Origin of the sequence: Desulfuromusa kysingii, assembly GCF_900107645.1 — a bacterium.
GTDB classification, from domain to species: Bacteria; Desulfobacterota; Desulfuromonadia; order Desulfuromonadales; family Geopsychrobacteraceae; genus Desulfuromusa; species Desulfuromusa kysingii.
Window position 1 is genome coordinate 145,390 of the sequence record NZ_FNQN01000001.1, and the last position, 57,671, is coordinate 203,060.

53 protein-coding genes, 1 tRNA gene and 1 other RNA gene (1 of these 55 running past the window's edge) are annotated in these 57,671 nt (G+C 47.8%); 54 read left to right on the forward strand and 1 reads right to left on the reverse strand.

Going from position 1 to position 57,671, the window contains the following annotated elements; translation table 11 throughout:
- The first annotated feature begins 199 nt into the window (after nucleotides 1-199).
- From BLU87_RS00740 to BLU87_RS00845, 22 genes are all read left to right on the forward strand, one after another.
- A complete protein-coding gene (locus BLU87_RS00740; protein WP_092344022.1) occupies nucleotides 200-745 on the forward strand; it encodes a hypothetical protein in 546 nt (181 codons plus the stop codon).
- Between the two features lie 10 nt (nucleotides 746-755).
- Nucleotides 756-1,046 carry a flagellar biosynthesis anti-sigma factor FlgM gene (flgM, locus tag BLU87_RS00745; RefSeq protein ID WP_175498223.1) on the forward strand — a complete coding sequence of 97 codons (291 nt, stop codon included), beginning with the start codon at nucleotides 756-758 and terminating at the stop codon, nucleotides 1,044-1,046.
- A gap of 1 nt (nucleotide 1,047) precedes the next feature.
- A complete protein-coding gene (locus BLU87_RS00750; protein WP_092344024.1) occupies nucleotides 1,048-1,401 on the forward strand; it encodes a hypothetical protein in 354 nt (117 codons plus the stop codon).
- 3 nt (nucleotides 1,402-1,404) lie between these two features.
- Nucleotides 1,405-2,784: a flagellar hook-associated protein FlgK gene (flgK, locus tag BLU87_RS00755; protein ID WP_092344025.1), complete on the forward strand. Its 1,380-nt coding sequence runs from the start codon at nucleotides 1,405-1,407 to the stop codon at nucleotides 2,782-2,784.
- Nucleotides 2,785-2,791: 7 nt separating this feature from the next.
- A complete protein-coding gene (gene flgL / locus BLU87_RS00760; protein ID WP_092344026.1) occupies nucleotides 2,792-3,697 on the forward strand; it encodes a flagellar hook-associated protein FlgL in 906 nt (301 codons plus the stop codon).
- 55 nt (nucleotides 3,698-3,752) lie between these two features.
- Complete coding sequence (csrA, locus tag BLU87_RS00765) at nucleotides 3,753-3,992, forward strand: carbon storage regulator CsrA (protein ID WP_092344027.1); 240 nt, start codon at nucleotides 3,753-3,755, stop codon at nucleotides 3,990-3,992.
- Nucleotides 3,989-4,456 carry a flagellar assembly protein FliW gene (locus tag BLU87_RS00770; RefSeq protein WP_217637413.1) on the forward strand — a complete coding sequence of 156 codons (468 nt, stop codon included), beginning with the start codon at nucleotides 3,989-3,991 and terminating at the stop codon, nucleotides 4,454-4,456. The genes csrA and BLU87_RS00770 overlap by 4 nt, the downstream gene beginning before the upstream one ends.
- Nucleotides 4,457-4,676: 220 nt before the next feature.
- Entirely contained in the window at nucleotides 4,677-5,705 is a 1,029-nt protein-coding gene (gene pseB / locus BLU87_RS00775) for a UDP-N-acetylglucosamine 4,6-dehydratase (inverting) (RefSeq protein WP_092344029.1), read from the forward strand.
- 19 nt (nucleotides 5,706-5,724) lie between these two features.
- Complete coding sequence (gene pseC, locus BLU87_RS00780; RefSeq protein WP_092344030.1) at nucleotides 5,725-6,885, forward strand: UDP-4-amino-4,6-dideoxy-N-acetyl-beta-L-altrosamine transaminase; 1,161 nt, start codon at nucleotides 5,725-5,727, stop codon at nucleotides 6,883-6,885.
- Nucleotides 6,882-7,580, forward strand: coding sequence for a pseudaminic acid cytidylyltransferase (pseF, locus tag BLU87_RS00785; protein WP_092344031.1), 699 nt, complete (start codon nucleotides 6,882-6,884; stop codon nucleotides 7,578-7,580). The genes pseC and pseF overlap by 4 nt, the downstream gene beginning before the upstream one ends.
- Nucleotides 7,577-8,605: a PseG/SpsG family protein gene (locus BLU87_RS00790; protein ID WP_092344032.1), complete on the forward strand. Its 1,029-nt coding sequence runs from the start codon at nucleotides 7,577-7,579 to the stop codon at nucleotides 8,603-8,605. Before pseF ends, BLU87_RS00790 begins: the two co-directional genes overlap by 4 nt.
- Nucleotides 8,602-9,105 (forward strand): acyltransferase, encoded by a 504-nt coding sequence (locus BLU87_RS00795; RefSeq protein WP_092344033.1) that lies wholly within the window; start codon nucleotides 8,602-8,604, stop codon nucleotides 9,103-9,105. The genes BLU87_RS00790 and BLU87_RS00795 overlap by 4 nt, the downstream gene beginning before the upstream one ends.
- A 2-nt stretch (nucleotides 9,106-9,107) precedes the next feature.
- Nucleotides 9,108-10,301, forward strand: a complete 1,194-nt coding sequence (locus tag BLU87_RS00800) for an ATP-grasp domain-containing protein (RefSeq protein ID WP_092344034.1) — start codon at nucleotides 9,108-9,110, stop codon at nucleotides 10,299-10,301.
- A gap of 14 nt (nucleotides 10,302-10,315) precedes the next feature.
- Complete coding sequence (pseI, locus tag BLU87_RS00805) at nucleotides 10,316-11,362, forward strand: pseudaminic acid synthase (RefSeq protein ID WP_092344035.1); 1,047 nt, start codon at nucleotides 10,316-10,318, stop codon at nucleotides 11,360-11,362.
- A 479-nt stretch (nucleotides 11,363-11,841) separates the two neighbouring features.
- Nucleotides 11,842-12,753, forward strand: a complete 912-nt coding sequence (locus tag BLU87_RS00810) for a class I SAM-dependent methyltransferase (RefSeq protein WP_092344036.1) — start codon at nucleotides 11,842-11,844, stop codon at nucleotides 12,751-12,753.
- A 2-nt stretch (nucleotides 12,754-12,755) separates the two neighbouring features.
- Complete coding sequence (locus BLU87_RS00815; RefSeq protein ID WP_092344037.1) at nucleotides 12,756-14,717, forward strand: motility associated factor glycosyltransferase family protein; 1,962 nt, start codon at nucleotides 12,756-12,758, stop codon at nucleotides 14,715-14,717.
- Nucleotides 14,718-14,994: 277 nt separating this feature from the next.
- Nucleotides 14,995-16,164, forward strand: coding sequence for a flagellin (locus tag BLU87_RS00820; RefSeq protein ID WP_092344038.1), 1,170 nt, complete (start codon nucleotides 14,995-14,997; stop codon nucleotides 16,162-16,164).
- An 83-nt stretch (nucleotides 16,165-16,247) separates the two neighbouring features.
- On the forward strand, nucleotides 16,248-16,595 hold the full coding sequence (locus BLU87_RS00825) for a flagellar protein FlaG (RefSeq protein WP_092344039.1): 348 nt from the start codon (nucleotides 16,248-16,250) through the stop codon (nucleotides 16,593-16,595).
- A 42-nt stretch (nucleotides 16,596-16,637) separates the two neighbouring features.
- A complete protein-coding gene (fliD, locus tag BLU87_RS00830; protein ID WP_092344040.1) occupies nucleotides 16,638-18,263 on the forward strand; it encodes a flagellar filament capping protein FliD in 1,626 nt (541 codons plus the stop codon).
- Between the two features lies 1 nt (nucleotide 18,264).
- The gene (gene fliS, locus BLU87_RS00835; protein WP_092344041.1) at nucleotides 18,265-18,696 is read left to right on the forward strand and encodes a flagellar export chaperone FliS; all 432 of its coding nucleotides are present in this window, start codon (nucleotides 18,265-18,267) and stop codon (nucleotides 18,694-18,696) included.
- A 91-nt stretch (nucleotides 18,697-18,787) separates the two neighbouring features.
- Nucleotides 18,788-19,186 (forward strand): hypothetical protein, encoded by a 399-nt coding sequence (locus tag BLU87_RS00840; RefSeq protein ID WP_092344042.1) that lies wholly within the window; start codon nucleotides 18,788-18,790, stop codon nucleotides 19,184-19,186.
- A gap of 44 nt (nucleotides 19,187-19,230) precedes the next feature.
- Nucleotides 19,231-19,899 carry a flagellar brake protein gene (locus BLU87_RS00845; protein ID WP_092344043.1) on the forward strand — a complete coding sequence of 223 codons (669 nt, stop codon included), beginning with the start codon at nucleotides 19,231-19,233 and terminating at the stop codon, nucleotides 19,897-19,899.
- 99 nt (nucleotides 19,900-19,998) lie between these two features.
- Here the strand turns inward: BLU87_RS00845 and BLU87_RS00850 are convergent, their stop codons facing one another.
- Nucleotides 19,999-21,027, reverse strand: a complete 1,029-nt coding sequence (locus tag BLU87_RS00850) for a GGDEF domain-containing protein (RefSeq protein WP_175498224.1) — start codon at nucleotides 21,025-21,027, stop codon at nucleotides 19,999-20,001.
- A 319-nt stretch (nucleotides 21,028-21,346) separates the two neighbouring features.
- On the opposite strand from BLU87_RS00850, the gene BLU87_RS00855 reads away from it, so the two are divergent.
- From BLU87_RS00855 to BLU87_RS17565, 32 genes are all read left to right on the forward strand, one after another.
- Entirely contained in the window at nucleotides 21,347-23,080 is a 1,734-nt protein-coding gene (locus BLU87_RS00855) for a flagellar hook-length control protein FliK (RefSeq protein WP_092344045.1), read from the forward strand.
- A gap of 5 nt (nucleotides 23,081-23,085) precedes the next feature.
- Complete coding sequence (locus BLU87_RS00860; RefSeq protein ID WP_092344046.1) at nucleotides 23,086-23,373, forward strand: EscU/YscU/HrcU family type III secretion system export apparatus switch protein; 288 nt, start codon at nucleotides 23,086-23,088, stop codon at nucleotides 23,371-23,373.
- A 49-nt stretch (nucleotides 23,374-23,422) separates the two neighbouring features.
- Nucleotides 23,423-23,510, forward strand: a tRNA-Ser gene (locus BLU87_RS00865).
- A 531-nt stretch (nucleotides 23,511-24,041) separates the two neighbouring features.
- An RNA gene (gene ffs / locus BLU87_RS00870) (signal recognition particle sRNA small type) lies at nucleotides 24,042-24,140 on the forward strand.
- Between the two features lie 124 nt (nucleotides 24,141-24,264).
- Nucleotides 24,265-25,947 (forward strand): DNA polymerase III subunit gamma/tau, encoded by a 1,683-nt coding sequence (gene dnaX / locus BLU87_RS00875; RefSeq protein ID WP_092344047.1) that lies wholly within the window; start codon nucleotides 24,265-24,267, stop codon nucleotides 25,945-25,947.
- A gap of 110 nt (nucleotides 25,948-26,057) precedes the next feature.
- Nucleotides 26,058-26,372: a YbaB/EbfC family nucleoid-associated protein gene (locus BLU87_RS00880; RefSeq protein ID WP_092344048.1), complete on the forward strand. Its 315-nt coding sequence runs from the start codon at nucleotides 26,058-26,060 to the stop codon at nucleotides 26,370-26,372.
- Nucleotides 26,373-26,654: 282 nt separating this feature from the next.
- Nucleotides 26,655-27,254 (forward strand): recombination mediator RecR, encoded by a 600-nt coding sequence (recR, locus tag BLU87_RS00885; protein ID WP_092344049.1) that lies wholly within the window; start codon nucleotides 26,655-26,657, stop codon nucleotides 27,252-27,254.
- A gap of 95 nt (nucleotides 27,255-27,349) precedes the next feature.
- The gene (gene nifJ, locus BLU87_RS00890; RefSeq protein WP_092344050.1) at nucleotides 27,350-30,925 is read left to right on the forward strand and encodes a pyruvate:ferredoxin (flavodoxin) oxidoreductase; all 3,576 of its coding nucleotides are present in this window, start codon (nucleotides 27,350-27,352) and stop codon (nucleotides 30,923-30,925) included.
- Nucleotides 30,926-31,083: 158 nt separating this feature from the next.
- The gene (locus BLU87_RS00895) at nucleotides 31,084-31,989 is read left to right on the forward strand and encodes an AEC family transporter (RefSeq protein ID WP_092344051.1); all 906 of its coding nucleotides are present in this window, start codon (nucleotides 31,084-31,086) and stop codon (nucleotides 31,987-31,989) included.
- 319 nt (nucleotides 31,990-32,308) lie between these two features.
- A complete protein-coding gene (locus tag BLU87_RS00900; protein ID WP_092344052.1) occupies nucleotides 32,309-33,616 on the forward strand; it encodes a pyridoxal phosphate-dependent aminotransferase in 1,308 nt (435 codons plus the stop codon).
- 33 nt (nucleotides 33,617-33,649) lie between these two features.
- Nucleotides 33,650-35,032, forward strand: a complete 1,383-nt coding sequence (locus BLU87_RS00905; protein WP_092344053.1) for a glutamate--cysteine ligase — start codon at nucleotides 33,650-33,652, stop codon at nucleotides 35,030-35,032.
- A 337-nt stretch (nucleotides 35,033-35,369) separates the two neighbouring features.
- Nucleotides 35,370-37,361: a transketolase gene (gene tkt, locus BLU87_RS00910; protein ID WP_092344054.1), complete on the forward strand. Its 1,992-nt coding sequence runs from the start codon at nucleotides 35,370-35,372 to the stop codon at nucleotides 37,359-37,361.
- A 276-nt stretch (nucleotides 37,362-37,637) separates the two neighbouring features.
- Nucleotides 37,638-38,366 (forward strand): 3-oxoacyl-ACP reductase FabG, encoded by a 729-nt coding sequence (fabG, locus tag BLU87_RS00915; RefSeq protein ID WP_092344055.1) that lies wholly within the window; start codon nucleotides 37,638-37,640, stop codon nucleotides 38,364-38,366.
- Between the two features lie 182 nt (nucleotides 38,367-38,548).
- Nucleotides 38,549-39,763: a beta-ketoacyl-[acyl-carrier-protein] synthase family protein gene (locus BLU87_RS00920; protein ID WP_092344603.1), complete on the forward strand. Its 1,215-nt coding sequence runs from the start codon at nucleotides 38,549-38,551 to the stop codon at nucleotides 39,761-39,763.
- Nucleotides 39,764-39,768: 5 nt separating this feature from the next.
- Nucleotides 39,769-41,244 carry a phytoene desaturase family protein gene (locus tag BLU87_RS00925; RefSeq protein WP_092344056.1) on the forward strand — a complete coding sequence of 492 codons (1,476 nt, stop codon included), beginning with the start codon at nucleotides 39,769-39,771 and terminating at the stop codon, nucleotides 41,242-41,244.
- The gene (locus BLU87_RS00930) at nucleotides 41,235-42,470 is read left to right on the forward strand and encodes a beta-ketoacyl-[acyl-carrier-protein] synthase family protein (protein ID WP_092344057.1); all 1,236 of its coding nucleotides are present in this window, start codon (nucleotides 41,235-41,237) and stop codon (nucleotides 42,468-42,470) included. Before BLU87_RS00925 ends, BLU87_RS00930 begins: the two co-directional genes overlap by 10 nt.
- Nucleotides 42,463-42,717, forward strand: a complete 255-nt coding sequence (locus BLU87_RS00935; RefSeq protein ID WP_092344058.1) for an acyl carrier protein — start codon at nucleotides 42,463-42,465, stop codon at nucleotides 42,715-42,717. Before BLU87_RS00930 ends, BLU87_RS00935 begins: the two co-directional genes overlap by 8 nt.
- 12 nt (nucleotides 42,718-42,729) lie before the next feature.
- Nucleotides 42,730-43,536 carry a lysophospholipid acyltransferase family protein gene (locus BLU87_RS00940; protein ID WP_092344059.1) on the forward strand — a complete coding sequence of 269 codons (807 nt, stop codon included), beginning with the start codon at nucleotides 42,730-42,732 and terminating at the stop codon, nucleotides 43,534-43,536.
- A complete protein-coding gene (locus tag BLU87_RS00945; RefSeq protein ID WP_092344060.1) occupies nucleotides 43,530-44,831 on the forward strand; it encodes a phenylacetate--CoA ligase family protein in 1,302 nt (433 codons plus the stop codon). Before BLU87_RS00940 ends, BLU87_RS00945 begins: the two co-directional genes overlap by 7 nt.
- A 19-nt stretch (nucleotides 44,832-44,850) precedes the next feature.
- Entirely contained in the window at nucleotides 44,851-46,437 is a 1,587-nt protein-coding gene (locus BLU87_RS00950) for an HAL/PAL/TAL family ammonia-lyase (protein ID WP_092344061.1), read from the forward strand.
- A gap of 3 nt (nucleotides 46,438-46,440) precedes the next feature.
- Complete coding sequence (locus BLU87_RS00955; RefSeq protein WP_092344062.1) at nucleotides 46,441-46,866, forward strand: hotdog family protein; 426 nt, start codon at nucleotides 46,441-46,443, stop codon at nucleotides 46,864-46,866.
- A 3-nt stretch (nucleotides 46,867-46,869) separates the two neighbouring features.
- Nucleotides 46,870-47,511 (forward strand): outer membrane lipoprotein carrier protein LolA, encoded by a 642-nt coding sequence (locus BLU87_RS00960; RefSeq protein ID WP_092344063.1) that lies wholly within the window; start codon nucleotides 46,870-46,872, stop codon nucleotides 47,509-47,511.
- A complete protein-coding gene (locus tag BLU87_RS00965; RefSeq protein ID WP_092344064.1) occupies nucleotides 47,511-49,889 on the forward strand; it encodes an MMPL family transporter in 2,379 nt (792 codons plus the stop codon). Before BLU87_RS00960 ends, BLU87_RS00965 begins: the two co-directional genes overlap by 1 nt.
- Nucleotides 49,889-50,554, forward strand: coding sequence for a LolA-like protein (locus tag BLU87_RS00970; protein ID WP_092344065.1), 666 nt, complete (start codon nucleotides 49,889-49,891; stop codon nucleotides 50,552-50,554). Before BLU87_RS00965 ends, BLU87_RS00970 begins: the two co-directional genes overlap by 1 nt.
- The gene (locus tag BLU87_RS00975; protein WP_139167430.1) at nucleotides 50,551-50,928 is read left to right on the forward strand and encodes an ApeI family dehydratase; all 378 of its coding nucleotides are present in this window, start codon (nucleotides 50,551-50,553) and stop codon (nucleotides 50,926-50,928) included. Before BLU87_RS00970 ends, BLU87_RS00975 begins: the two co-directional genes overlap by 4 nt.
- A gap of 88 nt (nucleotides 50,929-51,016) precedes the next feature.
- Nucleotides 51,017-51,478: an acyl-CoA thioesterase gene (locus BLU87_RS00980; protein WP_092344067.1), complete on the forward strand. Its 462-nt coding sequence runs from the start codon at nucleotides 51,017-51,019 to the stop codon at nucleotides 51,476-51,478.
- Nucleotides 51,475-52,602 (forward strand): beta-ketoacyl synthase N-terminal-like domain-containing protein, encoded by a 1,128-nt coding sequence (locus tag BLU87_RS00985; protein WP_245706319.1) that lies wholly within the window; start codon nucleotides 51,475-51,477, stop codon nucleotides 52,600-52,602. Before BLU87_RS00980 ends, BLU87_RS00985 begins: the two co-directional genes overlap by 4 nt.
- Nucleotides 52,602-53,309 (forward strand): beta-ketoacyl synthase N-terminal-like domain-containing protein, encoded by a 708-nt coding sequence (locus BLU87_RS00990; protein WP_092344068.1) that lies wholly within the window; start codon nucleotides 52,602-52,604, stop codon nucleotides 53,307-53,309. The genes BLU87_RS00985 and BLU87_RS00990 overlap by 1 nt, the downstream gene beginning before the upstream one ends.
- Before the next feature lie 48 nt (nucleotides 53,310-53,357).
- Nucleotides 53,358-54,617: a B12-binding domain-containing radical SAM protein gene (locus BLU87_RS00995; protein ID WP_092344069.1), complete on the forward strand. Its 1,260-nt coding sequence runs from the start codon at nucleotides 53,358-53,360 to the stop codon at nucleotides 54,615-54,617.
- Nucleotides 54,614-55,990 (forward strand): lipid biosynthesis B12-binding/radical SAM protein, encoded by a 1,377-nt coding sequence (locus BLU87_RS01000; protein WP_092344070.1) that lies wholly within the window; start codon nucleotides 54,614-54,616, stop codon nucleotides 55,988-55,990. Before BLU87_RS00995 ends, BLU87_RS01000 begins: the two co-directional genes overlap by 4 nt.
- Nucleotides 55,987-57,438, forward strand: coding sequence for a B12-binding domain-containing radical SAM protein (locus tag BLU87_RS01005; RefSeq protein ID WP_092344071.1), 1,452 nt, complete (start codon nucleotides 55,987-55,989; stop codon nucleotides 57,436-57,438). The genes BLU87_RS01000 and BLU87_RS01005 overlap by 4 nt, the downstream gene beginning before the upstream one ends.
- Nucleotides 57,425-57,671: the 5' portion of an LpxL/LpxP family acyltransferase gene (locus BLU87_RS17565; protein ID WP_245706320.1), read on the forward strand. 1,886 nt of this gene lie beyond the right edge of the window; only the first 247 of its 2,133 coding nucleotides appear in the window; its start codon is at nucleotides 57,425-57,427; its stop codon lies beyond the right edge, outside the window. The genes BLU87_RS01005 and BLU87_RS17565 overlap by 14 nt, the downstream gene beginning before the upstream one ends.

Sequence of the window (57,671 nt, forward strand, 5' to 3'; positions counted from 1 at the left end):
TGAACAGAGGTCTTTTCTGAAATTTAAAAATAGGTACAAGAATTTATAATGGTTTTCTCCGTGCACTCTGCGGTCTCTGCGACTCTCCGTTAAAAGCTTCTATCCTCAATTTTATCCATGAATATAATGTAAAAAGGCCTAAAGTAAATCAGATTATCTGTCGATATATCCTCCAAGAAGTTCTCATAGGAGGAGACTTATGACCGCAACAATTGATCCCACCCGCAGTTCGGGGGCTGTTCCTTTACCGCGACAAGAAGAAGCCATACAGCCACGTCAGGGAGAGAAAAATCAGACCGCTATTGAAGATCAACTCTCTTTAGGAGAGCATGAATCGGTCAATGAAACCTATGGCCCGGGATTGAATGTTGCTACGCCTTACGAATTATTGCGCAATCTGGTTACGAAAACACTGCAGGAGCAGGGGCTTGAATTACAGTTCAGCACTGCCAGTGGCGAAGTCGATTTTACGACGCTGACTCAGGAAGAGGCGCAAGAGCTGGTCGCTGATGATGGCTATTTCGGAGTTGAAAAAACATCGCAAAGAATTGTCGACTTTGCCATCAGTGGCTTTGGTGGCGATCCTGAGAAGTTACAGCAGATGAAGTCAGCCATCGATCAAGGGTTTTCTGAAGCACAGGAAGCGTTTGGTGGCGCTCTGCCAGAGATATCACAACAAACTTACGAAACAATAATGGAAAAACTGGATGCTTTTGCTGCCCAGTTTGAACCATCAGGGGAATAGGGAGTCTGTCATGGTCGATAGTATTACTGGAAATAAAGGATTAACACCTCTCGGAAATATCAATCGGGCGGGTCAAACTGCCAGTGCGAAGAACGCTGGAGCGGACAAGGTGACAGACCGGGTTGATTTTTCCAGTGCGTTGCAGCATGCCAGCAAGGCTCAGGAAGTGAGTTCCTCCCAGGAAACGTCTCGTTCGGAAAAGGTTCAGGCGTTAAAAGCACAGATCGAGGATGGGAGCTACAAACCTGACCTGAACAAAGTGGCGTCCAGTATTCTCCCCTTCATTTTAAAGGGTAGCTAGTATGACTCACGCGGAGATCAAGCATAAGCTGGAAACTCTCCTTGATCTGTTACAACAAGAGCGGGAGAAGGCCAAAGTTCTGGACATGCCCGGATTGCAGAAGGTTGTTGCTGCCAAAGAAGAACTTCTAGCCGATTTACAACTACAGCCTGAAGACATTGTCGGGTTTGAAGATTTACTCAAGCAGATTGAGCATGAGAATCGGCGCAATGCGTTTCTCCTGTGGACAGGGCTTAATTGGGTTCGCGATCTGATGGGATTCTTTGGTAAGGCTGCTATGCCGCAAGTTTATGGTGGTACGGGGCAATCACGAACAATATCACAAGGTGGTCGAATCTTATCGGGGAAGGTGTAAGACATGGGTGGTGGACTTTACGCAGCGCTGAACTCGGGACAAACCTCTCTACAGACAAATCAAAAAGCGATTGAGATCACTGGTCTTAATATTGCCAACGTCAACACCGAAGGGTATTCCAGACAAACTCCCAACCTGACTCCATACCCAGCCCTGAATGTTGGTGATTTCTTTTTCGGTACCGGTGTCACGGTGAGTTCGGTTGGCCGTTCTCACGATGTTTTTCTTGATGGACAGATCAAAGATAAATCTGCTGAAGCCGGCTTGGAAAACAGCATGGTCAACACCTTGGCAGAGTTGGAGCGAGTGTTCGGTATCGGGGACGGAAGCCTCTCAGATGAATTTGATCAGTTCTTTGATAGCGTACGGCAGCTTTCGACCAACCCTGGGGGGGAGGTCGAGCGGGAGATGCTGCTGCAACGAGGCGAGTTGATTGGTGAAGCATTTAACAGCGTTTACAATGAAACCCAACAGTCAGTGAAGAACATCAACAACACCATTGTTTCAAAAATTGATGGCGTAAACCTTGTCGTTGAAGAAATTGCTCAGCTGAACACGCGAATCTCAGCTATCGAAAGGACGGGTCAGGAAGCCAACTCCGATCGGGACCGCAGAGATATGCTCCTCAAAGATCTTTCTGAGACCATCGGTGCGAAAAGCTTTGAAACCTCGACCGGGACAGTCTCAGTCCAACTACCCAATGGAATGCCCTTGGTTGAAGGGGATAAAGCAACCTATATTTCATCGGTCTATAACGGCACGGATGTCAACCTTGAGTTGGACTTTGGCACCACGAACCTTGCCTTAGACAGAACCGCCCTTGGTGGAGAATTTCGTGGCCTCTATGAGGTGCGTGACGTGATGATTCCCGAAGTTGTCGGTCGCCTTGATCAACTCGCTTATACCTTTGCGACTGAAGTTAATGCCATGCATCAAGCTGGAACTGATCTGAACGGCAACCCTGGCACCGACTTTTTTGTTCAGCCTGCCGAAGTGGACGGAGCAGCGTCATCCTTGGCGATGAATATTACGGCAACGGATGAAATTGCTGCCGGAAATAGTGATGCCCCTGGTGATAATACCAACCTCTTGGCGATTTTGGACTTAGAGCAGCAGCAGACCATCGGGAATGATAACTTCGTCTCTTATTACGGCAAGATTGTCTCTACAGTCGGGGTTGAAGCAGCTCGTAACCGTCAAGCTCAAGAAGGTTATGAAGATAGCCTGATTCAGTTGCAGAATATGCGTGATGGCGTTGATGGTGTTTCCCTTGAAGATGAGATGATCAACCTGATGAAATATCAAAAAGGATTTGAAGCTTCAGCCAAATTTCTCGCCACGGTGGACGAGATGATGGGAACCTTGCTGACGCTAAAAAGTTAGGTAAATTATGAGAGCAACTGAGACCACAACATATCGCAGCCTGCAATCGTTTCTTGACCGTACCAGCGACACCTTGGCCAGTTTACAGCTGCAAGCTGCCACGGGAAAGCGGGTCAATCGTCCTTCGGATGATCCGACTGCGATCAGCCCGATCCTCAGCGCCAGAACCCAGATTCAATCCTCAGATCGTTACATTGAAACCATAGAAACAGGGTTGGATCGGATCGACAATATGGATGGTTATCTGGATGGGATTGAAAATAATTTGGTCCGTCTGAAAGAAATTGCGATTGCAACGACTAACGGCTCATTGAACGCTCAGGACATGAGTACCTATGCTGACGAAGTGGGACAAATACGGGAAGCTTTAATGGATGCGGGAAATGCCCAAATTGACGGTAAATATCTCTTTTCCGGGTTCAGTGAAAAAACGGCACCCTTTGTTGCCACGGATCCAAGTTTGCCGGTTTCCTCCACCAATCCGATTATTTATGCTGGAGATAGTGGTTCCGTTGAATTTGAAATTGCGCCGAACGAATTGATTGAAGTGAATTTATCTGGAGATGAGTTGATGTTTGGTGGGGTGGATATTTTTTCTCTGGTAACAAGCTTGGAGGAAGAACTTCAAGCAAATAACCAAACTGGAGTACAAGCGCTGATCGATCCTCTAGAAGACGCTGCCAATCAAATTCGCAGCCAGAGAAGTCTGAAAGGAAATGTTGGACGGCGCCTTGATACTGCACTCAGCAATATGGAACAGATAAAAATAGATATGGAAGAGTATCGCTCCCGTTATGAAGATGCCGATCTTCTAGAGACTATTACTGAGATGCAGAAACAGGAGCAAAGTTTTGAAGCCGCATTGAGTGTGACGGGAAAAGTCTCTGAACTCTCAATTTTGGATTACATTTAAAAAAGAATAAACTCGCGTTCGGAGTGACGTGGGCAACGAGCCAGGAGGCGCATTTATGTTGGTACTGACACGGAAAGCCGGTGAAGGAATTATCATCGGTGACGATATCAAAATTACCGTCGTTGAACTCAAAGGGGGAGGAGTCCGGATCGGTATTGATGCCCCGCGTGAAATGAAGGTCCATCGACAGGAAGTTTTTGATCGCATCAAGCAGGAAAACAAGGAGGCGACACAGTGGGACATAGCGGATCTCAACGAGTTGAGCAACATGTTGAATGCGGGGAGGAAAAAATGATGAAAAAGATTCAGTCTCGTTTTGGTGAAATAGAATACGATCCTGAAAACATACTCGAATTCCCCGAAGGATTGATTGGTTTTGAAGAGCTGCGTCATTTTATTGTTATGCCGAATGAAAAAGAAGGGCCCCTGTTCTGGATTCAAAGTGTGGAAGACCCTGAAATAGCTTTTGTTTTAACTGACCCGGTTGGATTTTATTACGACTATAAGATTGTGCCTGATGGCCATGAAAGGAAGAAGCTGGGCATTGATGATAATGCCAGTTACCATGTTCTTTCTGTTGTTACCGTACCGCAGGATCTCAAGGTAACTCTTAATTTAGCCGCTCCTATTTTATTTGCACCAGATACTAACCGAGCCCTGCAGGTCGTTTTGGAAGGGACAACCTTCAGTTCTAAGACACCGCTACCGACTATGGAAGAATTGGATGCACTGGAAAATAAGATACATTCCGACGGATAGATAATAGTTAAGAAATATTTTTATTCTGGTAGGAGCAAAGCACCAAAGAGGATATCAAGACAAAAAATTGACAAAGGACAAAAAAGGGACAGCATTTATTAGATGCTGTCCCTTTTTTTAGGCGTTTAAATGGAGCGTTGAGTTGGCTTTATATTTGCATTGATGTTTAATGTTCGCAACCATTGTGTGTTTTTTGACTTTGTCTGGAAGGAATATTTGTATGCTCACTGATCAGTCAATTCTGATAACCGGCGGAACGGGTTCTTTTGGAAAGCAGTTTGTCAAAACAATCTTAAAGAATAAAAACTCGGTTCGCCGGTTGGTTATTTTTTCACGTGACGAGTTAAAACAATATGAAATGGCACAAGAATTTTCTCCAGAGAAATATCCTCAAATACGTTATTTTATCGGAGATATCCGCGACAAAGACCGTTTGAAAAAAGCAATGCAAGATATCGACGTTGTTATTCATGCAGCGGCGTTAAAGCATGTACCCATTGCAGAGTATAATCCTTTTGAATGTATAAAGACCAATGTTCTTGGCGCACAAAATGTTGTTGATGCCTGTTTGGAAACACAGGTGAAAAAAGTGGTTGCTTTAAGTACGGACAAAGCCGCTGCTCCGATCAATCTCTATGGTGCGACAAAGCTGTGTTCTGATAAACTCTTTGTTGCAGCCAACAACATGAAGGGAAAACGAGACATTAAGTTTTCGGTCGTGCGTTACGGAAATGTTATGGGAAGCCGTGGCAGTGTGATCCCTTTCTTTCTCAAGGAGCGCAACAAGGGAATTCTACCGATTACCGATAAAAGAATGACTCGCTTTAATATTACCCTCGAAGATGGTGTCAAGCTTGTCTTACAGGCATTAGACATCATGTGGGGAGGGGAGATTTTTATACCTAAAATTGCAAGCTACCACATAACCGATGTCGCTGAAGCGATTGCGCCGGAATGTAAACTTAAAACGGTGGGGATACGCCCAGGAGAGAAGCTGCACGAGGAAATGGTAACGGTGACCGATGCTCTGAATACAGTTGAGTTTAAAGATTATTTTGTCATTTTGCCGTCACTACCTCTTTGGGACTCGAAGCAGTTTACGCACCATTTTTCTGGAAAGCCCTGTCGAGATGGTTTTGCATATAATAGTGGTACGAATACCGAATGGCTGAATGTGGAAACCCTCCGACAATTGATTTTCACTTACATTAATCCTGATGCCAACCGTCGGCAGGATGATTACAGATGAAAAGAAATGTGTGGTGCATATGATTCCTTATGGTAGGCAAGAGATCACTCAGGCAGATATAGATGCCGTTGTTGCCGTATTAAAATCTGATTTAATCACTCAGGGGCCTGTTGTTTCCCGTTTTGAAAAAGCTTTATCGAACTATTGTGAAGCCGAATATGCCGTTGCCGTCAACAGTGCAACATCGGCACTACATTTAGCCTGTCGTGCGCTTGATTTAAAATCTGGAGATTATCTGTGGACGAGCCCGATCACCTTTGTTGCTTCAGCTAATTGTGGGCTCTATTGTGGTGCAGCTGTGGACTTTGTCGATATTGATCCATCGACCTATAATCTGAGCGTTACAGCACTTGAAAAGAAACTTAAGCAGGCAAACAAAGAGGGATGCTTACCCAAGGTTCTGGTAACCGTGCACTTTGGCGGCCAACCTTGTGAAATGGAAAAAATTCATGTTTTAAGTCAACAATATGGGGTCTGTATTATTGAGGATGCTTCGCATGCTATTGGTGGAAAATATCAAGGAGAGCATATTGGGAACTGTCGCTATAGTGATATCACGGTTTTCAGTTTTCATCCGGTGAAAATTATAACCACCGCTGAAGGCGGTATGGCGGTTACAAACCATCAGAGTTTGGCAGCTAAGATGGATCTGCTCCGCAGTCATGGAATTACCCGTGCCCCCTCGTTGATGAGCCATGTAAGTGATGGTCCCTGGTATTACCAACAAGTTGATTTGGGTTTTAATTATCGAATGACAGAATTGCAGGCGGCCCTTGGGATCAGTCAGCTCAGTCGTTTGGATCAATATGTGGAGCGACGGCATCAATTGGCAGAACGTTATGATCAGCTCTTATCTGAACTGCCTGTGACGGTGCCTTGGCAACATCCAGATAGCTACTCTGGCATGCACCTCTATGTTGTACGCTTAGAGCTTAATGAAATTTCCAAGACCCATAGACAGGTTTTTGAACAATTGCGTGGTCAAGGAATTGGGGTCAACCTTCACTATATCCCAGTTCATACCCAGCCGTATTATCAGCGAATGGGGTTCAGGGTTGGCGACTTCCCTGAGGCGGAGCGCTACTATGCCGAAGCGATAAGCCTTCCTTTGTTTCCATTGTTGACGGAAAAACAGCAGGACAGAGTGGTAGAAACCCTACGAGGAGCATTGTTGCCGTGAATATTGCAATTATTCCTGCGAGAGGTGGTAGTAAACGCATTCCTCGTAAAAATATTAAAGAATTTTGTGGTAAGCCCATGATTGCTTGGTCAATTAAGGCCGCTCAAGATAGTGGTTGCTTTGAGCATATTATTGTCTCCACTGACGATGAAGAGATTGCTGAAATTGCGGATTTTTACGGGGCTGAAGTTCCATTCATGCGCCCTCCAGAGCTAGCCGATGATCATACGGCGACACGTCCTGTTGTTAATCATGCGATTCGGGAAGTCGAAAAGCTCTATGGCATGCCTGAATATGTCTGCTGTTTATACTCTACAGCACCATTTGTTCGCTCCACAGATCTGGTTGCTTCGTATGAAAAAGTAACCAATCCAGGCGTTGAATATGTTTTTTCCTCATGTGCCTTTGAGTATCCGATTCAGCGCGCATTTCGCATATATGCCTCTGGATTTCCTGAATGGTTCTCCCCTCAGTACTGTCATACCAGATCTCAAGATTTAGAACCTGCTTACCATGATGCAGCCCAATTTTATTGGGGTACTGCACATGCTTTTATCGAAAATAGAGAGTCGGTTTCACCAAATGGACGCGCATATGTTTTGCCAAGCTATTTAGTTCAGGATATTGATACTGGAGATGATTGGATCAGAGCTGAATTGATGTTTCAGACTCTCAATAAATTGGATAGATCTTGATTTTATTTCGTTGCAATGCAAATTCTCGACTTGGTTTTGGGCACCTTGCAAGGTGCCGTGCGTTAGCCTCAGCATTTTTAGATTATGGGGTTGAATGCGGGATGGTCGGGCCAGATAAGATTTACGCCACTGAGAGTGATTGTAGAATATTTAAGATTTGGGTGCCTGTTTTGAATTGGAATACTTCAAAGGAAGATGCAAGTCTTTTTGTTGACATAATCCATGCACATAATGGTATTGCAGCGGTAATCGATGATTATCGGGTAGATGAAGATTATCAAATCATATTGAGGGATGCTGGGGTAAAATGGCTACAATTTGAGGCATGCTTTGATAAGCCGATTTGGGCAGATTGGCTTTTGTATGCAAACCCCGGAGCTAAGGATGTGGATTTTTATGCATCTATGCGTCGTACCGATACTATTCTGATGGTTGGTGCTAAATATGCGATTCTTAGAAAAGAGTTCAGCATGGTTGTTCCTAAGGAGTCAGATGGAATAGAAACTCTCTTAGTTGTTTTTGGTGGCGGAGATGATCGGGGCGCTATACTCTTTACTCTTAAGGAAATTCTGAATAATTTTGGTGAGCAGTTCAATGTAACGGTGATTAGTGGTTCTGGAAATCCCAATAATAATGAGCTTGTACGTTATATTGCGAACTGTGGTGAAAATGTAAACATCATTATCAACCCAGATGATATCACCAAGATAATGAGTACTTCTGATGTGGCAATAACCTCTGGAGGAACTCTGACCTATGAATTGTCTGCTTGTAATGTCCCCATGGTTATTATTGCTATATCAGACGATCAAAAGGCTTCATTGGCTTGGCAGAATTTAAATTGTGGAATTTATTTAGGGAGTTTGCCTGACCTTATTGAAGGTGAAATAACCAATGCCCTTGATCGCCTGTTAAACGAAAAAGACCTGATTCCACGTATGAAAAAATCCCTCTCCGAAACGGTAGATGGAAATGGCGCTGAGAGGGTTTCTGGTACGGTATTGAGAGGGCTTGGAGTTCTATGAATAAGTTTGATCGATTATTGATGCGCTTTTGTAATTTTTTCACACCTCTGGGCTCAGTTGGTGACAGAGCCAGAGGACGTCTTTATGAGAAGTGGATTCTGTCGTACGGGGAAAACTTCAAAATGGCCGAACAGGCTTTAATCTATTCACCAGAGAAGTTAACTGTAGGCGACAATGTTTACGTTGGATTTTGTAGCTACTTGGGCAATGGCCCGATAACTCTTGGTGATGAGGTGTTGATTGGTAATCATGTTTCGATTACTGCCGCGAATCATCTCCGCAATAACGGTTCGTATCGTTTTGGTGGTTCAGAATTGTTGCCGATTGAGATTGGGGCTGGAACGTGGATTGCCGCCCATGTTTGTGTTACCGCAGGAGTTAGTATTGGCAAAGGTTGCCTTATTGCAGCTGGGTCAGTCGTAACAAAGTCTTTTGGTGATAACCTTTTAATTGCGGGTTCTCCTGCAAGCGCAATTAGAAAAATTAAAGAAGAAAAATAGCTATGAATAACTATTTTTTGATTGTTGGAGCAGGCTTTGGTCAAGTGCCCGCGATCGAGTCCTGTAGGGCGCTTGGTCTCAAAACTATCGTCGTGGATCAAGCCCCCTCTGCACCAGGCATGTCATTAGCTGATATCGCTTTGCCTGTGGATATTATTGATATTGATAGGGTTGTTGCGATAGCAAAGAAGTATAAGGTGTCAGGAGTAATGACAATGCAAAGTGACATAGGTGTTCCTACTGTTGGCTCCGTTGTTGATGCATTGTCATTACCGGGTTGTGGGCGCGCGGTAGCTGATCGTTGTAGTAACAAAATTCTTACACGGAAAGCGTTCTCAGTTCGTGGTGTGCCACAGCCTAAATACCGATCAGTAGCAAATGAAATAGAAGCGGTGGAGGCGGTTAATGCAATTGGTCTCCCGTGCATAATTAAGGCTCCTGATAATTCAGGTAGTAGGGGGGTCGTCAGAGTTGATACCAAAACTAAAGTGTCTGAAGCTTATCTTGAGGCCATGAAACATACTCGGGGAAAAGATGTGCTTGTTGAGGAGTTTATAGAGGGGCTAGAAATCGGAGCACAAGCTTTTAGTGTTGGAGGACGTTGCGTTAAAGTTCTCTTGCATGATGATGAACTCAGTGCTCCACCTTACATGATCCCAGTTGGACATGCATTTCCATCTACTTTACAGGGAAAAGCTTTGATAAAAGCTGAAAAAGCTGTAAGGGAATGTGTTGAAGCATTAGGTATCGAAGATGGACCATCAAATATTGATTTGATTATTGATCTTTATGGTGAACCACGCATTATTGAGGTTGGTGCCAGAATAGGAGCAACCTGTCTACCAGAGCTTGTTTTTTATCACACAGGAATTGATTGGACACGAACTGCAATTCAAGCGGCCTGTGGTTTGAAAAGTGACTTGGAATCAAGATGGTTTCAAGCTTGTGCCGCTTATATTTTGCAGGCACCAAAGGATGGAATTTTTCATTCCTACAGCATTCTCACCGAGTTATCTGACCATAAGGATTTGCTAGAGTGGGAAGTGTCAGTAAGCCAGGGTGATAGGGTTTCATGTTTGAGAAAAGGAACTGATCGCATTGGTAAAGTTGTCACTCGTGCGACCACAACTGAGGGAGCTAAAAAATTAGCACAAAATTTTCGTAATTCACTCCAATGGGATATTCAAGAAGCCTGAGATTGAGGTCTGTAATGATAAGTATTTCACAAAAGGATATTGATTTAACCACAACTCCATATGTCATTGCCGAAATGTCAGGTAACCATAACCAGTCGTTGGCGCGAGCTTTGGAAATTGTTGATGCTGCGGCTGATGCTGGCGCCGATGCAATTAAATTACAAACATACACCGCTGATACCATGACGTTAGATATCTCAGAAGGTGAGTTTTTTATCTCCGACAAGGATTCACTGTGGAGGGGAAATGCTTTGCATACTTTGTACGAGACGGCACATACCCCATGGGAATGGCATGCTCCGATCATGGAGAGAGCTGCCACACGTGGAATGACATGTTTCAGCTCGCCATTTGATGAAACTGCCGTAGATTTTTTAGAAACATTGAACGTACCAGCATATAAAATTGCCTCTTTCGAGTGTATTGATCTTCCACTTGTTCGTAAGGCTGCTCAAACAGGGAAACCTCTGATTATTTCAACGGGGATGGCCTCAATAGCAGAGATCGCTGAAGCCGTTGACACTGCTCGTGCTGCAGGCTGTAAAGATCTGGTGCTACTGAAGTGTACAAGCACTTATCCAGCCTCGCCTGAAAACACGAACCTGCGCACGATTTCGCATTTACGCGATCTCTTTGATTGTGAGGTTGGCTTGTCTGACCATACGATGGGTATTGGTGCTGCAGTCGCTGCGGTTGCTTTTGGTGCAACAGTAATTGAGAAACATTTTACTTTATCGCGAGCCGATGGCGGTGTTGACTCCGCTTTTTCTCTTGAACCAGAAGCGCTGCACAACTTGGTAGCGGAGACCAAACGCGCTTGGTTGGCCTTAGGAAAAATTCAATATGGCCCCACACCCGCAGAAGAAAAGGCGCGATTGCGTAGACGTTCGTTATATATAGCTGAGGACCTTAAATCTGGGGATGTGCTTACACCGCAAAATTTACGCAGAATTCGTCCGGGGTTGGGCTTACCGCCAAAGTACTATGAGCTTCTATTGGGCAGAAGGGTTACAAGAGAGGTAAAACGTGGCACTCCTGTGAGCTGGGACTTGATCTTTTAATAGACTAGCAGATTTATATGCAACGAATGATTCAGAACAAGGTGTCGGTGGTTTTATCGTGAGCTGCAAGAGGTAAAAGCATGTTGTTCAGGTGCGGAGTATTGATGGATTGGCTGTCAACTTTTTGGGGAAATTGCGTGATCGGAAAGCATTGTGTCTGAATGTCAAAACAACGTGACAAACTTTTGGGTATATCAGTGATGAGTGTCAATCGAGCGACAGGGAAACATGAATAGTAGGTGTTCTTTGTCTTTAGTGAAAGATTTAAGAACTGAGAATGTCATTGCTGCTGATGTTCATAGGAAGTGTCATCTCAGCATATGGTTTGGCGCCTAAATCTTTAGAAATAATTATCGGATGAAAAGTCATCTTCCATGTTAAGAGGACTCCGCTGACTTGGTCGGTAATGGATCGTATCGAATGGCTATTTTGATTCTAGCTGTATGTGGCACTCCTTATTGTTAGAAACGAGGTTTTTTATGCTTTATGGTGATCTTCGACATGCAAGGGACGTTTTTAAAAAAGGAGAGAATGTCACTTCTGCTTTGAGGGAACAGTTTGATATTAAATACAATAGTCCTGAAATTATTGAGATTGCTTATGATCTTCAGTCCGGTTCGTATATCAATGCTGTGAAAGAAAAGCGTCGTTATTGGCTCAACTATACAACTGAGATTTCTAATGTATTGCACAAGTACTGTATCGATGCAGAGTCTATTCTTGATGTTGGGACGGGTGAAATGACGACATTGGCGGGGGTTGCCAATAAGTTCTACAATGAAACATCTGATTATTATGCTTGCGATATAAGTTGGAGCCGATTGATTAGAGGCGTAGGTTTTCTTGCTGAAGAGCTCAGTGAATCAGTTTTTCGAAAAATAACTCCTTTTGTCGCTAATTTATTCCAGTTGCCTTTTGTGGATGGAGCCATTGATGTGATTTGGACATCTCATGCATTGGAACCGAATGGAGGTCAGGAAAAAGTCGCGCTTACAGAACTTCTGAGGGTATCGAGACGAAAGTTAATTTTATTTGAGCCTTATTATGAGGGAAACTCTTCTGAAGGTAGGCAGAGAATGGATCGCCTTGGATATGTGAAGAACATCCCACAGATTATTAAAGAGTGTGGGGCAACATGTGATGAGATCATTCCTTTAAAAAATATCAGTAATCCTCTGAACCCAACTTACGCTTTTGTTGTGACCCCTCCAGTCAAATTGATTAATAAAGAAGCCGATTTGTTGTGGGCGTGTCCCGCGACACAATTCCCTTTGTCACGCGTCGGAGATTGTTTTTGGAGTGAATATTCCATGTTTGCTTATCCTATCTTGCAAGGAATACCGATTCTTCGTCCTGAATCGGCTATTTTAGCTTCAGCGTTAGAGGGATAATTATGACAGCAATTGAACAATTAAAAAAACTAACACCTCAGCAACGTGCTGACAGTTTAGAGCGCCTATATCAGAAGAATAAAAGGTTTTTCAAGGAACACTACCCTGCTGTTGCGGAGTTACTACGACCTGGAGGGATCGCACCTTTTCATATCAATGTAACGGATGACTTTCTTAGTATAACCAATTCAAACACAGGTGAATTATGTCACCCCGAAGTTGGTCTAGATCGTTTTGCTGAAACTCTCGGAGACTGGACTCATAGTGCTTGGATAGATTTGATTGAAGGTAGAGCGCAAGGTTATTCAGATCAGGGGAAATACTCACAATTCCCTGTTTTTTTTCAAAAATCTATACTTTCTCGATTTCCTGGTCTTGGCAACCGAATGAATCATCGCTTAATCAATTTACCAACTTTACCCAGTGGTAAACGTTTTTCGAATTCTGTGATTTTTATGGGAGTGTATCATGGACTGCATATTGATTACTATTTAAGCCGGACACAGCTACAAAATGCGCTGTTTATCGAGCCGGACCATGCTCGATTTAATTTATCATGTTACTTCTTGGATTTTAAAAAACTGAAGGAGCGTTTTGGTGAATTATTACTGCACGTTGGTCAAGAGTTACCTGAGATGAGTTTGGAGTTGTTTTTTCAAAAGTCAAAAGTTAGTGGCGCCGTATGGACTCGTATTTTACCGGCATATCCATCTGATATTATGGATGTTTTTGTGCAAAAAATTCGCCTGCGGTGGCGTCAAGCCTATGATGTTTGGCATCCTGCTGACTGGCAGTTGGATGGCGTGAGCCATGCCATGGAAAATATTCACGCTGGGGAGCGTATTCTTTCCAATCCTCACCCCTTGGACGTCGGAAGTCGTATTGCTGTGGTTGGTGCCGGACCTTCATTGAGTGACAATCTCGATTGGCTGAAGCAAAATCAGGAGCAGTTTATTATTTTTGCGGTCCATTCAGCTGTTTCCGCTTTGCGTGGGGCGGGGATTTCTCCAGATTTCCAATTTACGCTCGATATCAATCCCTGGCCAGAGAGTCATTTTGAGCGTTTGCAGTTGGACCCTTCTGTTCCGGTGGTCAATACTGTCAATGATATTCCGGGCAAGTTTTCTTCTTTTGATGACGTATTGATGCTACCAGAAGATGGTGGAATTAACCCAGTTCAATTTAACCATAAAGTTCCTTTTTTAACGCCAACATCAGGAAATATGGCTTTGGCTTTTGCCTGTTGGTGTAAGCCCAGCCAAATTTATCTTTTTGGGCTTGATTTTGCTTTTAAGGAGGCTGGGAAAACGCATGTTGCCGAAAGCTCTGTGTATCAAACTGAAACAGAACATAGAGCCGTGTTGTTTTCAGGCCATTTGCCAGTCGCCTCGAATTTTGATGGTTCGCATGTTGTCACACAGTCATATTTTAACTTGGCACGTCTTTGTGCTCAACGTCCGATTGCATATGTTGCACAACAGGTTGAAGTATTTAATTGCTCCGATGGTGCGCGTATTGATGGGGCTGTTCCTGCTTTTACCTGTGACGTTGAATTGAAGCCTTATTGTAAAATCAACGATGTGAAAATAATCCAATCTATGTTCGTGCCGTTGGAAAAAGATATTCATTGGCAACCTCACTTACTGGATGGGGACGCATTGTTGAACGAGTACAAAAAGGTAATGCTTCGAGAACTAAAAATGACAAAGTTTAATTGGGGGAAATTCTCAAGAAAAATTGACACTTTCAGGTCTTCTCTTCTCCAAAGCCTACCCAAGAAAATTTCTCAAAACAGTGACAGACGCATGGAACCGTACTTACAGGTTGTCGAATTGTTATTGAACTCCTGGTATCGCTTTTTGTGTTTCACCAATGATGCACAAGAATGGCAACAGGTTTATGACGAAGGTTATAAACTTTTTTCTGCTTTAATTGACGAAATGGTTTGGCCAAAAAAAGTCTAAGTTTATTTATCGATTCGTCATGAAAATATAATTCATTTATAATATCAGGCAGTTAAGCATTCTGTATGAGAAAGAAAAAACTAAAGATATATCATCACTATGCCGAAAAGACTATTGAAAGGGAAATTTAACGCTAAGGAGGTGACTGATAGACAATTGCGGACCCTTTGAGTACAGGCTGGTAGGTAAGATCGGAAAACACAGACAACCATTTGGATGTCCACACTAGAAAATAAGGGCATGGATGCCCGCAAACACAACTCATGGAGGAAAAATTATGGCTATTACAATTAACACAAATGTTGCTTCTTTAAACGCTCAACGTAACTTGAGTTCATCACAATCAGATCTTAATACATCTATGGAGCGACTCTCTTCTGGTCTGCGGATCAATAGTGCCAAGGACGATGCTGCTGGTTTGGCTATTTCTGACCGTATGACTTCACAAATTCGTGGTCTTACTCAGGCTGCACGTAATGCGAACGACGGCATCTCTCTAGCGCAAACGGCTGAAGGTGCGTTGCAAGAAAGTACCAATATTCTCCAGCGGATGCGTGAGTTGGCTGTTCAGTCTGCTAATGATACCAATAGTGATTCCGACCGTGCATCTCTGAATGATGAAGTTATTCAGCTGAAAGCAGAACTTGATCGTATTGCTGAAACCACTGAGTTTAACGGTAAAGCAGTTATTGATGGGACCATGAGTAACGCGACTTTCCAAGTCGGCGCTAATGCGGGGACCAACCAGACGATCTCTTTTGGGATCGATAGTGCCAAAGGTGCTGATCTGGGAACCGCAGGCAATATTGCTGTTACCTCCGCAGTTGCTGAGGGGACCTTTAGCTCATTGTCGTTTGAGGGTGCTGCGGCTGGAACAACTGCAAATGGTACCTACAATGTTGTATTTGAGGCAGGGGCTGTCACATCGACTAGTGCTGCTTACGCATCAGGTACTAATACCATCACGATTACTTTGGGTACAGTTGCGGCTAACCAAACCTCGACAGCTGTTGCTAATGCGATAGGTACCTCTATTACAGGTGTGACTGTTTCAGCTTCTTCATCTGAAACTTTTACTGCAGATAGTGATGGTGCGGTAACTCTCACAGGCGGTAGCAATGAGGTTCTTACAACTACAGTTGATGGTATCTCTATTACTGGTATTGAGGGTGCACAAAGTGCGATCGAAAGTATCGATTTGGCTCTCTCTGACATCGATACGATTCGTGGTGGCCTCGGTGCGGTTCAGAACCGCTTTGAATCAACTATTGCTAACCTGAACAATGTTTCCGAGAACCTTTCAGCAGCACGTTCACGGATTCTTGATGCGGATATCGCTCAAGAAACTTCGGCAATGACGAAAAATAATATCCTGCAACAAGCTGGTGTTTCAATTCTGGCGCAAGCCAACCAGACTCCTCAATTAGCTTTATCTTTACTCAGCTAATGAACGGGTAGCTTTTCGGGGGCTGTTGACTCAGCCCCCGTTTTTTCTCAAAGAGTGATAATAGCGGACTAGGGAGAAAAATCATGATTGTTGATGCGACCAGTTTGACGGGATCAGCACAAACTCAGTTAAGTAAGGGGGCTGAGCAGGTCAAAGATGGTAGGAACAAAGCTGCCGATCTGGTGCAAAGCGAAGCCGTTGAAAAAAATCAGGTTCAGCCAGAAGAACTGCTTAGCCAGATTAAGGCCTTAGCAGAAGAAGGTCTTTACAGTGTGCGCTTTGAAAATGATGAGCGTAATGATGAGTTGGTGGTCAAGATTGTTGATCGTGAGAGTGATGAGGTGATTCGTCAGGTCCCAGCAGAAGAGATCTTGGATTTGAAAGAATCGTTGGCAAGTCTGCGTGGCAACCTCGTCAACACAGCAGGTTGATTCTGACAAAGTCGGATTTTTGTTGGTTGAAGGGAGAGATTGATGTCTATAACATTTGGCGGTTTAGCCACAGGCTTGGATACAAATGCCATCATTGACCAGTTGATGGAGATTGAACGTCAACCGGTTGAGCGTTTAGAGTCCGATCGCTCCTGGTTTACCACTCGTCAAGATGCGTATACCACCTTTGATACCAAGTTGACGAATTTTCTTTCTCGGATTGAAGACCTCGGTTCTTCAGAGGATTTGCTGAAAAAATCGGTCACTTCGACAAGTGAAGATTTTTTTTCAGTCAGTGCCGATACCGATGCTTTGGCGGGAACCAGTTATCAGGTTGAAGTTGTCTCTCTGGCTCAGGTGCAAAAAAATGTATCTCAAGGTTATGCAGATAAGTCTGCTCACGGTTTTTCCCTTGGGGAATTAACTTTGACGGTCGGAGACAATGAGGCCGTAAGCATCACAATCGATGAAACCAATAACTCTCTCGAAGGTGTTGTCCAAGCCATCAATGATGCTGATGCGGGTGTTAACGCATCGATTATTAATGATGGGACAGATAGTCCTTACCGTTTGGTTTTAACCGGTGAGAATGTTGCTTCCGGGTTTACGCTGACATCAGCATTATCCAATTATGATGGTGATATCAGCAGTCAGTTAGAATCTGGAGGATTTTCAGATCAGGATGCTGAGATTTTTGGTAATGGCACCCTGACCCTTTCTACTGGCGATATTATTACTCTCAGCGATACAACCAATTCACTGACTAGTATTATGGAAGCGATTAACGCTGAAACAGCAACCACGGGGGTGACGGCTTCAGTGGTGGCTGATGGCGATAATTATGTTATTTCACTCAGTGGTGATGAGACGATCGCAGCAACGGCTCTGACCGACAGTAACTATTCCCCTTTTAATTTGATTGAGACACAAGCGGCGACGCAAGCTCATGTTCGCGTCGACAGTATCGATATCTATTCCGACGATAACATGCTGACCGAAGCGATTCCTGGGTTGAGTTTGGATTTGCTTGAGGCTGAAGAAGGGACAACAACCGTTGTCTCTGTCGGGATTGACGAAATCGCGATTAAGTCGCAAATTCAATCTTTTGTTACGGGTTATAATGAAGTCGCTAGTTTTATCAATAGTCAGTCAACAATCAACGGTTCATCCGGTGGCATTTTGAATGGCGACTCCGGTGTGAATGTTATTAAGCGTCGACTCCAGGGATTATTGACGACGACAATTGATAATAGTGGCAGCTTTGCAGCTTTGTCTCAACTGGGGTTAAAAACCCAGCAAGATGGAACTTTAGCGCTCGATGATGAGATGTTGACCGATGCGATTCAGAACAATTTGGCTGATGTTGAAAAACTTCTTGTTGGCGAAGGTGATAATGACGGGGTTGCGGTTAAGTTTCAAAATTACTTAGAAGATATTACTGATTCCATTGATGGGGTTTTGGCAGGAACGGAAAAGAGTACAGAGTCAAATCTTAAGCGAATCGACAATCGTATCGAACAGATTGAGGCGCGTTTGACTTCACGAGAGACGACTATGCGTCAACAGTATACGGCTCTTGAAAATATAATCAGTGGCATGAACAGTCAAAGTTCTTTTCTTACTCAACAAATGGATATGCTGAATAATATGCTAACGGGGAATAACTAAAATGAATGCATACGTGAATCAATATCAGAACAATCAGATCTTGAGCGCTTCTCCGGAACAAATTTTGATTATGCTTTACGATGGTGCTATCCGTTTTTGTCGGCAGGCGCAATTGGCAATGGAGCAGGAAAATCGTAAAGTTCAAGCGGAAAAGATCAGCCGGGCAATGGCTATTGTCTGTGAGTTTTCCAACACTCTCAACCATGAGGTTGGCGGAGATATCGCAGCTGATCTCGATGGTCTGTATGGGTTTATGTCTCGTGAATTGACCAGAGCAAATTTGCAGAATGATCGCAAAGCGTTGGAAACGGTTGAAAATCTTCTGACCGGATTGCGTGAAACCTGGGTTGAAGCTATTGAGATCAACCGGGGTGGCGCGCAGCAAGTGGCAAAGACGGAACCGGAAGTCAGACACGTAGCGGCTGCATTTTGAGACGTTGGCAAACCTTCTCCACTGGTGAGATGATGGTATCAGGCCCGTTGGGAAAAGCACACTTAATGGAAGATTGTTTGAAGGTTGTTTTATGGAAACATGCCTAAAAAAATCGATAGAGCAATACCGGCAGATTATTGAACATGCAAGCCAACTTGATCAGTTGTTGTTGAAGGCTGATCCTGAAAAATTGCACATCTATACTGAGCGACTGCAAGAACTCCAGGATGAGGCCGGGTTGAATGATCGTATTTTTCTTGAAATTTTTCCCCATACATCGACCTATTGGCAAGATCATCCTCTGTTTCTGGAACGGGCCCGTCTGCTGGAAAAAATCGTTGAGTTGAACCATTTGCTATTGCCAAGAATCCGTGGCATGATGGCCGTTACTGCGCATGAGTTGTCACAGATCAAAGATGGACGAGTGGCTGTTTCTGGATACCATCAAATTCCTGCCACACGGCAACAGCATGTGCGTGGAGTTGTTTAACTCAACTTACAGTCCAGTCGTTTCGATCTGCCAAGGGTTCCTTTATGTCTGTACTGAGACAATTAAAAGATTACCGTGTTGTTAAAGTTTCTCTGCCACTGCTCGACGGTAATAAAATCGCCTTAGACGCTGTTGCCAAGACGACGACTTCCCCCCATTTCGAAGTCACCTTTCTCCCTGATCAATTAAATCCGGAACTGCTAAATCATGAAGAGTTTTGTTTCGTTGGTTTTGACGTCGCTGGGGAAAACAAATCAATTAAAGCGAAGATTAATACCGTCGTTGAGAAAGCAAAATTGCTGCTTGAGATGGTTGAATCGTTCGCCTATATCCAAAAACGGGGCTATTTTCGGGTTGATGCGGATTTGTCTGTCAGTTACTGGATTATCAACGAGGAACATCCATCAGCCAAGTCGGTACAGACCCCTGTAAATATTAGTGGTGGCGGCTTGCGGTTGCCCGTTTCCGAAAAAATTAAAACCGGAACCCAACTTGGGTTGGAGATCGTTATCGATGCTCCGCAGTCCACAGTCGTTGAATGCGTCGGTGAGGTTGTCTCTAATTATGATGATGATAAGGGGAACAGGCAGGTTGCGTTGACCTTTGTCGATATCGAGGATGACGATCGGGATGCAATCATCGCTTATTGCTTGGCTGAACAGCGGAAACAATTGCGCTTGCGGGTGAAGCTTATTGGTGACGCTATCATCTGAATCCAGCACGTCATTGATCCCTAAGATCATTGACCTGTGCGAGTATCTCTGAATATTACAATCCACAGGGGACAGGATATTAATTCTGTCCCCTGTGTTTTAGTAGGAGCCAAAAGCGAGTTGTGGCGCAGCAGTATAGTCGAAGGAGGAAACCCTGGAGATGATATCCGTCGCTTGCCACACTTCAGTTCGATTCCGACCATTCTCTTTCGCTTGATAGAGGGCTTGATCCGCTTCTTCAATGAGTTGAGCCGGATGGATATTGCTCCCCCGGTTAGCACAGCTGATGCCGATACTGATAGTGATCGGTAGCCGTCCTGCCGGTTGTTGCTGGGAAACTTTTGCGACCTGTTTGTGGATCCTCTTAGCCAGAACTTCGGCGTTATTTCCCTTGGTGTCAGGAAGAATAACCGCAAATTCTTCACCGCCATAACGACAGCAGATATCTGCATTTCTCGCAGAGGTCTGGATTGCGTCAGCGACCAGGCGGAGCACAGAGTCTCCGGTTTGATGACCGTAGGTATCGTTAAATCGTTTGAAATGATCTAAATCTATCATTAACAGTGAGTAGGGGACACCTGAGCGTTGTGAGCAGGCCGATGCCTGTTTGATACTCATGTCAAAGGTGGCGCGGTTGCCCAATTTCGTCAGTGGATCGGTTAACGCCATTTTTTGTAGTTGCTCTTTACTTTGTCGCAGCTCCAAAAGGCGTTGCCACCGTTCCAGATGGCGATTCATCCGTGCACTCAGTTCGATTGGATCGATCTCAACATAAACAGAATCACTGGCTCCCAGTTGATATCCATTGAGGAGACCTTGTTGGTCCTCAGCGAAGGCGATCAGAGGGAGGTCATGCCATTTTTCATTAGCATGGAGTTTGCTAATCCAGGTGGCTTTTTGCCCCTCATTCTCGATTGCCCAACACACCATGTCCGCAGGTTTGGATTTTAAATGTTGAAACAGGTCATCCGAGGAGCCTAATGGCTTGATTTGCTGAAAAAGACCAGTTGCAGTGAGGTGGTTGATCAGTTGATCTTTTTTATCTTTATTGTTGGCAATAATCAGAGCCGTTGTATTCATCACTCGCTTGTCTTTCTGCCCCTCAGAAATATCGATGATATGATTCATTGTCTCTACTTTCGGCATATTATTAGATATTCTTTAGCTCTAATTGCAGCCCACATGAATATTTTCGTGAAACGTCCTATCCTCCTAAAGCGAAATTTATGCCAAGTTGAAAAAACCAGTAAAAACAGCTGCTGCCCTTGTTTCTGTCAGTTTTATGACATGATTGCAGGGAATGTTGCTTTGCTGTGTTGACTTTTGTCGGTATTTTGACGATGAAGCCAGGGGTTGGTTCGATGGTCTGTTCTGAGTGAATTTTGGGATGTGTGTTATATTTCCAGTGAAAAAGTAAACTTTGTTCCCTGAAGGTCGAAAAGTCACCATGACAACAGTGAATTCGAAAATACCTGCAAATTTGTTTGTTGTGTCGCCAGCTGTTTCATCAGGTCCTGTTGCGAGTGAGGCCCCTGGCCTGAACCTTGGTCAGATGCTTCAAGGGGTGGTTGTCCGTCGGGAGCTGGATCGGGTTGTTTTGGAAGTTGACCGACAGCTTTATCTGGCGCGGGGGGAGAAGGAGCTGCAGGTTGGTCAAAAGGTCAATTTGCAGGTGTTGCAAACCCAACCCCATTTGGAGTTCCAAGTCCTTGCCGACTCTGTCAGTTCCAGATTGAATCAATCTCTGCCGTTATTGACGCGCCCATTTGACTGGAATCAGTTGGTCGCGCAGTTACAGCAACTGCCTCAGCAAGAGATGGAATCGGTCGCGTCGAAGCAAGTTTATCATCAGTTGCAACAACTATTGCCCCTTGTTCCGGCCGGTTCAGCTCAGATTGAGGCACAGATCGACATGATTGTGGCCCAGTTAAAACAGTTGCTGTCAGCTGAAGTCGGTCAGAGCTCTGGGGTTTCATCTCCCGCTCCACCTTCGCAGCAAATCGTTTTTCAGGGGGATGGACAGCGGATCTCTGCAGGGCTGTCTCCGGTTTTTATGGGGGTGATTAAGGCTTTGCAGGGGCAATTGTCGCTATTACCACAGCGCGACGATGGAGCTCAGCTCAAAAACTGGTATGCGACAACCCGAAAGCTGTTGGCTCCATTACACCAAGTCCCACAGTTGTTGGCACCACAACGCCAGCTACTGGTCTCTGTCCTCAGACAACTGCAACAACACCCCCAGGTTTCACCACAATTATCCGGGGAGGTGGAACAAATTCTTGTCCAAATAGAGAGGCAGGTCGCAACAGAGACCTCTGTTGTTGCGGGGGAGCTCAAGCAACCTGTTATCTCTGGATCTGAGGCCGTAAGGGCAATTCCCTCGCCCCAAGAGTCGGCGAATGTGGCAACTCTCTCCACGGCGATAAAGCAGTTACTGTCTCAAGTGCAACAAGCTCAAGATCAACGTCAGGGTGTTTCTCCTGAATTACTGGGGCGGCTGGAAGGGTTGCACAGTCGTTTACAGCCGTTATCGCAGACGTTTCCTGGTTTTGATATGATGATAGGACAATTGGAGCAGCTGATCGCACAACGGCCAAGCGCTCCTCAAGGGGGGCAACTCGGGGTGCTATCGCAGTTGTTCGGGGTTCATCTTGAAGCAGAACTGCTGCGGGGGAAGGATCGAGATGCCTTGCATAGTTTGAAGCTGAGCCTGTTGAAATTGCAGCAAGATTTCGGGGGCGATGTGAAGGAGCCTCTGCATCGGATTGAGCTGTTTCAGCTCTGTAAGGCAAAGTTGGCTGAAGAGCAGGTGACGTTTTTACCTTTACCCTTCAACGAGTTGGAAGAGGGTTATTTGTTGGCAGAAAAACAGTCCCGTGAAGATTGTCAAGACGAGGACGGTGAGCCTCCACTACAGATGTCGTTATCTTTGCGGCTTTCTGCGCTTGGGAATGTCCGTATTGACATGCTTTACGAAAAACAGAGATTGCACTTGCGGTTAGCCGGTGAGGATCAGGAGAAAATGAGCTATTTGCGAAGTTGTGCCGATGAATTGAAGGAATCGCTTGAAGCTGTAGAGTTGCAGGGGGTTAGTTTTGGTGCCAATGCAGAATTGCCCGCGCGACAACTCCAGCAACGTTTGTTGCCCGAATCGTTCAATATGTTGGACGAAAGGCTCTGACCCTTATGATTGATCGAGATCAGAATAAGCTCCAGGCTGTTGCTCTTCGCTACGATCGCCGACCAACATCGACTCCAGAGATTGTCGCCAGCGGCAGCGGTGATCTGGCTCAACAAATTATTGCCGCAGCTAAAGAGGCCGGCGTTGATATTGTTCAGGATCCCGACTTGCTGGAAGTTCTCGGGCGAATCCCCGTCGGCGAGGAGGTTCCTGCAGAATTATTTCAGGCTGTCGCAGAAATTCTGGCTTTCATCTACCGGATTAACGGTCGTTATGCAACGGAGCAAAGCTGAAAAAGCTCTTTACAGCCTCCAATCTGTTAGTGTAATGTCTGCAATTCGCGGAGAGGTGACCGAGAGGCCGATGGTGCTCGCCTGGAAAGCGGGTGTAGTTAACGCTACCCGGGGTTCGAATCCCCGCCTCTCCGCCATTTAGAATAAAAAAGATCATCTTTCTGCAACAACCTCGCGTTGTGCAAATATGGTAGATTTCTAGCGGGGATTCGAAGCGGAACGAACGCTGACTTAATGTCAGAGAAGCGGCCAGGGATGGCCGCGACAGTGAGTGAAGGGGAGGTGACGCAGGAATCGACGTGATGTCGATGACGGAGTGACCGAATCCCCGCCTCTCCGCCATAGTTTTAGGACTGATGAAAAACGCTCATCTGCGGTGTTGTCCTGAATCTACTTCAACGACGTACCTAGCGGTACGACTTATTCAGTAGATTTCGTCCGCCTTGCAGCTAAACATTTTTGATCAGTCTTGCAAGTTCGGTAGATGCTGACAAGGGACAGTTTCAAAATCACGGGTTTTTCTTTTAATTTCAGAATGGCTTAATCTCCCGTGTGGGTTGCAATTCCACGACCTTGTTTCTAGTTAGATTGTAATTAATCTCGAATTTTGCGTTGTAGCTAAAAATATCTTTTTAAGATTCCGGTCATCAATTGCCGGTAGAAGTGACAGCCGGGTCCCGCGCAACGGACGACCGCGAACTCCGTCAGGCCCGGAAGGGAGCAGCGGTAACGGTTTTGGCCGTGTGCCGCGGGAGTGCCTGGCTGTCACTTGTACCGGTAATTTTGTCTGGAGGCTGTGCCCTTCAGGTGAGGTCAGGCTGAAAGCGATCGCAGTAAAAAATCCTCAGCCAGATTCTGTTTATCCCTATTTTATTGTCCTGGAGAATGATTATGTCTTATCAGGTTCTTGCTCGCAAATGGCGCCCTCAGCTCTTTGAGGATCTGGTTGGGCAGGAACATGTCAGCCAGACATTGATAAATGCCATTACTTCTGATCGGGTTCACCACGCCTTTCTTTTTACTGGTGCTCGTGGTGTCGGCAAAACCTCCGCTGCCAGAATTTTTGCAAAAGCCTTGAATTGCCAGGAAGGACCCACGACACACCCCTGTGGTGTCTGTCCTTCTTGTGTTGAGATCACCAAGGGGCAGGGGATCGATGTTCTGGAGATTGATGGTGCATCCAACACCGGTGTCGATGATATCCGGGAACTGCGTGAAAACATCCGCTACCTGCCATCGCAGTCGCGCTATAAAATATTTATCATTGACGAAGTCCACATGCTTTCAATAAATGCATTCAATGCCTTATTGAAAACCCTGGAAGAGCCACCAGCTCACGCCAAGTTTATTTTCGCGACAACCGAACCACATAAAATCCCCATCACGATTCTTTCTCGTTGTCAACGCTTTGATTTCAAGAAGATTGGCTTAACGCCATTGCAGGCGCGCCTCCGTTTTATTGTCGATCAGGAAAATATTCAGATTGAAGAGTCGGGACTGGCGATTATTGCCCGCAGTGGTGGTGGCAGTATGCGTGACGCGTTGTCGACGCTGGATCAGGTTATCGCTTTTTGTGGGGATAAGGTCAGTGATGAGGAACTGCAAGGCTTGTTGGGTCTGGTCAGCCGGGCTCTGCTGTTGGCGACCGTCAGGGCCATTTTGCAACGGGAGGCGGCTCAGCTACTGAATTTAGTGCAGAAGGTTGATGAGCACGGCCACTCTTTCCGGCAGTTTTGTCAGCAACTGGTTGAATTGGTTCGTGCTTTGGTTGTCGTTAAAGTTGTGGAGCATCCGGGTGATCTGATTGACGTGGGAGAGTCGGAGCTGGAGGAGATAAAGACCCTGGCCGATCCGGCATCGTTGGAGGACTTACATCGACTATTAGCAACTCTGATCCGTACTGAGGCTGATCTCGCTGTCTCTAACTATCCCCGGTTGACGATGGAAATGGTGCTGGTCAAGTTGGCCGATCTACCGACAGGTATTGAAGTTGCTACGCTTATCAAGCACTTGGAAGATCTGGAAAAGAAACTTTCTTCCGGCGTTGCTGTTGCAGCCCCGGTACAAAAACCACGACCGGTAGAGCCGGTTGCTGTGCCAGAATCTGCTGATATTCCCCTGGCAGAAGAACCTCCGTTAGAACCATCGGTCACCTTACCGACAACTGGGAATGGCGATAAGAATTGGCCTGGTCTGGTCGACTTTGTAAAAAGTCGACGTAAGCCAAGGATCTCTTCGTTGCTTGAACAGTCGAGCTTATTGCTTCTGGACCTCCCCCGTTTACAGATCGGTATGCCGGGGATGTATCTCAGCTTGGCTGATAGTGAAATGTGCCATGAAATTGAGATTCTCGCAGCGGAATATTTTTCCACCGCAGTGAAAGTCGAGGTGCAAAAAGTTGCGAATGGGGAGAAAGCTCCCTTATCATTGCATGCAGAGCGGGTACAACAGGAGAGTGATCGGAAAAAGAAGTTGCGGGAAAATGCTGTCGAGCATCCGATAGTGAAGTCCGCTCTGAATATCTTTGGTGGGGAAATTGAAGATGTTAAGCCGATTGATAAGGGGTTTGTTTAAAAAAGCCCCTGGTAATGTTTATACTGAGTAATGAATGTCAACAATATTGGGGTGGTCATGTCGTTCTATCCCGACATAAATCATATTCACATCGTGGAGGATTAAAGTAAATGGCTAAAGGACTTGGAAACATCATGAAGCAGGCCCAGCAAATGCAGGCTAAAATTGCCAGAATTCAACAGGAATTGGAAGATAAAGAAGTTGAAGCCACTGCTGGAGGTGGCATGGTAACGGCTCGTGCGAACGGTAAACAACAGCTTCTTGATCTGAAAATTGAGAAAGATGTGGTCGATCCCGAAGATGTAGAAATGCTCCAAGATCTGGTCCTTGCTGCGGTCAATGAAGCGATCAAAAAAAGTCAGGAGATGGTTCAGGGGGAGATGAGCAAGGTCACCGGTGGAATGAATATCCCCGGAATGTTCTAACGACAGCCACTTTTTTCAGCGTAGACAAGGTGGGGGCTCGGTGAGCAGCCCCTGTCCCTTTTTGGGGGCACCGGGTGCGCATAGCAATGTTTTGTCCTCTAGCAACATAGAGGTTCTCTCGCGCGGTGGAGATTTAGGGTTGTAATTATTTTTGACACCGTGGTAAAGTTTTCTTTGGTCAGACCACTAGACCACTAATTTTAGGTTGAATTTTTTGGCCGTCCAGTTTCGCAGGAAATGACTTTCAAAGCGCCTTAAACTATTGGATCTAGGAGGAATTTAATGCTAGACTCGCTCCCGTCTTTTGCCCGGTTGGAGGCCGAGCTGGGCAAACTTCCAGGCATCGGAAGGAAGACAGCAGCTCGTTTAGCCTTTTATTTATTGCGCACCACTGAGAATGATGTTGAGGCTTTGGCTTCTGCTTTGTTGGAGATGCGGCGCAATGTCAGTTTTTGCCAGCGCTGTTACCACATTGCAGAGGGGAGCCTGTGTCAGGTATGCAAAAGCTCAACTCGTGAACAGCATTGCCTCTGTATTGTTCAGGAACCTCAGGATCTTTTAGCAATTGAACGTAGCCACTCTTACTCTGGCCTTTATCATGTCCTTCATGGTGCGCTTTCGCCGTTAGATGGAGTTGGTCCCGATGATCTTAAAATTCCACAACTATTACGCCGGTTAGAACACGAACCGATTGAAGAAATTATTCTAGCAACGAACTTCACCGTAGAGGGTGAAGCGACAGCACTCTATCTGGCAAAGCTATGTAGAGAAAAGGGGATTCAAGTGACCCGACTTGCACATGGAATCCCCTCTGGTAGCGATCTCGAATATATTGACGCCGGAACCGTCCAGCAGGCCGTTGCTGGTCGCCGGGCATTCTGATTCACAATTGTTTATTGGTGGCTAGATAAGAAAAGAGCCGAGGGTTCCTCGATACATCAGGACTCACACTTTATTCACTGTACAAGGAGGTAAGTATGTCTCGAAAGATGGTTAATATTGATGGTAATGCCGCTGCGGCGCATGTTGCTCATGCGACCAATGAGGTTATTGCTATCTATCCAATCACCCCGTCATCCGTTATGGGTGAAATCTCCGATGCCAAAAGTGCCGTTGGCAATACAAATATCTGGGGGACAGTTCCCAAAGTTGTTGAGCTTCAGTCTGAAGGCGGAGCGGCTGGTACCGTTCACGGTGCTCTGCAAGCAGGAGCGCTGACAACAACCTTTACCGCTTCTCAAGGGTTGCTGTTGATGATTCCCAACATGTTCAAAATTGCCGGTGAATTGACCCCGACGGTTTTCCATGTTTCGGCTCGTGCTATTGCAGCTCAAGCACTGTCCATCTTTGGTGATCATTCAGACGTTATGGCTTGTCGTTCTACAGGGTGGGTGCAACTTTGTTCTAACAACCCTCAGGAAGTTATGGACTTTGCTCTGATCGCTCAAGCGGCAACTCTGGAATCCCGTGTTCCTTTCCTCCATTTCTTCGATGGTTTCCGTACTTCTCACGAAATCCAGAAGATTGAAGAGCTGTCTATGGATGATATGCGCCATATGATCGACGATGAATTGGTCACCGCACATCGTCAGCGGGGCTTATCACCAGATCATCCACAGCTGCGTGGTACGGCTCAGAACCCTGATGTCTTTTTCCAGGGCCGTGAGACAGTCAACCCTTACTATGTCAAAGTTGCTGGGATCGTTCAGGAGCAGATGGATAAGTTCGCCAAGCGTGTTGGTCGTCAATACAATCTGATCGACTATGTTGGTGCTGCGGATGCTGAGCGTGTTGTGGTGATGATGGGTTCCGGTTGTGAGGCCATGGAAGAGACGGTTCAACATCTGGTCGCCCAGGGCGAAAAAGTTGGATTGATCAAGATTCGTCTATTCCTGCCTTTCCCGATCGAGCAATTCTGTAAGGCATTGCCTGCTACGGTGAAAAAAATCGCTGTTCTCGACCGGACTAAAGAGCCTGGCTCAATCGGTGAGCCCCTCTATCAAGTTGTTAGAACTGCCATTGGCGAAGGTATGGTTGATGGCTTAGTCAACTTCTCAGGTTACCCGACGATTGTTGGTGGACGTTATGGCTTGGGTTCTTTTGAATTTAATGCCGGTATGTGTAAAGGCGTTCTTGATAACCTGCTGAAGGATAAGCCAAAGAACCACTTTATTATTGGTTTCGAAGATGATGTCATGGGTGAAAGCCTTGATTTCGATAGTAATTTCCGTGTTCCTTTTGATGGCTATGCCGCCATGTTCTACGGTTTAGGGTCTGACGGAACTGTTGGCGCCAATAAAAACTCGATCAAAATTATTGGTGAATCTACAGATAATAAGGTTCAGGCTTACTTTGTTTACGATTCGAAAAAAGCTGGCAGCATGACAACATCTCACCTACGCTTTGGGAATAAGGAGATTAAAAATACCTATCTTATTTCTCAGGCTGACTTTGTTGCCTGCCATAACTTTTCCTTCCTGGAAAAATATGACCTGCTCAGAAACGCCAAGGACGGCGCGACCTTCCTCCTCAATGCACCCTACAACAAAGATGAGATCTGGGGCCATTTGCCGAAGATGGTTCAGCAACAGATTATCGATAAGAATTTGAAGTTCTTTGTTATTGATGGCATTCGTCTCGGTGAGCAAATCGGTCTTGGTCCACGTATTAATGTCATTATGCAGACCGCATTTTTCAAGATTTCCGGAATCATTCCCGAAACTCAGGCGGTGACAAAAATCAAGGAAGCCGTGGTCAAGTCTTACGGTAAAGCTGGTGAAAAAGTTGTCAACATGAACAAGCAGGCTGTTGACGTCGCTCTGGAAAGTATCGCTGAAGTGACCGTCCCAGCGACTGCAGACAGCGCCATTGAAATGAAGACCGGACAATGGGGCAGCTACTCAGATACGGTTAAAAATACTCTCGGACCGATTATTGATGGTTTGGGTCATGAACTCCCCATGTCGGCAATGCCCGTCGATGGTACTTTCCCCACCGGAACAGCAGCGGTTGAAAAACGGAACATCGCCGTTAATATTCCTTGCTGGGATGATTCTCTCTGTATTCAGTGTGGGATCTGTTCATTTGTCTGTCCCCATGCAGCCATCAGGATGAAGATCTATGATGAAAAAGAGCTGGATGGTGCTCCTGAAACCTTCAAGTCCACTGCTGCAAAAGGCAAAGACATGGAAGGCAAGCGTTACACCCTGCAGGTTGCACCTGAGGATTGTACAAGTTGTGGCGCTTGTATTTACAATTGCCCAGCGAAGAGCAAGGATGATGAGAGCAAGAAGGCGATCAATATGGTCTTCCAGGCTCCATTGCGCGAATCTGAAGCAGAAAACTTCAAGTTCTTCCTCAATCTCCCTGATACCGATCCTGCGTTGATTAACAGGAAAAGTCTCAAAGGGAGCCAGTTGCTGCCACCGATGTTTGAATTCTCCGGTGCCTGCGCCGGTTGTGGAGAGACTCCATTTGTCAAACTTTGTTCCCAGCTGTTTGGTGACCGGATGTTGGTTGCCAATGCCACTGGTTGCTCCTCGATCTACGGTGGTAACTTACCAACCACACCTTGGACAACCCGAAAAGATGGTCTCGGGCCAGCATGGAGTAACTCCCTGTTTGAGGATAATGCCGAGTTTGGTTATGGCATGCGTCTAGCTGTCGACAAAACGACTGCTTATGCCAGAGAACTGCTGGAAGAGAACATCAGCTGCGGTTGTGCGGCTTGCGTAGGGACTGCGGGTCTGAAACGCGAAATTCTCGATTCACTTCAGGATTCACAAGAAGAGATTGAGGCGCAACGTGCACGCGTTGTTAAGTTGCAGAAAATTCTTGAAAAATGTACCCATGAAACCGCCAAGCCTCTACTTGTCAATATCGAATACCTGATTGTCAAATCTGTCTGGATTCATGGTGGTGATGGTTGGGCATATGATATTGGTTACGGCGGTCTTGATCATGTCCTGGCTTCTGGCGAAAATGTTAACGTGCTGGTCCTGGATACTGAAGTTTACTCCAATACCGGTGGTCAGGCTTCCAAAGCGACACCTTTGGGTGCCGTAGCTCAGTTTGCTGCCGGTGGGAAGACCCAGCCAAAGAAAGATCTGGGGATGATTGCCATGTCCTATGGGAATATTTATGTTGCCAAAGTTTCTTTGGCGAACCCGGCTCAGGTTGTCAAAGCATTCATCGAAGCCGATGCCTATGATGGCCCATCGTTGGTTATTGCTTACAGCCATTGTATTGCCCACGGCATTGCGATGAACACTGCTATTGATGGTTGTAAAGAAGCTGTTGCCTCAGGTCACTGGCCACTCTATCGCTATGATCCGCGTTTGAGTGCCGAAGGTAAAAACCCACTGCAACTCGACAGTAAAGAGCCGACAATATCCTTTGAGGACTACGCTCAGAAACAAAACCGTTACCGTGTCCTCAAGAAAATCAATCCGGATGCAGCTGAAACTCTGATGGTTGAGGCCAACAAGGTGACAGTTGATCGTTTTGATATGTATAAAAAACTGTCAGAAATGATTTTTGATGGTGATAAATAAGCTGGTTTTTTACAGCTGACATGAAAAAGCTCCCAACATTTATTTTGTTGGGAGCTTTTTTTTATGAGACAACAGAAAAAGAAAGACGATAGTATGTGTTTTTTACCCTAAGCTAGCTGAGATGTTGGCCACCATGTTTGCTTGTTGACAGGTCTTTTATGTCCGAACTCATCATCGTTTTTGTTAATGTCATTCTCCCCGTTTTTGGGATTATCCTCCTTGGTGCTTTCCTTGGCGGACGGTTACAGTTGCAAGCTCAGACATTGACGCGGGTGGCCTATTATGTTTTTGTTCCTGCCTTTATTTTTCAGTCGATCAGTACCGCAGCGGTGCCATTATCAAGCGTTGCCAAGATGCTCTCTTTTATTATTATGACCCACCTGCTGGCGGTCTTTGTTGCTGGGGGGATTGGGCGAGCTCTTGGTCGTTCAAAGGAGACCATCGCTGCATTTGTTATGATTGCTGCATTTGGCAACGTCGGCAATTATGGTTTAGCGGTGATTCGGTTCCGTTTAGGTGAGGTTGCTGTCCCGCCGGCGACTATTTACTTTGTCGCCATCTCAATCAGCGCTTTTATTATTAGTGTCGGTATTGCTGGTTGGGCCCATGGCGGTAGTCGTGGTGCGCTCTGGAAAGTGTTGAAAACACCAGCTCTCTGGGCAACTTTTCCCGCGATACTGGTGTCAACAGGGGGAATAGAGATCCCCTTGATGGCTGACCGGATGATCGGTTTACTCGCTGATGCGATGATTCCGGTCATGCTCTTTGCTTTAGGTCTTCAACTGCGCGAGCAAGGTAAGGTTCATTTGACTGGAGATGTCCTGATTGGCACTGGCATACGGTTGGGACTGACTCCTCTGGTGGCACTGTTGGTGTCAACTCTATTTGTGCTGACTCCGGTAGAGAGTGCGGCGGGGATTTTACAGGCGGGGATGCCCGCGGCTATTTTGATTGCAATCATCGCTAAAGAGAATAATATTGTTCCTGAGTTTGTGACTTCGGTGGTAGTTGTTTCGACCTTGGCCAGTGTGGTCACCTTAAGTTTGTTGATGGTGTTGTTGTAAATAATTTGACATGATTATGACCATATGATAATTCAGATAAAACTTTGCTTGAACAGGATTTGTAAATGATGAAAAGAGCAGCAGCGGCAACTCGAGCGTTACAGGCGGCGAACATCGGCCTGAGAATTGTCCATCACCATCAGAGGTGAGCTGCACGGGTGTGTCAATAAATGAACCTGAGGCCATGGACAATTCGTCCATGGCCTTTTTTTTGTTGGCGGCGCACAAATTCCATCCTCGGCGATATGGTCTTCATTTAAGACCAATTCTGGTTGGATGAAAATTGTGTTTAGCCATCGGGCCTTTAGGGAGTGAAGAGATGCGTAATAATATTGTTCATATCGGCGCTGGCGAGTTGACCTATGAAATCCGCGCTATTGTCAAGATCGCTGAAGAATTGAACCGGTTCGGGATGAAAACCAATATGGAAAATATTGGTGATCCGGTCGCGAAGGGGGAGCATATCCCGTTGTGGATAAAAGAGATTGTTTCCGGTTTGACGATGAAAGACTGCTCCTATGGCTACAGTGCCACCAAAGGGTTGCTGGAGACTCGGCAGTTTTTAGCCGATTTAACCAATCAGCGCGGCAAGGCTCAGATTAGTGCTGAAGATATTATCTTTTTTAACGGGCTCGGAGATGCAATTCACAAAGTGTATGGCATGTTGAAACGTGAATCACGGGTTATTGGCCCCTCACCAACATACTCTACCCATTCCTCTGCTGAGGGGGCGCATGCGGGGCAGAAACCGATCACTTACCGTTTGGATCCCGATAACCACTGGTACCCCAATATGGATGATTTACGTCAATCGGTTAAATATAATCCAGCTATATCGGGGATCTTGATCATCAACCCGGATAATCCAACCGGAGCCGTCTACCCTGAACGTATCTTACAAGAGATTATCTCGATCTGTAAGGAATACGATCTGTTTCTCATTTGCGATGAGATTTACCATAACCTTTGTTATAACGGCACGGCAACGCGACCCATTTCTGATCTGGTCGGTGATCTCCCTGCGATTGCGATGAAGGGCATCAGTAAAGATGTTCCGTGGCCGGGTGCACGTTGTGGTTGGATTGAGGTTTACAATGTCGATAAAGATGAAATGTTCAGTCGCTATATCGATAGTATTGTGAATTCAAAAATGGTTGAAGTCTGTTCTACGACACTGCCTCAAAAGGCGATCCCCCTGATCCTCAGCAACCCTGAATTTCCTAAATATCTCGCAGAGCGGAGGAGCCGCTATGAGCGTCATTCGAATATCGCCTACAATCTTTTAAAAGAAGCTCCAGGCGTCAAAGTGAACCGCGCCAATGGAGCGTTTTATATGAGCGTTGTTTTTGAAGCAGATCGGCTCAACAACCAGCAGACCTTACCCATCGACAACCCCCAAGTGCGTGAGTTGGTTGAGGGTCTGGTGAATCAACCAGGAACCTTGAGCGATAAACGCTTCGTCTATTATTTGCTGGCCTCAACAGGAATTTGTGTCGTCCCTATTTCGTCATTTTGTACTGATGAGAGGGGCTTCCGGATCACTTTGTTGGAACAGGACGAAAAAGAATTTACCCAGATTTTTAACACCATAACAAATGCTATTGCACTATATCTAGAGTCAGCATAAGCTGACGTTTTCTTTTGCAAAAGGTTTCTGTTCATGTCTCCTCATCCGAATTTAAGTAACGCTTCCAACCAGCAGTTGATCACGAACACGCAACAACTGACGGATTTTTTATTGCGTGGTGCACGTCCCAGATCAGATTGGGGAATCGGGTTAGAAACCGAAAAATTGGTGGTCGATCGCCATACCGGTAAAGCGGTCAGTTACGAGAGAATCCGCGAACTGCTTGCTCGGCTTGATGGTATCGGCGGGTGGCAGGGGATTTTTGAACAGGAAAACCTGATTGGTTTGCAGGGGAAGCGCTCCTCGGTGACCTTGGAACCCGGCGGACAACTGGAGCTGTCTGGGAAGTTCTGTTGTGACATCTCCTGCAGCTGGCGGGATCTGAATCGCTATCGACAACATATTGTCGCTATGGGGAATGAGCTCGATTTGATGTTTCTTGGTCTTGGTGTCCACCCATTCAGCACTCTGGAGGAGATTGCCTGGTTGCCTAAGCCTCGCTATCAGATCATGGCTCCCTATATGTTGAAGACCGGGGATATGGGGCAGCGGATGATGAAACAGACTGCTGGAACCCAGGTCAACCTCGATTTTTCTGATGAGGAAGACTGTATCCGTAAACTTCGAGTTGCTCAGTGGCTGAGTCCTCTCTGTTATGCTCTGTTTGCAAATTCTCCCATCTTAGAAGGACAGCCCAGTGGCTTTCTCTCTTTTCGTGGTGAGGTCTGGTCACGAACTGATGCGGACCGTTGTGGATTGATTGAACCGCTATTTCGTCCAGACGCATGTTTAAATGATTTTGTTGCCTATGCTCTAGATGTCCCCCTCTATTTTCTAGAGCGACAACATCAACTTATAGATATGACCCAGCAACGCTTTACTTTTCGTCAGTTTCTAGAAAACGGCTGGGGGGCTGAACGGGCAACTCTGGATGACTGGAATCAACACCTTTCAACCCTGTTCTCAGAAGTCCGCCTGCGGCCGCAGATCGAAGTCCGTAGCGCCGATAGTTTACCGCCCCGTTGTACCGCAGCGGTCGCAGCTTTTTACAAAGGGCTGCTCTACACAGAACAAGGACTAAGCGCAGTTGAGAGCCTGTTTTCGGATCTGACGTTGGCGGAGTTTCGGCTTCTGTATCAACGCTCGTGGCAGGAGGGGTTAAAAACCAAAATAAAAGGGGGAACCTTTCAGGAGGCCGTGATTGAGTTACTCAAGGTGGCGGCTTTGAGCTTGCAGGAACAGTATAACAATGGGGATAGTGGCACAGATGAAAGTCATTTCTTACAGGATATCAGTGAGATAGCCATCAGTGGCGAGACGTTGGCGGAGCAGTTGTTGCAGCGCTGGGGCGGCAATCGTCAGGAAAAACTGCAGTTGTTATTCGATCACTGTGGTTACGATCTGAGTATCCTCTAGTTGGTTCTTGCGGCGATAAAAGACTGCCGAGATTAAAAACTGCGCAAAAGCACAGTTGCTGATTACGGCATCAGTAACAATTAAATACGTAATGACACGTGGTTTATCTTAGCCTCACGAGATATCTTATGAACCATCAACAGTTTCGGTGTGGCAGTCGAATTGTTGAGCAAAAAAAGAATCATTTTACCTCCTTTCTTCATTCTAGGCCATCAGTGGGAATCCCTCCCCCCGCTGATGGCCATTTTTTTAATCTTGTCCAGAGCCACTTTCCCTTGATTTATCGACCTGATTCCTGTTTCAATGTGCAGCTAAATTCCCAATCAAGGAGCTACACATGTCGCCACTCAATTTATCTGATCCAATCGTACGCCAATCTATTGATACTATTCGACTTTTAGCAGCAGACGCTGTAGAGAAGGCGAACTCTGGTCATCCCGGGACACCCATGGAGGCTGCACCGATTGCCTATTTGCTGTATATGCGCCATCTACGGCACAACCCTACCAACCCCGATTGGGCTGGTCGGGACCGGTTTGTCCTCTCTTGTGGCCATGCGTCATCGCTGATTTACAGCATGTTGCATCTCACCGGTTACGACTTGTCTCTTGATGACATTAAAAATTTTCGTCAATTCGGCAGTAAAACAGCTGGACATCCTGAGTTCGGTCATACTCCCGGAGTCGAAACAACAACTGGTCCCTTGGGGCAGGGAGTCTCTGTTGCTGTAGGTATGGCGATGGGGGGACAATATCTTTCCGAGCATGTGGATGCACAATTGTTTGATTACCGCACCTGGGTTATCTGTTCCGATGGTGATTTAATGGAAGGGGTCTCTGCGGAAGCGGGTTCTTTAGCTGGACATTTGCAGCTGGGACACCTCAACTATATCTATCTGGATAATAAAATCACCATTGAGGGGGCTACTAGCTTGGCTTTTACTGAGGATGTCGGCACCCGTTATCTCGCTTATGGCTGGCATGTTGAGCGGGTTGAAGGTGAAAATCTCCTTGAAATTGATGCGGCAATGGAGCGGGCCAAGAATGATCCACGGCCATCACTGATTATTGCCCGGACCCATATTGGTATTGGCGCACCGAACAAGCAGGACACCGCCGGTGCCCATGGCGCTCCTCTGGGGACTGCTGAGTTGGCTTTGACCAAGCAGACTTATGGCCGTGACCCACAGGAGACTTTCGTCGTTCCTGCTGGGGTGGCTGAACACATGAAGGGTTGCCAAAAACGTGGGGCTGAATTGGAACAGCAATGGACACAGCTATTTGAGCAGAAAAAGTCAGCGCCACAGGTTGCTTCCTGGGTGGCGGTCAGCAACGGTGATTTGCCAGCTGGCTGGGAGGCTGGTTTACCTGTTTTTGCGCCGGAAGATGGTGCCAAAGCGACTCGTCAGGCGAGTGGAGCAGCAATCAATGGGATCGCAGCAAAACTTCCCTTTTTGATCGGCGGATCTGCTGATCTTGCCCCTTCTAACAATACCGAGATCAAAGGTGAAGAGTCCTGGATTCCTGGTCGTAGCGGACGCAACATCCATTACGGTATTCGCGAACATGCTATGGGCTCAATCATGAACGGACTTTGTCACACTCCCGGGCTGATCCCTTTTGCCGGAACGTTTTTTGTCTTTGCTGATTATATGCGTCCAGCTGTGCGCATGGCAGCGCTGATGGGTTTGGCGCCGATCTATGTCATGACTCATGACTCCATTGGCCTTGGCGAAGATGGCCCGACACATCAACCTGTGGAACATTTAGCCTCTTTGCGGGCGATGCCAAACCTCACGGTGATTCGCCCTGCAGATGCCAACGAGACCTCAGAAGCGTGGAGAGTTGCTATTTCCAACCGCCAAGGGCCAACGATGCTGGTCTTGTCCCGTCAGGGGCTGCCGACTATTGATCGGAATCAGTACGTTGCCGCTTCGGGAGTGCAGAAGGGGGGCTATGTCGTTTCTCCTGAAACAGGGGAGCTGCAACTGATTCTGCTTGCCAGTGGTTCAGAAGTCCAACATGCCATGGCAGCACAAAAGACCCTGCAGGCTGATGGTGTGGGGACGCGAGTTGTTTCAATGCCAAGTTGGGAGTTGTTTGAAGCGCAGGATGTCGCTTATCGTGAGCAAGTCCTCCCTGCAGCCTGTCGGGCGCGGGTCTCAATGGAAGCTGGTAGCACCTTTGGTTGGGAGCGCTATGTTGGTTTGCAGGGGAAGGCTATCGGCATGGATGAATTTGGTGCCAGTGCTCCCGCAGGTGAGTTGATGCAACATTTTGGATTCACAGCAGATAATATGGTTGCCGTAGCAAAACAACTATTAGCTTGAGCGGCAGACAAACAGGTTGGTTATCCGCCTGGAGGTAAGTGAGTACAAAGGGCGGCCTCGTGAAGGGCCGTCCTTTTCAGTTGCGCTTCTTTCCGGTCTTTATCCCGATTAAAATTTCAGTCCTTGAAATGACATTGGGAAGCATAATAAGATACGCAATTATTTAAATAATACATGATGATATAGAGTGGTGGGCGAGGGGTGATTATGACGCTCATGGATTGGTTGCAGATTCTGCTACGCTAAACATCTTCAGAGTTCAGTAAAGGAATATTGATGAGTGACAGAGAGATTGCTTTAGTCACCGGGGCGAGTAAAGGGATCGGTGCGGCCATTGCTCGTGAGTTGGCGACGGACGGTTTCAATATCTGGCTTAATTATCGTAGTGATCATGCCGCTGCCCAGGTTGTTGCTGATGACATTCAAGCCGCCGGAGGCCGTTGTACTCTGCTCCCTTTTGATGTTGCGGATGCAGAAGCAACAGCAAAAGTGTTAGAGCCATTATTGGTAGAACAAACTCCTGCAGTGCTCGTCAATAATGCCGGTTTTACCCGTGATGGCATCATGGCGCTTATGAGCCAGGAAGATTGGGAGGATGTTTTAGGGGTCCACCTGAACGGCTTTTTTAACGTGACCCGGATGGTTGTTGCGCGAATGTTGAAAAAACGGCGGGGACGGATTGTTAATATCGTTTCGACCTCAGGAGAGACGGGGATGGCGGGGCAGGTCAACTATTCTGCTGCCAAGGCTGGTTTGATTGGTGCGACACGATCTCTTGCCGCTGAGGTCGGGCGACGTAAAATTCTTGTTAACGCCGTATCCCCTGGATTTATTGCCACAGAGATGACCGCTGATTTGCCGCAGGAAAAGATTCTGCCCATGATCCCGCTGGGTAGAGTTGGTCAGCCCGAAGAGGTTTCGGGATTGGTGAGTTTTCTCTGCTCTGAGCGTGCCAGTTATATTACTGGTCAAGTTTTCGCCGTCAATGGTGGCGCCCATATTTAATGTGGTTGGGGGAAAAATAACCGCCTCCGCAGCTGTTCTCCTTTGTTGTGCTCCAGATCTATAGTTATGAATACCTCAACTCAGGTCAAGGTGCAGCGTTGGTTGGCAATGACATTTGTGTTTGGTTATCGGATCCTATTTACTCTATCGCGAAAGCATCACTTTAAATGGAGGTCTCCGGCTTGTATAGAGTCGCTATTACTGGAATTGGGATTGTCTCGTGTCTGGGGAATGATCTGGAGAGTGTTGGCGCCGCTCTGCGCAATGGACAGTCGGGGATCGTTGTTGATCCACAAAGAGTTGAGCTGGGTTTTCGTAGCCCATTAACGGGTCAGATCAAAAATTTCGATACTTCTATCCTATCGCGAAAACAGCGGAAAAGCATGCCGGAGTTTGCTGTCTGGGCTTATGCCTCGGCGCGTGACGCGCTGGAAATGTCCGGTCTGGATGAAGAGAGTCTGCAGAATGATCAGAGCGGGCTTATCTATGGTTGTGATTCCAGTTGTCTTGCTGCAATTGAACAGGTTGAAGCGTTGCTCCAGCGGGGAGAAACCAAAGGGATCGGCAGTGGACAGATTTTCCGTTCTATGACTTCTACCGTCACTATGAACCTGAACACGCTGCTTAAAACCCGAGGTGCTTGCTGGACCTTAAGCTCTGCATGTTCCAGTAGTGGCCATGCGGTGGGACAAGCTGCAGATCTGATCCGGATGGGACGGCAAGAGCGGATGATTTGTGGTGGGGCGCAGGAGGTCAACTGGCAGTCGATGTGCAGTTTTGATGGTTTGGGTGCTTTTTCTGCGCAGCTGGATGATCCAGCGACAGCCAGCCGCCCGTTCGATGCTGATCGTGATGGTCTGGTGCCAAGTGGTGGAGCCGCAAGCGTGATTCTGGAGCGTTACGATCTGGCTGAAAAGCGGGGTGCCACTATCCTAGGCGAGCTACTTGGCTATGGTTTTTCGTCTGACGGAGCACAGCTTTCGGTTCCCAGTGAGGACGGCCTCAGTCGGGCGATGCGTTCAGCTCTGCAACAGAGCGGCCTTGCAACAGGCGAGATTGACTACCTCTGCGCCCACGCAACGGCGACCCCTGCCGGAGATGCCGCTGAGGCGACAAATATCCGCCGGGTATTTGGTGATACGACACCAGATATTTCGGCACTAAAAGCGCTGACGGGACATGAACTCTGGATGTCCGGTGCGGCTCAGGTTGTCTACACGGCAATCATGGCGCAACAGGGATTTACCGCGGCAAGCTACAATTTTAATCAAGCAGATGCAGGAACCGCTGGTTTGAATATTATTCGTGAAACTCGTCTTCGTTCCCCCGGGAAGGTGTTGTGTAACTCGGCCGGCTTTGGTGGCACAAACTCCTCTCTCGTTATCGCCTTCTCTTAACATTGATGAGTTATGATGCCATCATTATCGGAGCTGGCCTTTCAGGTTTGACCAGTGCCCTGCTTCTGGCACGTGCCGGGCGCAAAGTGTTGGTCGTTGAGCAGCACTCTTCTCCTGCCCCTGTGGTGAGAGGATTCCAGCGTGATGGAAATTACTTTGACAGTGGCTTTCATTATGCTGGCGGGTTTGGAGATGGGGGGCCGTTGCAACCTCTACTGCGACATTTGGGAATCGCTGATCGGTTGAAACTATTTCCCTATTCCGCTGATGGATTTGACTGTTTACGGGTGTCATCCTCTGGGGAGGAGTATCTTCTTCCAGTCGGTTTCAAGCGGATAAAAAGCTATTTAGGGGGCAAGTTTCCACCAGCTAGAGCAGAGATCGAAGGTTATCTTGACGAGATTGCCTCGATGTGGCGGAATGTTCCCTATCTTGATCTGGATACCGATCTTGTTGATTTTGGGATGGAGTCGGTTCACGGTCGCTCGTTACAGGAACGCTTGGAAGTCTTCTCTCCATGGCCACAGTTGCAGGGGTTGCTCTCCATGCATTGTCTGCTCTACGGAGTGTTACCAGAGCAGACACCTCTCTCTTTGAATGCCCAGGTGGCGGGATCGTATTACCACTCCGTCCATGGTATTTGTGGGGGCGGCCGGCAATTGACCCAAGTGTTGCTGGCTTTACTCAAAGAGGCGAAGGTTGAGCTCCAGTGCCGAGCAGATGTGACCCAGATTCTTTCTGCAGATCATGGGGTGACAGGTGTCCGGCTGCATTCAGGAGAAGAGATTTCGGCTGCAGAGGTGATCGCCACTGTTAACCCGGCCCAGCTTCCAGAGATGTTGCCGCCCGCGACCATGCGACCAGCATATCTAAAACGGCTTGAAGGGTTATATCAGACCACTTCAGCATATATTGTTTACGCCCGCAGTCAGCAATCATTGGAGTTTTTGCGTGGACGCAATATGTTTGTGCAGTCGCAGGCGGGTATTTTTACTTCCACCGCTGACCAAGTTTTGGAAGAGCGCCCTTTTTATCTGGCCGCAGCTGATCAGAATAGCAACAATGTGATAAAAGGGTTGATTGGAATCGTCCCCGCACCTTATTCTGAAGTCGAATCCTTCGATCTCTCCGGCAAACAACGGACCGCTGAGTATCGACAATGGAAGCAGGAGATGGGGGCGCGGCTGTTGAGAATGTTTTACAACAAATGTCCGCAGTTGCCACCGTTGGAGTTGCTTGATCTCGCTACTCCGTTGACTTTAAGAGATTATTCGCGAGCTCCACAAGGGGCTATTTATGGCGTCGGCCGGATTCTAGGACAATATAACCCGCCTCCTGTCACCAGGTTGCCGGGGCTTTTTCTTGCTGGTCAGGGGATTGCGGGGCCTGGATTGTTGGGATCTCTGGTCTCCAGCTATCTGGCCTGTGGGTCGATCCTTGGGCATGAAGTATTGCGTGGAGAGTTAAGATCATGTCGTTAAACTCTGTTGTTATTACTGGAATCGGAATTGTTTCGCCGCTGGGAAACAATTATTCTCAACTTTTTGAGGCCTTGCAAGCGAGTCGTTCTGGGGTGCGTGAACTTCCGGCTTTGGCGCAGGTAGGTGGCTTGCGTTCCCGCCTGGCTGCAACGGTCAATGACGTTGATCCGAAACAGATCCCGCGTAAGTTTCGCCGCTCCATGTCAAATATGTCGATTTATGCTTATCTCGCCAGTCAACAGGCGTTGCAGATGGCGGGCTATCCCGATAATCAGCTTGACTCTGGTGACCTGGGGGTCTTTATTGGCTCAACCCTCGGCAGTACGACGACCAGCGAAAACTTCTTCCATGATTATTTTACCGATTATAGCCTTGAGCGGATGAAAACAGGGCTGTTTTTTCAGCTGATGGGGCACTCATGTGCGGCTAATGTTGCTCAATCTTTTGGTATAACAGGTCGGGTTTTGTCCCCTTCCGCAGCATGTGCTACCAGCAGTCAGGCTGTTGGCTATGCTTATGAGCAGATAGGTATGGGGCGGCAGAAGGCGATCCTCTGTGGTGGTGCTGATGAGGTCCACCCTTTGACAGTGGCAACCTTCGACATCATGCACGCAGCTTCAACCCACTTCAATCAGCAACCGAGCTTGTCGCCGCGCCCCTTTGATCGGCAACGCGACGGCGTTGTTTGCGGTGAAGGGGGCGGTATTCTGCTGCTTGAGAGTGAGGCCAGTGCCAAGGAACGGGGAGCGGAAATTCTTGCCGAGGTGATTGGTTTCTCGACCACGTCCGATATCTCCAGTATTGCCAGCCCCGATATTGATGCAATGGTGAAGTGTATGCGGCTGGCTCTGAAAGATGCGGGGCTGACTGCTGCCGATATTGATTACGTCAATGCCCACGGCACTGGAACGGAACAGGGTGATATTGCTGAAGCAAAAGCCATCCAGCAACTCTTTGCTGACCGGACTCCGGTGAGTAGTTTGAAGGGCCATCTCGGTCATACGATGGCTGCCAGTGGCACTATTGAGCTGGCCGGGTGCGTCGGGATGTTGCAACAGCAGCAACTGATCGCAACCCGCAATCTGGAACAGATTGATGAGCGTTGCAGCGGTATTGATCATCTACAACAGCATCGGGCACAGCCGGTGAAAACAATTTTAAAAAATAATTTTGCTATGGGTGGGATCAACGCCACCATTATTTTGAGGAGTTACCTGAATGACTAAAGAAGAAGTGATTGAATTGATTGACTCCAGTCTGGCTGAAGAATTTGAGTTGGATCGTGCCGATATGACCCCGGAGGCAAATCTTTATGAAGATCTGGGGCTGGACAGCTTGGATACCGTGGATATGGTGATTGTTCTGGAAGGGGCTTTTGATTTTAAAATTCGCGAAGAAGAGGCGGTTCGAGCGATCCGGACTCTGGCGGATATTCATAATTTTGTGATGCATAAAATTGAGCAACACTCCTGAAAAGATATGCATATGAAGGTTGCGACTGAAGCGCAGGATAAGCCAGTTATCGAATCGATTGTTTCGATTGCAGCCATTGCTTTGATGAACCTCTGGGCTTATCCCATCTTGGTCCTCTGGACGTTATTCGGCATTCTCATTTTCCCGCTGTTGTTTGTTCTCGGTCGAGCTGTGTTTCGCTGGCCCGCAGACCGTCTGACGCGTTGGTGTATCTGGTCCTACGGTCGTGGCTGGTTTTTGCTGATGAGCCCTTTTGTCCGCTTCAAGCGGGAACAGATGACGCTGTTGGATAAAGAGAAGCCCTATTTGTTTGTGGTTAATCATCTTTCATTCTTCGACACGTTTTGTATGGCTCTGCTGCCCATCCACAATATTGTCTTTGCGGTACGTTCCTGGCCGTTTCGGATGCTCTGGTACCGGAGTTTTATGCGTCTGGCCAACTATCTGGACGTCGAAGGTGATTGCTGGGAAGATATTCTGGCCGGCAGCAAAAAAGCTTTTGCCGCCAATGGATCAGTCCTGTTCTTCCCCGAAGGACACCGCAGTCGTGATGGCAAGCTGCAACGTTTCTACTCCGGGGGATTTAAGGTCGCTATCGCCGCTGGTATACCGATCGTCCCATTATGCATCAGTGGCACCGATCTATTATTGCCGCCCGGGAAGAAATTGATGCGTCCCTGCCAGATTGTCTTAAGGGCTTTGGAGCCCATCCCTACCGGTGATTTCAGTGGCAAAGATGGTCATCTGCGGTTGCGTAAACTGGTGAAAAATCAAATGGCAAACTCACTTGCCGAAATGCGTGGAGAGGAAAAATGCTGATCTCGGCTGAACGACAAAGCCATACTCGATCCGCTGCTGAGATCGATGCTCAACAGCTTGCTCTGTTGCAAAACCATCTGACTTATTTGCAAAAGGCATCCCCTTATTATCAGGAGTTGTTTCAGCGCTGTAACTTTTTAGCAGCTGAATTTGCTTCTTTGGCAGACTTAGCTCAGTTGCCCCTGACAAGTAAGGCTGATTTAGGTGAGTTTAATCGAAAATTCCTTGCCGTTCCTGAGCAACAGGTTGTCGATATCTGTCAAACCTCTGGAACGACAGGTGAACCGGTGACCATCTGGCAGACTGATTCTGACTTAGAACGTCTGGCCAGAAATGAGCAAATTGCTTTTACCGCAGCTGGAATCGTCTCCTCTGACCGAGTCTTGATCGGTGCTGCGCTCGACCGTGTATTTATGGCCGGGCTCGCCTATTTTCTCGGTCTGCGTCGCATTGGTGCGACGGCAATTCGAGCGGGATCTGGACAACCGGCTCTGGTGGCTGAACTCATCCGCCAACAGCGACCCAATGTTTTGGTTGGCGTGCCGAGCTTACTGTTGATGATTGCTCAACAATTTCGAGAGTCTGGGGAAGATCCCGCAGAGCTTGGCATTGAAAAAGTGATCTGTATCGGTGAGCCGGTCCGGAATGATGATCTCTCCCTCTCGCCTCTAGGGGAAACATTGCAGCAGAGTTGGTCTGCCCAGATATTGGGGACCTATGCCAGCACTGAGTTGGCGACTGCGTTCGCAGATTGCCCCGCAGGTTGTGGCGGTCACTTGTTGCCGGAGTTGGTCGTGGTCGAGATTATCAATGATCAAGGTTCTCCCGTTGCTGCCGGGGAGGCGGGAGAAGTTGTCGTCACTCCGCTTGGGGTTGAGGGAACCCCGTTGCTCCGTTATCGGACCGGAGATATCGCCCGACTCCACGTTGAACCCTGTCTCTGCGGTCGTCAGACACCAAGGCTGGGACCCATTCTGGGGCGGCGCACGCAGATGCTAAAATGTCGCGGCACGACTCTGTTTCCAGCTGCGATCAGCCGGGTTCTCCAAGGGATCAGCGCGATTCATGGCCATTATTTAGAAGTTTCATCCGATTTCGACCTTTCGGATCAGTTGCGGGTTGTCGTGGGTTGTCGTGATGCCAGCTTGAATGCTGCAACGATCGCTGAGTTGATAGCTGCGAAAACGCGGGTCAAGCCGGAGGTTGTTTTGGTGACTCCAGAAGAGATTAAGTCCAAAACCATCCGACCGGACATGCGTAAACCCGTCACTTTTTTCGATCACCGGAAGCGCTAGAGAATAAGGATAAGAAAAAATGAATAAAGCAAATACGGTTGTTCTTAATGGCAACGACTTGACTATTGATGACGTTGTTGCAATCGGGGTGGGAGACAAACAGGTTGCACTTGACCCTGAAGCCTTGGAGCGTTGTCGCGCCAGCCGGAAGTTTCTGGAAGAAGAGGTCGCAGCGAAGCGGATTATTTACGGGGTTAACACCTCCTTTGGTCCGATGTGTAATAAGATTATTGATGACGAACAGATTGAGACATTGCAGGTCAATCTGATCCGCAGTCATGCTGCCGGATTGGGAGAACCGCTGAAAGATTATATTTCGATAGCGGTCATGGTGGTGCGCCTGAATACCTTGGTCAAAGGGTTTAGCGGAGTGCGGATTGAGCTACTGGAGCATTTGCAGTGGATGATTAACCAACGCATCGCAGCCTACATCCCCGAATGTGGCAGTGTCGGTGCTTCCGGGGATCTGATCCATCTGGCCCACCTTTCACTGGCCATTATCGGCGAAGGCAATCTCTATTATGAAGGAGAGTTGCAGTCGGCTGAAAGTGTTTATAAAAAACTCGGCCGCGCGCCATTACGATTGAGCTTCAAGGAAGGGATTGCCTTGATGAATGGCACCAGTGCGATGACTGCCCTGGCCGCATTTGCCCTTTTTGGTGCCCGCAAACTGATTAACGTCAGCTGTGTGACAGGAGCTTTTGCTCTTGAGATTTTTGGTGGTATTGATGATGCCTTTGACGAGGATCTCCACTTGGTCAAGCCGCACCTCGGCCAGGTCGAGATTGCTGGAACTATCCGCAATCTATATCGGGGTTCTGGAAATATTACCTTGCGCGACGAAATGCATGAATTGATCCGACAGCAAAGCGCGGAAGGGCCAGTATTTGAGACCAGTATCAATGTTCAGGATGTCTATTCGGTGCGTTGCACCCCTCAGGTTTTGGCTCCGGTCGCTGAGGCGATTGCCCAGGCTGTTAAAGTGGTCGAAATTGAGGTCAATTCATCCAATGACAACCCCATCATTATTCCGCAGAAGAAAAAGATTATTCACGGCGGTAATTTCCATGGCCAGAGTATCGGTTTTGTTATGGATATGCTGTGTGTCGCTATTTCGACTCTTTGCAATATCTCGGAGCGACGCACGAACAAGTATCTTGATAAAAATCTTAACGAAGGCCTCCCCGAATTTCTCATCCCCGGTACCCTGGGGCTGACAATGGGTTTTATGGGATCCCAGTATCTGGCAACATCCACCACGGCTGAAAACCGGCAACTGGCCAATCCCGTGAGCACGAATTCAATCAGCAACAATGCTTCCAATCAGGATGTTGTCAGCATGGGAACTGTCGCTGCTCGTAAGGCATTTAAGTCGGTCAGTAACGCAAAACATATTATTACCCTTGAGATTCTCGCTGACCTGCAAGCTCTGTCATTTCGCAATGCCGATAAGTTGGGACGTGGAACCGGGCGGATTTTTCAAACTCTTAACAAAAACTTCAGCCAGTACGACAACTCGCGGATCTTTCATGAAGATCTGGTTCGTTTTCGTAAGCTGCTTTTTTCCAGTCAATTGTTTGATGATCTCTCGGTTTATTGGGATTAATCGATGGAGCCGTTATCTTTGCCGATTGAGGCAGAAGAACTGGTGCCTCACCGGTTACCGATGCGTTTGGTAGACCGGTTGCTGGAGATTGACGGCCGCAACGGAATTGTTGCCGCACAGGTTGTGGCTGCATGTCCACTGGTTGATGAGGGTGGAAAGCTTGAAGATATTGCTTTTATTGAGTTGATGGCCCAAGGTTATGCTGCCCTTAAAGGCTATCTTGACCGTCTGCAGAACAGACCTGTGCGGCAAGGGTTTCTGGTCGGGATAAAAAAAATGCATCGGTTTGGGGCAGTTTTTGTTGGTGATCAACTGTTGATTAAGATTCGTACGCTGGCTGAGCTGGATGATTTTGCTGTTGCTGAAGGGGAAGTCTGGTGCATGGATACACTCGTCGCCCACGGCGAGGTGAAAGTCTGGATTAATTGATCGATGCTGAAAAAAATATTTATCAAATATCTGTTGCTTCTATCCCTGGTATTCCTTGCCACCACCTCAGTAAATGCTGAGGAGCTGGCACCACTATTGGCAGAGTTGCAACAAGCAGCAGCAGAAACAGAGACTCTTTCGAGCCCCTTTGTCCAGGAAAAATATCTGCAAATTTTTTCCGAAAAACTCATCTCCAATGGACAGTTTGCCTACCAGAAGCCAGATCGGCTGCGTTGGGAGCTGTTGACTCCGGTCGCATCGGGCTTTATCTTGCGTGGTGATCAGGGGGAGCGTTGGAACAGCCTCAGTCAGAAGCAGGAAAAATTCTCGGTTAAATCAGATCCGATTATGGGGATGATTGCCCAACAGCTCCTCGCCTGGGCACGAGTCGATCTTGACTGGCTCCAGAGTCGTTATCGGATGGAGGTCTCTTCCGTCACACCGATCGTCCTCACGCTGTATCCCCTTGATCAGGGGGAGGCCACGTTTATTGACCATCTGAACATTCAATTTTCTACCGATCGACGTCATGTCTCTGAGGTGCTGATGGTTGAGCAGGGGGGAGACAGTACCTTGCTCCGCTTTATTGATGCGCAGGTTAATATTGAGCTTGCGGCGGATACTTTCCAGGTGCCGGAACTCTAATGGGGCTGATCACGTTATGTTATCGGAGGTTTCAGCGGCGGCGTGGTTGGTTGTTGTTGCTGTTATTGATACTGCTGGCACTGGCATCCTGGAAGATATCGCAGCTCCAGATTGAAGAGAGCATTTCTGCCATGCTTCCAGATGGCAAGTCACTGGTCGCCCATGACTTTCAACTGCTGCAGCAGGCTCCGTTTGCCCGGCAACTGGTCATTCATCTGAGAGCAGATCCTGAGATTGACAGCCATGATCTCCTCGTTGCAACCGATCAGTTGCGGCTGGCTCTGCCTGCTGAACTGTTCAAAGGTCCTCTCAGTGGACCAGGAGAGATGACCACCAGTCCGCTGTTTAATCAGTTGGGGCAATACTTGCCGGTGTTGGTCAACGCTGAAGATTTACAGCAAATTGCGGCACAGTTAGAACCGGAAGAGATTGATCAACATCTGGCTGCGGACTTGGCACAATTATTACAACCGCAGGGGATGGTCCTTAAAGAGACGATCCGCCGTGATCCGTTGCAGTTGGAGGGGCTGGTACTGCAGAAGTTAAGTTCCCTGAATCCGATTCCCGAAGTGCGCTTGCAGGATGGCCATTTTCTCAGTCGGGATGGACATAGCAGCCTGATCCTTGCGGATACTCCGATATCGATGACCGATGCTGTTGGCAGCAAAGCTTTGCTCGATGCATTTGCGGTCGCCTGTCAGCAGCTGCCGGATGGCATCCAGGCAAACCTGATCAGTGGGCACGCCTACACGCTGGCGAACGCGCAGACGATCCAGAAGGATATGAAGCTGGTATTGCTGGTTTCAGGGATGGGGATTTTGCTGCTATTTTTCCTCTTCTTGCGTTCCATCCGTGCTCTGTTTGTCTACCTTCTACCACTCTTCAGTATGGCAATGGCTCTGGTTGTGACGGCAGCTTGGTTTAAGCCTCTGTCGGGAATAACCGTCGGTTTTGGAGCTGTGCTTCTGGGGATAACCATCGATTTTGGACTGCATGTCTACTTTGCCTTGCGTTATGGCCGTTGCCAGCAAGGACGAGAACAATTACTGTGCGCCGTGTCTCGACCGGTTCTCTTTGGAGCCTTGACGACTCTAGCAGCGTTTGCGGTGTTACTCTCTTCCGCGTTGCCAGGACAACGGCAGTTGGCGATTTTTGCCATGGCTGGAATTGTCACAGCGTTGCTGCTGGCACTATTAGTGCTTCCCCATTTTATTGGCCCCAATAAAGAAAATGGAGCTTCTTCGCTACGGCAGTTACGCCGACATGTTTATGACCGCATCCCCTCCCTGCGGATTGCAGTACTGTTGATATGGCTGGGGGTTGTCGGTTTTGCTGCGGTGCAGGCCCAAGATTTAAAAATTAATGCAGAACTGCGACAGCTCAGCTATCTCCCTCCAGCATTACAACAAGCAGAACAGGCGCTAGGAGAGACCTGGGGGAATATGCGTAGTCGTGCGCTAGTTTTTGCCTCTGCACCAGATTTAGAGGGTGCCTTGGAGCTCAATGAGGATATCTGGCGCAAACTGCAGGGCCATGGGATGTTGAAAGATATTGTGAGCTTGGCACCGCTGCTCCCATCGCAACAGACCCAGCAACAGAATTTACATGCGTGGCGAACCCTCTGGCAGGAACGTCAGGCTACCGTCCGGGACCTGTTACAGCTGACGGGACAGAAATATGGTTTTGCGGACAATGCCTTTGATCCCTTCTGGGAGCGACTCAATGAACCGGAACGTCTGGTCACTCCAGAGCTGCTTGAACGCTGGGGGTTGGAGAAAGCACTCAACAACTTACTGTTGAAAAATGACCAGGGTTACCAGTTGTTAACCTTGATCCCCGATCAGGCTGATTTGATTCAACAGTTGGGAGAAGACTTTGCAGACCTTCCGGGGATAACTCTGGTTTCGCAGCGTCGATTCAGCCAGCAACTCAGTTATGAAATTGGTGCCGATTTCAGCCGCTTTATCACCCTTGCCGGAGTGGCCGTTCTGGTGCTGTTGGTCCTGCTGTTTCGTCGGATCCCTGAGGTGCTGCTTGCTTTATTGCCGGTGTTAACCGGGGTGCTGGTGATGTTCGGCGGCATGGGTTGGTTGGGGTTGGAAATGAACCTGTTCAACGTCGTGGCTTCAATTCTGATTATTGGTCTTGGGGTCGATTATGGCATCTTTATGGTTTGCCATGGTCAGCAGGAGGAACACCTGGCGTCGTCACGGGCGATTCTGATCTCAGGATTGACGACCTTGATTGGGTTTGGTGCTCTGGTGCTGGCCAAACATCCGGCGCTCCACTCCATTGGCTTGACAGTATTACTGGGGATCAGCGCTGCGGTACCCACTGCGGTGCTGGTGATTCCCGCTTTTCGGCCCAAGAGACACTGATGTTGCGAATTATTTCTGTACTTTTGCTGCTGGGGTTGGTTTCATGCGTCTCTGCGACACCGCCTCAACAATTTCCCGATAATTGTCGGGCTGAGGCAAGCGTTGCTCAGTTGTTGGCAGAAAATTGGTTGGATCAGACAGGGATTTGGCGGTTACGACAAGTGACCCTTTTAGAGGTTGGCCATAAAAAAATCCCTTTAGAAGGATTCCTGCGCCTCGATCTCGCCAAGGGTGAAGCGCGTCTGGTGGCAATGAATGAAATGGGATTGGTGCTGTTTGATTTGCTGGTGACCGAAGACGATCAGCAGCTACAGCGTGCCATCCCCCAGTTGCGACAGGTAAAAGGGCTCTCTTTGGGGATCGCACAGAGCTTACGATGGATTTTTTTGCAACCGCGGCCACAGACTGATGATCAGTTGACAACGCGTGATAATATCCAGCAGTTGCGGCGGGAACTCCCTGGTGGCAGTCTTGCTTTTAACTACGATTGTCGCAGAGACTTACGCAATATCCGTTTTTTGGCAGATGGTGGTGATTGGCGGGTTGCTTATGACCAGTATCGTCAGTTTGGTTCGAGTCGCTTGCCCGAACTCATTATTATGAATGATTTTCAACATGGGGTTAAATTGTCCCTCTGGATCCGTGAGGTCAAACAAGAACGATGAGTAGAATGCGCGCTGCGATCAAGGAATCAGCACTAGCCCCCGCACAGATCACGGAGCTGACCGGGGTCCAACGGTTTAGTTTCGGACAAAATTTTATTGGCTTTGCTGGCCATTTTCCCGAATATCCGATTCTGCCTGCGGTGCTGCAAGTTCTTCTCGCGCAGTTATTGGCTGAAGAGATCATCGGTTCGCCCTTGTCAGTTCTCTCTTTAACCCGGGCAAAATTTCTCCGTCAGTTGCGCCCTGAAGATCAGATCGAAGTGCATTTAAGCTGTCGCAAGAAGGATACCGCATGGGCTTGTCGTTGTGAACTGCAGGTTGATGGTCAAAGTGCCGCTAGCTTTACTCTCAATCTTGGGGTTTCAACATGTTAGGAATAAGCCCCGTGGGAGGTTATGCGACCGACCAGCGAGATTGCAGCATCTCCACCGATGACAGCTCAGCAGAAAAAGGATTAAAACCATGAAAAAGCCCTATTTCCGCCGTCAGGATAACGCTCCAGAACCATTGCGTTGTCGTGTTGACCGGGTGGTCCGTTTTGAAGAGGTCGATGCTTTGGCGATTGTCTGGCATGGCCGTTACCCAAGTTACTTTGAAGATGGACGGGTGCTCCTTGGGGAAAAATATGGACTTGGCTATATGGATTTTTATCACCAGGGGGTGATTGCCCCCATCAAGCAAATTCATGTTGATTACAAGCTGCCGCTCCGTTTTGGTGATCACTTTACGATTGAAGCCTTACTTCACTGGACCGATGCGACCCGACTGAATCATGAATTTATTATTCGCAATGCTGCTGGAGAGATAACCACCACTGGCTATTCGGTGCAGTTGTTGATGGATCAGGAGCAGAATGTTTTGATGTTGCCACCGCCATGTTATGAGCAATTTCGCCAACGCTGGTTATCGGGAGAATTGCAGTGAGACGGGTTGCTCTCTGCAGAATGGCCACAGTCACCGCCCTGGGGGATGGACTGGATCAACTTTGGGAGCGGTTGTTGAAAGGGGACAGTGGTATCTCCTCGCTGGACCGTTTCGGCTGCGATAATTATGTTTCTCGATATGCTGCCTGTATTGATAATCTCCAAGCTCCAGAAGGTGCATCGTTGTTGGATTCGATCCTTGATCGGGTCGCAATGCAATTGCCAGATATCCCCGCAGATAGCCGCCTGCTGGTCGCTTCAACCAAGGGTGAGGTTGATCGCTTAACGGAGGTTTGTCGACAGGGAAATCCCATCCCTCATGGAGTCTTGTTTGAACCGCTGCTCGCCAAGATCGCTAACCGTTTTGGGTTGACAACGAGGGGGTGTAATATCAACGCCGCCTGTGCTTCGTCGACGATTGCTGTCGCCAGGGGGGCGGCTATGATCGCTGCAGGAGAGGCTGAATCGGTGTTGGTCTATGCGGCTGACCTTGTCAGTGAATTTGTTTTTTCCGGATTTTCGGCGTTGCAAGCTCTCTCTGCTGAACCCTGTCGTCCATTTGATCAGGAGCGCAAGGGTCTGACGCTGGGGGAGGCCGGAGTTGCTTTGTTGTTGATGAGCGAAACCTGTGCTAAAAGTCGTGGCGAATCACCACAAGCTTATATTGCCGGCTGGGGGGTTGCTAATGACGCTCACCACGTCACCGCTCCAGCCCGTGATGGTTGTGGGTTGATGCTAGCGACTCAACAGGCGTTAAAAAAAGCGCAGATTGAAACCAAGCAAATTTCTGCAATCAATGCCCACGGAACGGGGACTGTCTATAATGATGCCATGGAATTGACCGCTTTTAATACTGTTTTCGGGGACTCGTTACCACCATTGCATGGTGTCAAGGGGAGTCTTGGTCATTGCCTCGGTGCGGCTGGCGGAGTTGAGGTTGCCATCGCCTCCCGCTCTTTGCAGCAACAGCTGATTCCTGCTACGGTGGGATGTGTCCAACCTGAAGCAGCCGGGCAGGGGCAGTTGAGCACTGCGTCACAAAACATCTCTGGTGATTATCTCCTCTGTAGTAACTCTGGTTTCGGTGGTATCAATGCGACGCTTATTTTGCAGGGGGTGGGGTAATGACTGGGTGGGTTAATGGTATCGGCTGGGTGACGGCTGCGGGTTGTAACTGCGGGCGTAATACCGATCAGCAACCGCTGCTTCCAGGGACTCTGGAGATACCAAAACGCAAGCAGGTGTTTGCAAAACCCGATATGCGGTTTGGCCGACTTGATCAGTTTTCCCGTATAGGTCTGGCGGCCATCGCTTTCTGTTTGCGCGATGCCGGGGAGGAAGCCTGGGATGAAAAACGTCCCATTGGTATTATCGCTGCCAGCCGCTACGGCTGCCTGCAAACGGACATCGCCTATCTACAGACGCTGTTGCCAGAGCACGGCAAGTTAGCCAGCCCGAACCTGTTTGCTTATACGTTAGCCAACAGCTTTCTCGGTGAGGCGGCTTTGCGGTTTGGCCTGACCGGGCAGACTCTGGTTTTCAATCAGGATGATGCCAGTGGTCTTGCAGCGCTACACTTTGCTTTGGAAGAGCTGACGTGGAGCGAACAGCAGGCGGTTGTCACGGGAATTTGTGATTTAAACCCACCTCCAGAGTTAGCAATCGGTGATGAGTGTCCTGGCAGTCTGTTCTTGTTGCTGGGAAAAGAGCCGTCCACTGCTGTTACGAGTTATGGAAAATTGGAGTTGCGGGACGGAGAGCTGTTTTTTTCGGGAGCCAGGGTTGCTGATTTCAGATCACTGGTGGCAAAATGTTTGGCCGTAGGAGTATAGATTGATAGCAGAGGAATTTCTCTGTTGATAATAAAGGAGTCTTACCCAATGAAGATGGAACTGATTTACCCAAGTTGGCCGAAGTTGGAGCGGCAAACTGAATTTCACCTGCCACCCCATGGTCCGGTGGTTTTTGCGGCAGCGATGCCCGATTATGTCGAGATTAATTTTATCGACGAGAACCTGCAGACCGTGGATTATGATGCCGACTGTGACATCGTTGCGATCTCAACCATGCTTAGTTCTCAGCTTCCCCGCGCTTTTGACATTGCCCGTCAATTTCGCGAACGCGGCAAAACGGTCCTTTTTGGCGGTATTGCTACGATGTTGCACGCCGAAGAGGTGCAATTGCATGCTGATTCGGTTTTTCTGGGTGAAGTTGAAGGCCGCTTTGAACAGGTGCTGGAAGATTTTCAACGGGGTGAACTGAAGCCGGTCTATGACTATATGTATAAACACCCAGATATTAATCTGGTTGGGACTGCCAGACGTGACATTCTTGATCGTGAACTCTATAACTATCGTGGAGTGCAGATGCTGGATTTGGTCCATGCATCACGGGGCTGTAAATTCAACTGTTTCCCTTGCTGCACTGGCTTTCTCGGTGGTCGGGTTTTCCGTCCTCGGCCCATCGATAAAGTGATTGAGGAGATGGAGGCGATCCAGAATAATCGCATGTTTATAGTCGATAACTCTCTGGCTCAGGATCGTCAATGGTTACTCGATCTGTTTCAGGCGATGAAGCCGTTGAAGAAGAAGTGGGTCTCCCATCCGATTCTTGACGATGAAAAGGTGATTAAAGCCGCTGCCGATGCGGGAGCTTGGTATGTATATCAGGCTGTTTTTGATACCTCTGATACGATTCGCAACCGGGTGAAGCGCTATCAGGATCACGGTATCGGCGTTGAAGGGACGATTATCCTGGGTACGGACGATCAGAGTGAGGATGACATCAAGCGGCTCGTCGATTTTCTCATGGAGATTGATCTCGATGTTGCAGAGTTTACCATCTTAACCCCTTTCCCTCAATCTCCGATTCGGAAAGAAATGGAGAAAGACGGGCGAATTCTCTCAAATGACTGGTTGAAATATACCGCTGATAAAGTCGTTTTCCAACCCAAGCAGATGACCCCGGAGAAGTTGCAGGAACTTTATTATTATGCCTGGGATACTTTTAACGCTGACAGTGGACATCAGTTGAAAATGGGGGAACTGTTCAAAAAGGTCATCCGTCGGGAGATGGATGATGGCACGTATCACCGCTATAATCCACGCAAGAGCCGAATCTTTAACAGGGCAGAAAAATGAGTCGGGTATTTTTTATTTCCAGCAATACGACAACAGATCCTTACCCGGTTTACCCGCTGGGGATGGCGGTTGTTGCTGGAGCCGTCAAGACTGCAGGACATCAAGTGCGGCAGTTTGATACGTTAGCTCAGGGGGAATCTATGCCCCTGTTGCTGCAACAGATCCGGGATTTTGCCCCGGATCTTCTGGCGATATCGTTGCGCAACATTGATAATGTCGATTCTTTTAGTGGCGACGACGGTTGGTATCTGCAGAAAATTCGGGACTTTATTGTCGCAATACGCAAAGAGGTGAGCGCTCCTATTGTCGTCGGTGGTCCGGCATTAACGATTCTGCCGGAGGAGATCGCTGATTATCTGGCGGTCGACTATGCCGTCATCGGTGAGGGGGAACGATCTCTGCCGCAATTAGTGGCTGATCTCGCGGCGGGGAAAGAGGTGCCGCGATTGATTCAGCGCAATCACCCTCTTCCCGGTGATGAGTTCAGCAGCCCTCTGTTTGAGCAGAATTTGGTCAATTTTTATCTGCAACAGAGCGGGATGGTGAACTTGCAGACGAAACGGGGTTGTCCCCATCGCTGTAGCTACTGTTCCTATCCTCATCTTGAAGGGTATAATTTCCGTTTCCGCAGCCCTCAGCTGGTAGTTGACGAACTGGAAAAAATGCAGCGGGAACACGGCGTCGAGCGGGTCTTTTTTACCGATTCAGTATTTAACGATCCACAGAAGCGCTATTTGGTTCTGGTTGAGGAGATGCTGCGCCGTAATCTGAAGATGCAATGGTCGGCTTTCTTTCGTCCGCAAGGATTGTCACGACAAGAGCTGGCGTTGATGAAACGGGCTGGTCTTTATGCCCTGGAGTTGGGGACAGATGCAGGCTCTGATCAAACCCTGGCTGGTCTCGATAAGCGTCTGACGTTTGCCGAAATTATCGAAGTCAATCAAGCCTGTCTCGATCAACAGCTGCCCGCGGCCCATTTTGTTATGTTTGGTGGCCCCGACGAAGATGATGCTTCGGTGGCTGAAGGGATGAAGAATATGGCGCAGCTCGGACAGTCCGTGGTGTTTGCATTTTCCGGCATTCGTATTCATCCTGATGCTCCCCTCCATCAGCGTGCCATCGCCGACGGGCTGGTCACGTCTGAATCGTCTTTACTGAAACCCATCTATTATTTTTCACCGTTGCTGGACCGGAAGAAGATGGAGAAAACCATCGAAGATGAGTTCGCCAAACACAGAAATCGCATCTTCCCGCCGTCCAAAGGGATGGAGCGGATGGCGGTGATGAAGGGGTTTGGCTTTTGTGGTTTGATGTGGGATCGACTGGTGCGTTTTCCACAACCGGGAACTGTTGAAGAGAGTCGCCAACGATGAACGCGTTAAACGATAAAAATATTTTACTGCTCCATCCCCTTGGCTATAAAGTTGAGGACGCGGCTCAGGATATTTCTCGCAAGGCGAATATCATGCCGCCTTTAGGGTTAGCCAGTATCGCCGCCTATCTCGAACGTGAAGGCTTCCATTGTGACATCCTTGATGGTTACGCCTATCCTGATGTGGATCAGCCGTTAAAACAGCTGTTACGTCAACAGCGTCCAGCTTTGCTCGGGGTCAGTTGTACGACAGCCAGCTTTCACGATTCGGTCCGTTTGGCGCAGTTGGCTAAAGCTGAACTCCCGGAGATTGAGGTGGTTTTTGGCGGATCCCATGTTTCCGCGTTGAAAGAGAAGATTCTCGAGTTCTCCCCGGTGATTGATTATGCGGTGACCGGTGAGGGTGAGCAGGTGATGCTGGAGCTGGCGCAACGGGGTGGAGGCGATCCCGCGCAGATCGGCGGACTGGTCTGGCGCGCTGCAGATGGAAGCCTGGTCAACAATGGTTATCGTTCTGACGCGCTGGTTCTGGATGATCTCCCTTTTCCTGCCTATGAAAAGCTGGCCGGATACCCGGCGGCGTATAAACTGCCCATCTTTAACTATCCGACCGCCCCGAACAGTAGTTGTATCTCCAGTCGCGGTTGTCCCTATAGTTGTAGCTACTGTGATCGCAGCGTTTTCCGCAGTTCGTTCCGATTCAATTCAGCCGAGTATCTCTACCAGCATCTCAAATATCTCCAACAAAGGTTCTCTATCCGACATATCAATTTTTATGATGATCAGTTTACTTTTCATCGGGATCGGGTGGAAGAGTTCTGTCAGATGATGATCAATCAGCCTTTAGGGATGACCTTTAACTGTGCGGTGCGGGCGGAACATGTTGATCGAGAGCTCATGCAACTGATGAAGGCCGCTGGTTGCTGGATGGTCAGCCTGGGAATTGAAAGTGGCGATGAACTGTTACTCTCTCAACATCGCCAGAATGTCAATCTGGACCGACTTGGCGACACCATTCGCATGATTAACTCGTGCGGCATCCGTACCAAGGGGCTTTTGATGATGGGCCTGCCGGGGGAGAACGAAGAATCTATCCGGCGGAGTATGGACTATGTCTTCTCGTTGCCTCTGGACGATTTTAATCTGGCCAAGTTTACCCCCTTTCCGGGGTCACCTATCTATGACAACATCCATGAACTCGGTACCTTTGATGAAGATTGGCCGAAGATGGACTGCATGCATTTTCAGTTTGTGCCGCATGGAATGGAAAAGGAACGTCTGGAAAAGTTGTTTATTGAGTTCTATAAGAGTCACTTTCGACGTCACCGGGTGCTGTTTGGTTACCTGACAATGCTTTGGAAATCTCCGGATAGTTGGTTACGCTTTGCCGGGAGTGCCGGACAATTTGTCCGCTTTGCTTTAAGTAATAAACGTTATGGCAGCTCCTGACGAGAGATTGAATTCTTTTGTTGTTGTTCCGGTCTATAACCATGCAGAAACGTTGCGGCAGGTTGTAGAAGCGGTGCTGCAACATCATCCTCTGGTGTTGGTGGTAGATGATGGCAGCACCGACAACGGGGCAGCGAATCTCACCGGTCTACCGGTCGAGCTGTTAAGTCACGCGCAAAATTTGGGAAAAGGAGCGGCTCTCTGCACTGCTGCAGAGTGGGGAATCAAGCAGG

Excerpts from the sequence above, each read along its gene's own strand:
- BLU87_RS00740 (WP_092344022.1), top strand. The coding sequence starts at position 200 with ATGACCGCAACAATTGATCCCACCCGCAGTTCGGGGGCTGTTCCTTTA.
- flgM (WP_175498223.1), top strand. The coding sequence starts at position 756 with ATGGTCGATAGTATTACTGGAAATAAAGGATTAACACCTCTCGGAAAT.
- BLU87_RS00750 (WP_092344024.1), top strand. The coding sequence starts at position 1,048 with ATGACTCACGCGGAGATCAAGCATAAGCTGGAAACTCTCCTTGATCTG.
- flgK (WP_092344025.1), top strand. The coding sequence starts at position 1,405 with ATGGGTGGTGGACTTTACGCAGCGCTGAACTCGGGACAAACCTCTCTA.
- flgL (WP_092344026.1), top strand. The coding sequence starts at position 2,792 with ATGAGAGCAACTGAGACCACAACATATCGCAGCCTGCAATCGTTTCTT.
- csrA (WP_092344027.1), top strand. The coding sequence starts at position 3,753 with ATGTTGGTACTGACACGGAAAGCCGGTGAAGGAATTATCATCGGTGAC.
- BLU87_RS00770 (WP_217637413.1), top strand. The coding sequence starts at position 3,989 with ATGATGAAAAAGATTCAGTCTCGTTTTGGTGAAATAGAATACGATCCT.
- pseB (WP_092344029.1), top strand. The coding sequence starts at position 4,677 with ATGCTCACTGATCAGTCAATTCTGATAACCGGCGGAACGGGTTCTTTT.
- pseC (WP_092344030.1), top strand. The coding sequence starts at position 5,725 with ATGATTCCTTATGGTAGGCAAGAGATCACTCAGGCAGATATAGATGCC.
- BLU87_RS00795 (WP_092344033.1), top strand. The coding sequence starts at position 8,602 with ATGAATAAGTTTGATCGATTATTGATGCGCTTTTGTAATTTTTTCACA.
- BLU87_RS00800 (WP_092344034.1), top strand. The coding sequence starts at position 9,108 with ATGAATAACTATTTTTTGATTGTTGGAGCAGGCTTTGGTCAAGTGCCC.
- pseI (WP_092344035.1), top strand. The coding sequence starts at position 10,316 with ATGATAAGTATTTCACAAAAGGATATTGATTTAACCACAACTCCATAT.
- BLU87_RS00810 (WP_092344036.1), top strand. The coding sequence starts at position 11,842 with ATGCTTTATGGTGATCTTCGACATGCAAGGGACGTTTTTAAAAAAGGA.
- BLU87_RS00815 (WP_092344037.1), top strand. The coding sequence starts at position 12,756 with ATGACAGCAATTGAACAATTAAAAAAACTAACACCTCAGCAACGTGCT.
- BLU87_RS00820 (WP_092344038.1), top strand. The coding sequence starts at position 14,995 with ATGGCTATTACAATTAACACAAATGTTGCTTCTTTAAACGCTCAACGT.
- BLU87_RS00825 (WP_092344039.1), top strand. The coding sequence starts at position 16,248 with ATGATTGTTGATGCGACCAGTTTGACGGGATCAGCACAAACTCAGTTA.
- fliD (WP_092344040.1), top strand. The coding sequence starts at position 16,638 with ATGTCTATAACATTTGGCGGTTTAGCCACAGGCTTGGATACAAATGCC.
- fliS (WP_092344041.1), top strand. The coding sequence starts at position 18,265 with ATGAATGCATACGTGAATCAATATCAGAACAATCAGATCTTGAGCGCT.
- BLU87_RS00840 (WP_092344042.1), top strand. The coding sequence starts at position 18,788 with ATGGAAACATGCCTAAAAAAATCGATAGAGCAATACCGGCAGATTATT.
- BLU87_RS00845 (WP_092344043.1), top strand. The coding sequence starts at position 19,231 with ATGTCTGTACTGAGACAATTAAAAGATTACCGTGTTGTTAAAGTTTCT.
- BLU87_RS00850 (WP_175498224.1), bottom strand. The coding sequence starts at position 21,027 with ATGAATCATATCATCGATATTTCTGAGGGGCAGAAAGACAAGCGAGTG.
- BLU87_RS00855 (WP_092344045.1), top strand. The coding sequence starts at position 21,347 with ATGACAACAGTGAATTCGAAAATACCTGCAAATTTGTTTGTTGTGTCG.
- BLU87_RS00860 (WP_092344046.1), top strand. The coding sequence starts at position 23,086 with ATGATTGATCGAGATCAGAATAAGCTCCAGGCTGTTGCTCTTCGCTAC.
- dnaX (WP_092344047.1), top strand. The coding sequence starts at position 24,265 with ATGTCTTATCAGGTTCTTGCTCGCAAATGGCGCCCTCAGCTCTTTGAG.
- BLU87_RS00880 (WP_092344048.1), top strand. The coding sequence starts at position 26,058 with ATGGCTAAAGGACTTGGAAACATCATGAAGCAGGCCCAGCAAATGCAG.
- recR (WP_092344049.1), top strand. The coding sequence starts at position 26,655 with ATGCTAGACTCGCTCCCGTCTTTTGCCCGGTTGGAGGCCGAGCTGGGC.
- nifJ (WP_092344050.1), top strand. The coding sequence starts at position 27,350 with ATGTCTCGAAAGATGGTTAATATTGATGGTAATGCCGCTGCGGCGCAT.
- BLU87_RS00895 (WP_092344051.1), top strand. The coding sequence starts at position 31,084 with ATGTCCGAACTCATCATCGTTTTTGTTAATGTCATTCTCCCCGTTTTT.
- BLU87_RS00900 (WP_092344052.1), top strand. The coding sequence starts at position 32,309 with ATGCGTAATAATATTGTTCATATCGGCGCTGGCGAGTTGACCTATGAA.
- BLU87_RS00905 (WP_092344053.1), top strand. The coding sequence starts at position 33,650 with ATGTCTCCTCATCCGAATTTAAGTAACGCTTCCAACCAGCAGTTGATC.
- tkt (WP_092344054.1), top strand. The coding sequence starts at position 35,370 with ATGTCGCCACTCAATTTATCTGATCCAATCGTACGCCAATCTATTGAT.
- fabG (WP_092344055.1), top strand. The coding sequence starts at position 37,638 with ATGAGTGACAGAGAGATTGCTTTAGTCACCGGGGCGAGTAAAGGGATC.
- BLU87_RS00925 (WP_092344056.1), top strand. The coding sequence starts at position 39,769 with ATGAGTTATGATGCCATCATTATCGGAGCTGGCCTTTCAGGTTTGACC.
- BLU87_RS00930 (WP_092344057.1), top strand. The coding sequence starts at position 41,235 with ATGTCGTTAAACTCTGTTGTTATTACTGGAATCGGAATTGTTTCGCCG.
- BLU87_RS00935 (WP_092344058.1), top strand. The coding sequence starts at position 42,463 with ATGACTAAAGAAGAAGTGATTGAATTGATTGACTCCAGTCTGGCTGAA.
- BLU87_RS00940 (WP_092344059.1), top strand. The coding sequence starts at position 42,730 with ATGAAGGTTGCGACTGAAGCGCAGGATAAGCCAGTTATCGAATCGATT.
- BLU87_RS00945 (WP_092344060.1), top strand. The coding sequence starts at position 43,530 with ATGCTGATCTCGGCTGAACGACAAAGCCATACTCGATCCGCTGCTGAG.
- BLU87_RS00950 (WP_092344061.1), top strand. The coding sequence starts at position 44,851 with ATGAATAAAGCAAATACGGTTGTTCTTAATGGCAACGACTTGACTATT.
- BLU87_RS00955 (WP_092344062.1), top strand. The coding sequence starts at position 46,441 with ATGGAGCCGTTATCTTTGCCGATTGAGGCAGAAGAACTGGTGCCTCAC.
- BLU87_RS00960 (WP_092344063.1), top strand. The coding sequence starts at position 46,870 with ATGCTGAAAAAAATATTTATCAAATATCTGTTGCTTCTATCCCTGGTA.
- BLU87_RS00965 (WP_092344064.1), top strand. The coding sequence starts at position 47,511 with ATGGGGCTGATCACGTTATGTTATCGGAGGTTTCAGCGGCGGCGTGGT.
- BLU87_RS00970 (WP_092344065.1), top strand. The coding sequence starts at position 49,889 with ATGTTGCGAATTATTTCTGTACTTTTGCTGCTGGGGTTGGTTTCATGC.
- BLU87_RS00975 (WP_139167430.1), top strand. The coding sequence starts at position 50,551 with ATGAGTAGAATGCGCGCTGCGATCAAGGAATCAGCACTAGCCCCCGCA.
- BLU87_RS00980 (WP_092344067.1), top strand. The coding sequence starts at position 51,017 with ATGAAAAAGCCCTATTTCCGCCGTCAGGATAACGCTCCAGAACCATTG.
- BLU87_RS00990 (WP_092344068.1), top strand. The coding sequence starts at position 52,602 with ATGACTGGGTGGGTTAATGGTATCGGCTGGGTGACGGCTGCGGGTTGT.
- BLU87_RS00995 (WP_092344069.1), top strand. The coding sequence starts at position 53,358 with ATGAAGATGGAACTGATTTACCCAAGTTGGCCGAAGTTGGAGCGGCAA.
- BLU87_RS01000 (WP_092344070.1), top strand. The coding sequence starts at position 54,614 with ATGAGTCGGGTATTTTTTATTTCCAGCAATACGACAACAGATCCTTAC.
- BLU87_RS01005 (WP_092344071.1), top strand. The coding sequence starts at position 55,987 with ATGAACGCGTTAAACGATAAAAATATTTTACTGCTCCATCCCCTTGGC.